The organism is Streptococcus sanguinis (assembly GCF_050220005.1).
GTDB classification, from domain to species: domain Bacteria; phylum Bacillota; class Bacilli; order Lactobacillales; family Streptococcaceae; genus Streptococcus; species Streptococcus sanguinis_Z.
In genome coordinates this window covers 287,417-345,087 of record NZ_CP071413.1, presented here as the reverse complement: position 1 = coordinate 345,087, position 57,671 = coordinate 287,417, and the positions used below count along the sequence as shown (strand labels likewise).

The following is a 57,671-nucleotide window of genomic DNA, read 5'->3' as shown; positions in this document are numbered from 1 at the left end:
CGTTACAGTCCTTTTTTCACCCATTTCAGTCGTGTTGGTTCCATTATGAAACAAGAAGATTTCCAAAAAGAAAGATGGATTTCCAAACAACTCTGTCTCTTCCATCATACTCCCAATGAACTCCCTCACTTAAATCGAATGTTGCTTCCGGCAGGAAATTATGCTGTTGCTTACTGCTCTTCCTTTGCAGATGAACTTGAAGCTCTGCCGCATTTTTACCAGGCTCTGACTCAAGCTGGGTATACTCCTGTGGGTGATTATATCTGCGAGGTCATCCATGAACAGCCACAACTCCAGGAGCAGCACCGCGATATGTTCATCCGGATGCAAGTTCGGATAGAGGATTAAAAAAGGAGGAAAGAGGATGTAGCGGAATTTCTTGCCAGATACTGGAGCAAGCTCAGCCAAAAACGAATCACTTCACAAGCCGTAATTATATAAAAAAAGGACGGGAAAACACCCATCCTTTTTATGTGCAAATAACCATTGCTTAGCATCTTAGTCTTCTTGCTTCTTTCTTCCAGCTAGAAGACCCATTCCCAGAAAAGCTAAACCAGCCAGAGGCAGAAACTTATCTTCTTGAGTGCCAGTCTTAGGCAGAGCTGAGTCGGGAGCTGGCTGCAATCTTGGCGACGAAATAACTTTTCCTTCCTCACCTTGCTTCAGAGCTTGAGGTTGGGTCCTTGTCAAAGGCTGTTTAGCACTTTCAGCCACCACCTTGCTGCCAACTTCTACTAGTTCGTCAACTGCTAGAGAGAACACTTCCTGACCGAGGACGGTTCGCTGACCGTTCAAGACTTCTACAAAGACTCGCTTTTGACCTTTTTGGCCAGCTACAAGTATCCTCCGCTGCCCTTGTTCCAGTTCTGGATTTTCCTGTTCTCGGGTCTGATATGCAATCTCTTCCATTATGACTTCTAAGAAAGGTTTTTCTTCCACTAGGTCCTTTATCCCCTCTTCCGGAGTGACCTGATGACTTGGTTTCACAGCCAGAGCAGCAAGAGCTGTCTTCAGATCTTGCTCTGCTCTATCTAAATCTGCCTGCTCCGCTTTTTCATCTGCCAAGAGAGACTGGGCTCGAGCCAAGGCTGACTGGTAAGCCTGAACTGTCTCATCTGTGTAGAGGCTTGGATCTAGACTAACCGTACTGTCTACCACTTTCTGCAGAGAAGTCTTATTAACCGCTGGCGCATGAAGATTGGTCACAAAGAAATTGCGCGCTTCCAAATCTCCATCCCAAAGCCCCAGACCGACGTAGGCATCATTATAATAAGGCTCAACCGTATCAAATTGGTGGTTCAGGTATTCTACACCGTCCACAGATACACTGACACCATTTTTAGTTTTCACTAGCTTAACATGGTGGAACTGGCCGTCATTAAGATGCTTGCCATTCATGCTACTTTCTGCAATCGTTTCTCCCATAAAGCGGTAAAGTCGAATCTTATCATTATCGCCAAATTGAATAGAATAAGCATTGCGAGGGTCAACATTTTCAGACGCATAGAAGATGTTAATCAAGCCTTTTTGATACTTGAGATCCACATCCAAGTTATACTCAGGGAAAGGTATCTTCTGACCTCCCATATAATAATCATTGGCGCTGGTATTCTGATTATAGAGGCTTTCACCGTCAACATACCATTTACCGGAAACAGCTTTTAGATCTGGAACATTGGTCTTAAAGTCATTACGGCTGATATTGATAGTGAAGACCTTGGAAAGGCTTGGATTTTCCTTAGAGGCCGCCGTTACCTTAACCACACCCCTTTGCAGAACAGTCACTCGTAGCTTATTGCCATCTTCCGTGACAGAGACTAGGTCTGGCTGATCCACACTCCAGCTGACCGCTTGAGAGACGCTTGCTGGCATGACATATGCTTTCAAATCCAAACTATCACCGACATAAATATTATTTGTTACAGGAGAAGCCTGCACTAGTTCCAGTGGTTTGGTCACTGCCTGCTTGTCTTTCCAGATGCCCTTCAGCGGATAAAGAGCAATGTCAGCCTTAGCAGCACCACCTTCTACAAACACACTAGCGGCAAGGCTATTTGGTGCAGGGAAAATCTGATTGGCACCCGCTACAGTATACCCTTTTGCAAAGACTTCTAGGCTGGAGCGATCCACATAGAGATGCAGATCTATGCTGCCATCCGCATTGCGCTTGACGGACTGACTATCCACCTGAGCAAATTTATTACTGAGAAGAATGCCGGACTGGCTGCGGTCAATAGAGAGAGTTTCCTTTTCTAAATCATAGGTAACTCTAGTCACTTCTCCATCTCCAACCCGCAGGTTAAAACCAACTTTCTTGGTCGTTTCACTCGGACGGAAAGTAGAGACAATTTCATACTGATCATCGGAAAAATCTTTCAACAGCCCATTCTTCTCACTAACTTCCACGTCTTTATACAACACAGCCTTGTCTTCCTGACGCAGAGACTGATAAGCTGTAATTGGCGTCTGAGTCAGCCGATAGCTGCCGTCTTGCTTGATAAGGCCTAGTTTGAGGTTAAGATTGAAGGTGCCGTTGAACTTCTGACCGACGGTATCGGCTACCAGATTACAGTAATCTTCCCAGGTATTCATCCAGTTAGACGCGATAATGTCAGGTAGGGTTGGATTAGACTTGCTACCAAAGTCCTGAACGTAGTAAGTCATGGCCGCATAAGAGTCTTTACCAAAGTTCATGACCTGATCAGCCTGAGCAAACTCAGCATCTGGGACGAAGGTCCACTTGCCCTCCACCTGTCTAAAATCACCGACCTTATAGGAGCGCCCGCCACGAGACAGGACCCATTTTAGGCTACCATCGTCTGCTAGCAGAGGATAGAGATCTGGGCACTCCGTATGGAGATCCGCATAAGTTGACTCCACCTTCCAATTACGCAGATTATCAGACGAATAAATTCTCAGTGGTCCGCCTGCAACGACCATAAACCATTTACCCTCCCAACGGAAGACCTTGGGATCACGAAAATCCTGTGATTGCAGTGGATCATCCGTCCAGTCAGCTGCAATTTGATCAAGCTTCGTCCAAGTCCGGCCCTCATCCTTACTGTAGGCTAACTTGATGCGCTGACCATTTCCGTCGGCAGTAATCAGTGCGACTAAACCGCCCTGGTCATTGTCAAACAAACCAGAGGAATTGGTGGTATCTGCTACTATTGATCCTGAGAACACAGCCCCATTAGCATCCGGATAAAAGGCAATCGGCTGTTCTTCCCAATGAATCAAATCCTTGCTGGTCGCATGGCCCCAGTGCATAGGTCCCCACTTTGTATCGTCGTAAAACTGATAGAAGAAATGATAGACTCCCTTATAATAAACCAGCCCGTTGGGATCATTGGCCCAACCGTCCTTGACCGAATAATGATACTGACCGCGATAGAGTTCATTGTAGTAAATCTCATCTGCCTGCCGACGATGGACATTGAGCCGATAAGTCAGGCTGACCTCCTGCCCATCCGCATCCGTCACAGTGCTGGTCACAGTCAGATAGTTTGCCCCCACTGCCAGCGGAATATTCTTCAAATCACTATAAACCCTACCTGCAGCATCAGTCACGCTTACCTTGGCAGCAGGATTTTTCGCTACGACAGTCAAGTCTACAGTCTCAGCATCATGCTTGACATACTGGATAGTGATAGGGGCAGTGAACTGACCTTTCTGTTCCACTTTCCCAACCGAAGAAGTCACCCTTATATCCTCCAACTCGGGATTAGACTGAGGAGTGATTTCTTTATAAAAGGTATTTTGAAAAAGCAGCTCGCTGTTCCAGTTTAGTAAGCCAAAATAACCTTCTGACAGATAAGTATTCTGCCCCTTATCATCTCTCTGAAGCGTGTAATCTCCTGAGCTGGCCACTAGGATATCATTGACATAGTAGGATACCCAAGAGCCGATAGAAACAACCTTGAGCCGATATTTATTATCATCCGTTGGCTCGATATGTTTTTCATTGATAAACTGATAGTCCCGACCGCCTTGCCAACGCCAAAACTTCACATTGTTGCTGCCACCATCAATATTAACTGCATAGCTGCTCTTGTCATCCGGATTATTATTACTGCGGAAAATGAGGGCTGCCGCCCCTTCCTTACTGAGGAAGGTTACATCTGTTGAGTAAACAAAATCCTTTCCTTGACTTTGAGAGTAAAGGAAACTATCACCTTTGCCTCTGGCATCACTATAAAGACCTTGCTCCCGGACTTCCCAAACTCCATTTTTGTCTCCCTTGGCTTCTGCCAAGTTAGTATTGAAGCCTGACTGTTTATCTACAGTCTCTGCGGCAGGGAGTTTTTCCGAAACAACTTCCTTCGCCGCTGCTGTCTGTTCGTCTTCTTCCTGCTTGGTCTCTCTAGCATTTGCTGTGACTTGATCTTCCTTATCAGACTTTTGGTTGGCTGACCCCACTGCTGCATCCTGACCACCCGCTTCCGTCGCTGCAGTTGCAGCAGTCTCCCCAGCTACAAGATTTTCTGTCTTATCGGCATTCCTTGTAGGAGCAGCTGTTTGCCCGCTCTCAGGCTCCGAGACAGCTGATGAATCAGCCTGCAAGACCTGAGTAGGAGCTGGATTAGCCTTACCATCATCCGCATAAACCACTCCGCCGCCATCTAACAAGAAAGCTCCAAAAGCTAGCAAGGCACACCCAAAAACCCAACGCTTGCCGCTTTTTCTCATAAACCAATTTTTACACACTTTTTCCTGATGATTTTTCATGACACACCTCAATATTCTAAAAATAAAGTCAGACTCCTCACAACCAAATTACTGCTACATAACGCACTCCTTTCACCTTTTCTTGTTCAAAATGAACACCTCGTTTATCACCTAACTCCTTTATAAAAAAGAAGCAATCTCAATAATCTAAATATAACAAATTTTTGTAAGCGCTTCACCTAACGTTTGTCACAAAAACAAAATGACAGATGTCATATTTTAGAAACGAAGAAAAAACAAAAAGCCTCCAAAACGGAAAGCTTTTGTTTGTTTTAAATTTATTCTGGATAGGATGCTGCCAGCTCGTTCTTTAGATATTCTGCCAAGTGCTGATGAGCAAAAATTCCTGCTTTTTCTTCTGCTGTCGGATTATAGTTGGTATTGGTGTTCACATCATAGACATAAATCTGACCCGACTCCGACTCTACCCACTCAATAGCTGCTACATCAATACCAGCCTTAGCTAGAAAGGTTTCATAAGCCTGTCTTTGACTAGCAGGCAGCGGCTCCGTGATTTGAAACTTATCCGATGTTTCCAACTGAGCAGGCTTTTGCCCAATCTGACACCCATCTGCCGGACAAAGCTGAAAGCCACATAACTACTTTTCTATCTTCAATATCTTTGTCCCCTCTTCATTACAACTAATATTACTCTGCTAACATTACTTCAATTTCTATCGAAGAACTTGTTCTAAAAGCTTTAAAACAAAGAGATAAACAAAATCATTAAATTGACTCTTTTAATTTCTTATATGATATAATTATTTTAAATATCATATTAGTGAGAAATATTATGTCAAAGACAAAAGGTAACAAAAAAAGAAATTCTTCTAAAGTCAAATATATCTTAGGAAGCGGAGCTTTAATTTTAGCTTCTACAGTGATTCTGCCTAAAGTTTTGAAAAAAACAACAAATTATTTATATAAAAAGCAAGTAAAAATAACTAATCATCGAAAAGTAACTTTTGATTGTAAGGACAAATTGGTTAAAAAATCTGAATATAAAAAGGTAGAAGATCATGCAAATTAATACTGACAATATTGCGCAACAGTGTCTTAATGCGATTAATGATAGAATTCACAATTTAAAAAGATTAAACATCATTGTAATTGGGAAATCAGGCGTCGGTAAAAGCACACTAATCAACAGTTTGTTTAGAGGTAATTTTGCCGATACTGGATTGGGTAGACCAGTAACTCAGGAAATTCGCAAAATTGAAAAAAATGGATATCCTTTGGCTATCTATGATACACCCGGCTTTGAATTATCATATACCCAACAGGAGAGTGTCAAAGATGAAGTGATTAACCTAATTAACAACGGTTACTCTTCTAATGATATCAATGAGGTGATCCACTGCATTTGGTATTGTATTAATGTCGGTTCAAACCGTACTTTCGATAGTTCGGAAGTGGAATGGCTTAGAGAGTTTTCTGAGAAGAATAAAACGTCTAAGGTACCTATCATTGTTGTCCTTACTCAATCTGTACCTAAGAAGAAAGCACTAGAAATGAAAGCTCATGTTGAGCAGGAAAACTTAGATGTTTGTAAAGTTGTGCCAATTTTAGCTCAAGATATGGATTTTGATGAGGAATATGTCGCTAAAGCTTTTGGATTAGATACTTTGATTGATGTAATGTCTGAGGTATTGCCAACTGAACTACAAGATACTCTCCAAAATATCCAAAAAGTATCTCTGGAATCTAAAAAAAAACATGCTAGGGCAGTCATTGCGACTGCAGTAGCAGCAAGTTTTGGTGAAGGTTTCGCTCCAGTTCCATTCGCAGATGCATTCATGCTTGTTCCAACCCAGATAAGCATGATTACTGGCATCACTGTAATATTTGGACTTGATATAAATAAAACTTTTCTAACCGCCTTTGTATCCTCAACCTTAGGGTCTGGGGGAGCAACATTCCTCGGAAAAACAATTGTCTCTAATATACTCAAATTTATTCCCGGAGTAGGAACAGCAGTTGGCGGAACGATTTCTGGAACCACTGCTGGATTAATTACAACTGCTTTAGGCGAGGCTTACCTATTTTTAATGGAACAAATATTTAAAGGAGAAATAAGCAAAGAAGCACTAGGTACTCCTGCCGGACAAAAACAAATGACAAAACTTTTTAGAGAACAATTATCTAAAAAAAGATAATACACCAAGATTTTGAATCTTGGTGTATTTTTAGGTTAAATTGTTTTTTACATCAAAAAAGACATCCAAGAGAAATTCTTGAATGTCTGTAAATGTTGATAGTATCGTATTGATTAACGTTTTGAGAATTGTGACGCTTTACGAGCTTTCTTAAGACCTGGTTTGGAAAGTATGAATTTCAGTTGGACTAAAAACAGCGTAATATCAAGACTTTTCTCCGCTTTTATAAAAGCTTTTTTCCAATCAAATTCAACTAATTTTATCCGAATGGTGTGGATTTTACCCCCAAAATTACAGAGAATGGAGCTGATAAACACTAAACGTTCACACCATTAGTTAAATGATTTTTTGTTCATCATTTTTCTTAGATGATAGAACTTCTAATTTATTTCTTATTCAAGCAAAAACAACCTGCTATAAGTAAGAAAGAGGAAGATACAAGAAAAACACGGCGTAAAAACCGATTCAGTTCATTGTCCTCAATCCTTGTCTGCTTCATTTTCTTTTACGAGATCGTTTTGTGAATCTTTTTCAGAGAGTTTTTGATCAATATACTTGTCAATGTTTTCATAAAATTCCTTGGTCGCTTCACTATCTAATGTTGGCGAGTTCTGAACTTGATTCACTTTCAATTGAACAGATTGAATACCGTAAGAGGCTTGTTTTTGGTGGAGTGTTTCTAATTCTTCTTCTGAAATCGGATCTCCAACAACCGTCAAGACCAATTCATTGTTACTTGACTTGTAGACTTGATTAATAACCGTATAATTGGCGAACTCTTTTCCTACAAACTGTTTGATCCCTTCTTTGCGCGCTTGTTCTATTGTCAGAGTAACTGCCGAATAGCTAGCTGGAAGAATCAACAATACAATCAAAGATATCAAGCCAATTCTCATTTTAATGCTCAGCTCTTTAAATGAAGTTAAAGGAGATTTTCTCATCAAAATTCTTGTTCCAACAATGTTGGCTAGCATGATAAAGACACAGTTGATCAAGAAAAGATAGAGAGCCCCCAATAAAAATCGTACATTCCCATTAGCTAAACCATAGCCAGCAGTACAGATAGGCGGCATCAGAGCTGTAGCAATGGCTACTCCTGGCACGATATTGTTTGCTTCTTTTTTCCTTGAACCGATCACACCAGCAATCCCACCAGCAATAGCAATGAGGACATCCCAAATGGTTGGAGAGGTTCGTGCAATCAACTCGCTACTTGCATAAGACAAGGGAGAAATCCAGAAATACAGAGTCGAGACAAGCAAACTGACCAACACTTGAGTCAATAAAACCTCTAGAGATTGCTTGATTAAACGCGTATCAAAAATAGCTAAACCGAATCCCAGTCCAACAATCGGTGTCATGAGAGGTGAAATCAACATGGCTCCTATAATGACAGCTGTTGAATTCATATTTAGTCCGATAGAGGCAATAAAAATTGCACACATCAAAATCGCTGTATCTCTCAATCGAACATGAAGGTCATCGTATAATTTCTCACGGTATTCCCGTGTTGAATAATTGGCAGTCATTTGTCCTCTCCTCTTTCCTTATTTAAATTGGTATAATAATTAAAAATAACAGCTGATAAACAGCCAAAAAATATGAGCCCATAAATCGTCAAGAAGACACTGGTAATCCTTCCAATCAAGGTCACAGCTAGGAGATCCCCGTAGCCGACAGTCGTCGAAGTCACAAAAGCATACCAAAGACCGTCTCCGTAATTTGTGATAGCAGGTTCAACTAGGAAAAGCACGCCTCCTGACCCAAAAACAAAGGTCACAAAACTCAGAGCAAACCGAGTAAAACCCGTAACCTGCATAATATGCCATAACATTTTTAAACGTTTCATTTGTTCTCCTTATTCATACTAGCTCCTGACCGAGCCGTTTTTTTCCAATAATCAAAGTGAAGATAGGACATGATCTCCATCAGAGAAAGATAGACAAACTGATAGATCTGATTTAAGCTGATTATCAACTGATATTGTTTGAAAAATGACTGGAAGAAAGACCAGATATGACTGTCTTGAATCAGTCCCTTCTTAATATCAGACAGGATATTAGCTAAAGCTCCCAAGGACTGAAACGGTAAATCCTTGACATTTATATAGATCCGGTCCACCACATCATTCAGACTGGTATCTTGGATGGCATGAAATTCTCCAAAGAGAACTCCTGCCGCTCCAAGAGTAGAAACAAATTCCACCAAATAATTTCTGAGGAAATTTTCTCAACCTTTTCCCATAATGTGTTTAGTGCCATCCATAACGATCCCAACCAGAAAAAGGAAAGAAAACAAGCAAAGAAATTTTGCCGTAAATCCCAAAAAGCTTCAAGACTTGGTGTTGTTGGTTTTTCTAACTCTAAAACCAAGATGGTCATAATAATTGCTAGAACAGCATCTGTCAATACAATTAATCTGTCTTTCTTCATCGGATTGCATCCCCTTTCTTTTTTGTAACATTCTATCTTATCGCATAATATTGGATATTCTTTCATAATCCGACTACAAACAAAAATAAACCAAAAAGTATGTCCCTATTATACTATATTTAACTCTAGAAGTATTCATCCATCTAATTAATAAATATATCATATTTCACAATAAGTGAATACTATCAAAGATTCATCCCCTTTCACTTCATCATGTAGTGTTGCTTAGATTTATCAAAAACAACCAAATTTGTATTAATTTCAAGTATCACCTAGTTACAAAAATTTGGGGTGAACAGAAAAAGCATCCCGTATTTTTGATACGAAATGCTTTCAATAAGTTTAAATAAGTTTTAACGTTTACTAAATTGTGATGCTTTACGAGCTTTTTTCAAGCCTGGTTTGGAAAGTATGGGTTTCAGTTGGACTAAAAACAGCGTATTATCAAGGCTTTTCAGAACGATATCTACTGATTAATTTCATAAAATATGAATCAATAGATTATAAATAGGGGAATAGTTTAGGTCTGTAAGCATTAAAATAATACACCTAACTTTGATCACCATTTTTTTAGTTATTCACTCTTTTTTCAGATAGTGTTTTTAAAGTTATGATATAAAATGCCGCAATTAAAACACTATACATCATAATCGGAGGATAGACAATTAAGGATAGAATCAATCCCACTCCTTTAATTATTAGGTCAGGTATCAATAACTTTCTATATTGTGCGGTAGCTTCAAGTAATTCTTTCTGATCTATATTGGGTTTATCAATTACTTTATGTAAAAACCAGTTTGCTACCGTTGAAACAACAACGATTATAATCTCCCTATAATCATGGAAAAGTAGTAAAAATAGTTGTTATCCTAGTTGATTAAAAAAATCTCTGATTTCCTCATCCTTTATAAAATAATATATAATTTTCCCCTCTCTTCTAGTGTCCAAGATGTTTTGATTGGCTAGTTTACGAAGATGGTGGGAGGCAGATGCCATACTGAGATTTAATAAACAGGCTATATCGCAGACACAGAGTTCTTCGACGGCAAGGAGATAAAAGATGATATTTATCTGTTTATTATCGGTAAATTTTGATAAAATGCGAAGTGATTTTTGGACTTTTTCCTTTTCAAGGTAGTTCGTTGCGGTTGTAACATTTTGTTGATTTATAACATCCACTTGACAGATACTATCTTTTTTCATAATTTTTTCTCCTAGCCTAACACAGCCCATAGCATGTCAAAGCTGTTGTTTTCAATCAGGATATACATCCCCAATCCTAAATAGACAACGGCAATAAACCATCTACTATATTTTTCCAAAGTTTCTCCAACAGAAGGGACTTGTGCTAATTTTTGGGCAGAAAAAACCAAGAGATAAATCATGACTAGAAAAGTAAGTAAAGTCACTATCAAATTCGCTAAATTTAAGGTGGTAAAATATGGGACAAAGACACCAATATTATCAGCGCCACAACTTGCAAAAGTAATCATAGCGACTAGAAAAATCAGGTTTTTATTGTCTTTTCGCAAACCATCTTTTGCAATAGCTTCTCCATCAGAATCTCCTAAAAGCAAAACTTTGAGGCCTAGGAAAATTGGAATCAAACCGAGTAAACCTAAAATCTCTTTACTAGGAATATAATTTAAGACAAATGCAAAAAGCAAACTTAGGAATATTAGACTAACAGAGCCTAGAAATTGTCCTAAATAGATGTTAATGATGTCCTTTCTGCTTTTTCTTTTGGCAAAAAATAACATTAGGATAATAAGTAAGTCTACGGCTGTCCCAGAATACAGGATTATTGAAGTAACAATATTTTGAATCATAAAACACCTCATTCAAATATATTTTTGAATGTATTCTAACATTAACCTTTGTAGATGTCAACTTCAAATCCACCAATTAATAATTGCATGTCAATATTTGTATTGTGAAACTAGTTTCAGAAATATATAGTCTTAAAGTATGTCCACTGCCAATGGTTTTTTCAATATTTAAAAGGAGAGAACCAATTTGGTCCTCTCCAGGGTATAATTTTCCATCAACCCACTACAGTTGACAAAGAGCCGTTATTCTCAAATGAGACAACTCCTTTTAGTTTTTATAACCTCAGCTTCTCGGTCTCTTACCTAGTTTTAATAGAAAGACTACGAAGGACGATTCTTAAAGTAGTCAGATTGTGCAATATCGAAAGATTAGATGGGCTTAACCAATTTAACAACCCAAATCCAATTAAACTTCCATTTATTACAACTGTTTCTTGAATATTTCTTTGAATTAATTTCTGCAACGATTCAGATAAAGAATTCAATTCCTCGAAGAAATCTAAACGATTATCTAATAATAAAATATCACTCATCTGCTTAGAAATATCAGCACTTTCATTCATCACAACCCCAATATCTGCAAGCGTCAAGGCAGCAGAGTCGTTTAACCCGTCTCCAACCATCAAAATAGTTCGGCCAGCTTTCTGTAATTCCTGAACCAACTGAAACTTACCATCTGGTTTTAAATCAGTATAAACGTTGTCAAATGGCAGATCTTTAACCAACTCTTCTGTTCTAGCCAACGTATCACCAGTTGCCAGAATCAGTTTTTTCCCTTGGCGCTTTAGCTTTTTCAATGCAACTTTCGCCTCGCTTCTCAAGGGAGTGTGGATACAAAACATCCCAATTAATTCTTTCTTATAAGCCAAAAACAATAAATTGTAATGAGTCTTATATTGCTCAATCAAGGCCAGCTGCTCAGAACTAATTCTTACCTGTTCGTCTTGCATTAGTACATAATTTCCAATGACAACCGATTGACCATCAATTTGCGATTTAATCCCTTTGCTTGCAACATACTGAAGCTTGCCATGCATTTCTTCGTGTTCAATGCCTTCAATTTCAGCTTGTTTAACAATTGCATTGGCAATAGGATGATAGATATGTTCCTCCAAACATGCACTTATTCTTAAAATATCTTTCTCAGTATAATCTCCGAAAGGAAGAACCTTTTCAACCAAAGGATAACTCGTCGTGATGGTACCCGTTTTATCAAACAAGAAAGTATCCACTTCCAGATATTTTTCTAATACATCACCATCTTTAATAACCATTTCTCGATTTAGACCTTCCTTTATGGCCGTAAGGTAGGCTACAGGTGTGGATATTTTTAGAGCACATGAAAAATCCACCAATAAAAAGGAAATGGCTTTTGAAAACGAACCTGTTAACAGATAAGTCAAACCAGCACCTAAGAAGTTATATTTTACAACCTTGTCTGCCATCCTAATAAAATGACGTTGTTTTGTCTTCTTACTCTCTTCAGATTTTTTCATCAGATTGATGAGTTGCAAAATACGACTGTTTATCTGATTATCAGTCACACGAATTCTTAACTCTCCTGTTTCCAAAACAGTATTCGCACATACAGAATCTCCCTCTTTCTTTTCAACAGGGAAGCTCTCTCCAGTCAAGGAACTCTCATTGACCATGCCTAATCCTGAAACCACTTGGCCGTCAAACAAGATTTCATTCCCTTGGGAGACAACTAATACATCACCTACTTGAACATCAGAACTCTTGATGCTGATGACCATGTCTCCCCGCACTAAGAAAACATCACTTTCTTTAGCAAGAAGGCTTTGTTCCAAATCTGTTGCTGTTTTTTTTAAAGACCACTGATCCAGATGATTACCCAAATCAAGCATAAACATGATGTTGCTAGCTGTCTTGGATTGGTTCATAAACAAGGACAACAAAATGGCCGAACAGTCCAAGACCTCCATGGTTAGTTCCTTGCGCGCTAAAGTTTGATAGGCTTCTTTGACATAACCCAAAGCCTGATAACAAGTCCAAATATAACGAATAGGGTAGGGTACAAAACTTCGAAACAGCAAACGCTTAATCGCTGCACCCGATACAATTGAATAAGCACTCTCTTCTCTACGAATGGGAAGAGTCATCAAGTCCGAAACTTTCCCCTTGTCAATTTTTTTTAAAAAGGCCTCTGCATTTTCTAATACAGAGAAGCCTTCTTTCATACGTAGAGTAAAGTGCTGCTGATCCATATAAAACTGAATAGAGTCGATCCCTTTTTCATCTTTAGCCAAGGAACGAAGATAATCTTGAATATCCAAGGTCAGTGAAAACGAGGACGATAATCGGATATGTTGATATCCTCTGTGTAGCACTTTAAAAGACATATTATTCACCTGTCAGGCTATCTAATTGTTCTTCTTTCTTTTCCTGTTCGTATAAATATTTAGCGTCTTGTAAAACATCATCACCGTGTTGTTTTACAACAGAAACAGATGCATCCAGTCCATCTTTCAATTTGTAAGCTTTAGCCAAGGCCTTAGAATAGCCTTTCTTAGCTTCTTTACTTGCTAAGACTTTCAAGCCAAGCGTCCCAAATGCTACCCCTCCTAAGAAGAGAGATGATTTTTTCGCAACTTTTGCGACGTTTAATACTTCTTTTAACATGTTTATTTCCTCCTTGTAACTATTGTAGCGAAAAATGACAGCAAAAGCAATTGCTGATATCTGATATATAGATAAAATTCTCTATACTGATATTTAATTATATTATGATGAAAACAATATACTTTATTTTTTGATACTGTCAATAATTATGTGTAAACACTTAAGTAGAGTTACGGAGTGTTAATTAAATAAGCTTTCAAGTGTATCAGAACATTGACCAAACCCTTTATGGATTCGTTGACTTTGCTTGAAATTATAATCTTCAAACAACGTAACTAAGTAACGTTCCAGAGCCTCCTCATTAGGAAAAAGAACCTTCTTTTTCGTTTGATGTTTGATTTCTTTGTTAAGAGACTCAATGAGGTTTGTCGAATACATGCTGTGCCAAATCTGGTAGGGAAACTGATAAAAAGTTAAAAGATTATCCGTCTTCTCCAGACTTTCCATGACTTTCCTATACTTTGGTTTCCATTCGGCGAGAAAGTCCTCTAAAGCTTGTCCTGCCATTTCTAAATTTTCAGCACGATAAATCATTATAAATTGCCCCAGAATAACCGCTCTATCTGCTCGTTTCACTTTACTAGCTAGATTTCGACTAATATGAATTAAGCAACATTGTTGTTTAGCTAATGGGTGAGCCTGACTGATAATCTGCTCAAGCCCCTTAAAGCCATCTGTAACTACAAGAGAAATCTGTTGGATTCCTTGGTTTTGAAGCTTGTCTAACAGGGTGGACCAAGAAGCATTGTTTTCTTGAGGCAACTGTGCATAGCATATCTCTATGCGACTAAAGTCGCTAGAGCTATCCTAATTGCGCACCGCCAGTTCTCATAGAAAAAAACACCTTGCAAGATGCAAAGTGTTTTCGTTTGTATTCTGCTGTCCAGCAACGAATTAACGTTTAGAGAACTGGCTAGCTTTACGAGCCTTTTTCAAGCCTGTTTTCTAGTATTTTTATATCTATTGGCAGATTATCCGACTTATCCCCATCAACATCTGACTCTAACTCAACCTCTGAAGAAATCCTAATATTGCGTACTTTGATATATTCGATATTATTGTTACCTACTAGATCCCCTTTTTAATAAATCTGGGATAGCCGATAATTTAGAAATGATGGATGAATCCTTTAAAATCAAGATATTTCCATATTCATCTGTATTTTCATCAAATAGTTTTTTGTCTGCATAGTAATTGGATAGAAGAACTAAGACCTGAGTAGCTTCACCTTCATAATTGCCATTTTTGCTTTCAAAAGGTAATAATTGCTTGTTCATAGCTTGGCGAATCAGTTGCACCAGCCAAATTAATTGTCTTGACCGACGAATAAAGCGACTTCTTTCAAGGATTCGACCATAAGGAAACAGTTGGCAGATTCTATAAAAGTGTCGATGTGATTCGGCACGCTCATCAGACTCGCTACACAGAGCTGGTACATAATATCTGCTATAATTTTCTGGAAGATTTGGTCAAGCGGTCTTTTAGCCGTGTGACAGGCATACAGGAAAAACACTATTTATTTACTTTTTGCACGGGAGGCTTTAAGATGTTGCTGGACGCCTTTCTTGATAATCACTCAGAGTCGCCAGAGTGTCTGGGCTGGGATATGGCAAAGATATACCGCTGCCTGAAACTGTTCTTTGACGCTGATAAACGCGACATATCAATTAAAATGTCGCACTAAAATGATTGAAAAGTGATTGAAACTGTATTATAATGAACGTATATATTTAGAAAAGAGGTACTAACTATGGAAAACCTAGTAGTTTCAGTCTTTAACACTGAAAGCGAAGCTTATCAGTCCTTTGCGGATTTGAAGGCTTTCCGCCAAACTCAGACGACCAAGGTTGCTCAAATCGCCTTGGTCAAAAATGAAAACGGTCACATCGTTGAAAAAGAACGCTATGACTTTGAAGATTCAACGACGGATGCAACCCTAGAAGGTGGCTTGCTCGGTGCAGTTATCGGGCTTTTGGGTGGTCCTATCGGCGTCTTGTTTGGTTATGGTATTGGCAGCCTCTATGGTTTGGCTGCTGGTGATACCGTTGATACGGCAGAAGCTGGCTTGATTGACGTTGTGTCTCAAAAATTGATCGACGGCGAAACAGCCGTTGTCGCCTTGGTGCAAGAAAACAACGAAGCAGTCATCGATGCTTACTTCACCAAGTACGACACCCAAATCGTGCGTTGGGATGTAGCAACCGTCGTAGCCGAAATCGAAGCAGCTCTGCAAGTCCAAGAAGACCTCTACAACCAGGCACGTGCACAAATGAAGGCTGAACGTAAAGCCGAACGCAAGGCTAAACTTGAAGAATTCAAGGCAAATGTCAAAGCAAAATTTGACAAATTGAAAGCCTAACGTCTAAGCGTCTCATAAATTTAAATGTGACTGAGACACCATTTAAAATTTATGTGCGTCGGATTCTCACAGTTAAATAATTGCGTTGACAAAGCCGTTACAGCCGTTCTTCCATTCTTTGAAAAGAATGTTTAATAGACAAGAAATCTGGACTAGTATTGGTCTGGATTTTTTTGTGAATATAGAGGTCATAGCTTTTTGACTATGCTTCGTTATAATTAGAAAAATTTTAAGTTTTATCAAGATGAAATCAGTCAGACGAAGACATCCCGAATTAGCACCAGCATCACCACACAAACTAAGACATACTGGTGCTACTCTTGCTAAACAAGCAGGTGTTTCTCTTGAAGCCTTCTCAGAAGCTCTTACTCATAGTGATAAAGAGATTACAAAAACTTACGTTAATATCAAAGATAAAGTCAATCAGACTGTAGGTGATATTGCTTTTCGTAGTTTAAAAAATTGATGGGGTGAATATGGGGTGAATTTTGGGGTGAACTTTGATTTTTTGAAACAAAAAAGACATCCAAGAAATAATTCTTGAATGTCTGTAAACGTTGATATAATCGTATTGATTAACGTTTTGAGAATTGTGATGCTTTACGAGCTTTCTTAAGACCTGGTTTCTTACGTTCTACCATGCGGGCATCACGAGTAAGAAGGCCTGCGCGTTTCAATGAATCGCGGAAGTCAGGGTCTACTTGAAGAAGGGCACGAGCGATACCGTGACGGATAGCGCCTGATTGACCAGCGTAGCCACCACCATCAACGTTTACGAAAACGTCGTATTGACCAACAGTTGAAGTAACTACGAATGGTTGGTTGATAACCAAGCGAAGGTCAGCGTGTGGGATGTACTCTTCAACATCTTTTTTGTTTACAGTGATTTTACCAGTTCCTGGAACAAGGCGAACGCGTGCAACAGCGTTTTTACGACGTCCAGTACCTGCATATTGTGCTTGTGACATAGCTTATTTGTTCCTTTCCTTAGATAAGTCCTGAAATATCAAGAACTTCTGGTTGTTGTGCAGCGTGAGTGTGCTCAGCGCCTACAAATACTTTCAGCTTCATACCTTGAGCGCGGCCAAGAGTATTGTGCGGAAGCATACCTTTAACTGATTTTTCGATCAAACGAACAGCGTTCTTAGAGCGAAGCTCACCTGCTGAGATTTGTTTCAATCCACCTGGGTACATAGAGTGAGTGTAGTAGATCTTATCAGTCGCTTTTTTACCAGTCAATTTTACTTTTTCAGCGTTGATAACGATTACGAAGTCACCTGTATCAGTGTGTGGTGTAAAGGTTGGTTTGTTTTTTCCGCGAAGTACGCTTGCTACAACAGCAGAAAGGCGTCCAAGAGGGACATCAGTAGCGTCCACTACATACCATTTGCGTTCAACTTCACCTGGCTTAGCCATGTATGTTGTTTTGTTCATGATTTCTCCTATGAATATCGTTTTTGTTTACAGGGCGGATGTTCCGGTCCGCGAGTTATTTGAAAGGTTCCGGGGCCTTACAAATGGGGTAAACAATACCGCCTACTATCATATCAAAAATAGTAGGCAAAAGCAATAGATTTGAAGCAATTATTTATGAAATAGCGATTTCATGTTTTCTTAGTCTTGAATGTCTTGGGCAATACTAAAGAGTCCCAAAGTTCCAGGACCAGTATGGGTAGAAATGACAGGTCCCAGAGGCATGAGGAGAACTTCCTCTACTTGGTCGCTTTCCAGCAGCTGGGCTTTTAGACTCTCAGCAACTTCTTTGGCACCTGCATAGGCAATAACCACCCGCGGGTCAGCAACTCCCTCCAGAGTCATGCGGACAACTTCAGCCTGTGCCTTCTTCTTGCCGCGAACCTTAGCGACCGAGTCCAGAGTCCCATCTCCCTTGACAGCGATAATCGGCTTGATATTGACCAAGCTCCCCATAAGCGCAGCAGTTTTGGAAATCCGACCACCCCGCATGAGATGATTGAGGTCATCAACCAGAAAATATGTCTTGACCTTAGGCACCAAGCTCTCAATCAAGTCTGCTGTCTGCTCCAAGGTCTGGCCTGCCGCTCTAGCTTCTGCCGCTTTCATGACTAAAAGTCCTTCCCCCATAGAAGCCGCCTTGGTATCAATGATGCGAATCAGTGCACCTGGAAAATCTTCCAAGACTATCTCCCGTGCCATGACAGCACTCTGATAAGTACCTGACAGGGCTGAAGCAAAGGCTACATAGAGAACTGGTGTCTCTTCCTTGGCATAGCTACGAAAAACATCTTCAAACTGGCCGACATTGATCTGACTGGTAGTCGGCTTACTGCCGGACTCCATCTTATCCAGAAGTTCTTGGCTGGTCAGCTTGCCTGCGCCAACTGTCTCATAAGTTTGGCCATCTAGCTGAATGGTCAGGCCTAGGACCTGAACATCATTTTCCTGGGTCCAGTTTTCTGGCAGGTCTGCTGTTGAATCGGTTAAAATTTTAAAGGTCATCTTTTTTCTCCATCATTTTTTGTAAATCACGCAAAGATTGGCTGTCCATCGGTCGCAAGGGCGGTCTTTGCAGGTTGATTTGTCCGCTCAGTTTATTGAGGTCTGATTTGGTAACAGCCACTCGCTTCTCTAGCTCTCTAGCGGAAACTCTCAAAGCTCCTTGGGCGAAGACAGTCCACTGCTCATTGAGATCGCTAGTCGCAACTGACACCTGATTTTTGGGTGTATTGAGCTCAGCTGCCAAGCGCTCGATATAGTCATCCGCCGTTTCCTCCTCTTCAGTGAAAACGACCGTCACATTAAACTCCTCGTAGGTCTGCCGAACTCCCGGCATATACTGGGCATCAAAGACGCAGATAACTTCCAGTCCTTCAAAACTGGCATAATTACTGAGCTTCTGAAGCAGAATCGTTCGTGCGGCATCTAGTTCTCCGCGGTTAAAGTAAGGACGAGTCTCCCGCCAAAAGGCCGTCATATTGTAACCGTCCACCAGTAAGATTTTTCTTTTCATAGGCGATTGCGAAATACTTCATACATGAGAATAGCCGCTGCGACACTGGCATTGAGGCTCTGAACATGCCCATTCATGGGAATGGAAATCATCTCGTCCACTTGCTTTTTAATATTGCTTGAGATCCCCTTAGCTTCGTTGCCGATGATGAGGGCCAGCTTGCCTGCTGTATTCCACTTATGAGAAGGCGTCCCCTGCATATCTGTACCGAAAATCCAGAAACCAGCTTCCTTGAGCTTATCCAGAGTCTGGCTGAGATTGGTCACACGGGCAATAGGAATATGCTCAATGGCACCCGTTGAGGTCTTGGCTACGACTGGTGTCACACCGACTGCCCGGTGCTTGGGAATGATGACTCCCGCTACATTGGTCGCGTCAGCCGTCCGCAAGATAGAACCTAGATTATGCGGGTCAGTCAGTCCGTCCAAAATCAATAGGAGAGGATTGTCTTCCTGCTCTGCTTTCTTCAACAGCACCTCGAAGTCAGTATAGGCGAACTCCGCCACCCGCAGGACAAAGCCCTGGTGAACTTCTCCATCAGTCATCTCCTGCAAGGTTTTCTTAGGCGTCCATGAGATAGAAACCTTCTTTTCTGCAGCTAAATCTTTGATTTTATCGACCTTTTTACCACGCAGGTCGTCCTGAATGTAAAGTTTATTTCCAGTGTTAGCTGCGAGAGCCTCTGTCACCGCATGCACACCGTAGACAATATCGTTTTTTTCCATAGGACTAGTATAACACAAAGGCGAACAAATGGCGGCAGGATTTACTCGGGCGAGACAGAATTCTGCTCTGATAAAAAGCAATCAGCAGTCCCCAAGATTCTACGCCTGTCATGCTATAATAGAAAGAAGTCTAAAAAAGGAAACTCTTACTCATGTCTCTCCTCCAACGCACCATCAAGCTAGTACTAGCCACCTGTCTAGCTGCTTGGCTGGCTGACTTTTTAGGTCTGGCCTACTCAACTTCAGCCGGAATTATTGCCATCCTCAGCGTGACCGATACCCGCCGCAGTACTGCAAAGCTAGCTGGCAATCGCTTTTTATCTACCCTGCTGGCTCTGGCTATCGGAAGCCTGGCTTTTCACTTTCTAGGTTTTCATCTCGGAGCATTGGCCATCTATATCGCGCTCTATGTACCTCTGGCCTTTCGGCTTGGCTGGGAAATCGGCATTACCCCCAGTACCGTCCTGGTCACCCATCTGCTCTTAGAAAAATCCACCTCCTGGTCACTGCTTGGAAATGAGCTAGCTCTATTTCTTATTGGAACTGGCTTTGCTCTGCTAGCCAATCTCTATATGCCCTCGCGCCAGCAAGAAATTGACAGCTACCATGAGCAAGTGGAGGAACAGCTGAAAAAGATTTTGCTACGCTTTGAATATTTCTTAAAAGCTGGAGACGGCCGAAATGATGCAGCTCTGATTAAGGAGCTGGACAAGATTTTGCAGCAGGCCTTGCAGCTGGTCTATCTGGACCACTCCAACCACCTCTTTCACCAGACCAACTACCATATTCACTATTTTGAAATGCGACAGGCCCAAAACCGCATCCTGCAAGACATGGCCAGCAATATTAATAACTGCCATCTAGCAGCCAGTGAAAGCTTGATTTTAGCCCGCCTCTTCTCCCAGACCGCTAAGCAGCTGAGCCAAGAAAATCCCGCCCGAGACCTCTTGGACGAGATTGACAACTATTTGACCGTATTTCGCGAGCGGCCGCTCCCTAAGACCCGCCAGGAATTTGAAACCCGCGCCATACTCCTGCAGCTCCTGCGAGACTTGGAAACCTTTATTAGGATTAAGGTAGAATTTTACGAAAATTATAAAGAAGACTAGCTGCCATGGAAAGCAGCTAGTCTTTTCAGTCTATTTTATAATAAAAGGAATTCGGATCTGTATTGGTTCCCAGTCCTTGACCAGCCCAAATCCGATCTCGATCATGATCTGATGCATCTTTATATGTTTCTCCTGCATTAGTGATAGTGTAGTCTTTTCATTTAGGTATAAAAGCTATTACATAACCACCTGCACCTTGCTTAGGGAGGACTCCAATACTAACAAAACCATACATATCTCTTGCACCATATTCGCTCAAATGTTGAGTTTCGCTCACCAAACCATTGGCATCAAACACCAATGTATTTCCAGTACCACTTTTCCAAGTTCCTACAATGCTAGAGTAGTCTCCATTTTTTATCTCTTCTTCATTCATGGAAGATTCAGAACTTTCCGTATTCGTTTCCGTTTTACCCAAGGCTTTCCAGTCCAGAGTGGATAAATCCAGAAAATCGGCCAGTTGTCCTAAGGATTCTTGGCTCTCGCCCTCTGCCACTTTTTCCAATCCATTTCCTTTTGGGTTGAATTTGTAATGAATATATTGAGCCTCAGTAGCTGAAGAGGCACCGCGATAGAGGAAAGTGCCATCTTTCAGAGGCGTCAGAATCATCCGCTCTCCAATCCAAGCCAACTGATTTTCCTTATTTGTCAAACGAAGTGGTTTTTGGTCATCAATAGTATAAATATCCAGAAGATCATACTTCACATCAGCATTCACGCGCCCCATAGCAACAATCAACTCTTCTGTTCCGTTTTTATCTAGGTCATAATAACTATAGAAGACTCCACTATAAACTTGCGGATGATTATCAGCTTGAGAAACAATCCAATTAATCTCTTGGTTTTGTTGATTAGCTTTCGGATTCTGAATCGCCTGAGCATACATATCCAAAATAGAATCATAAAGTTTTATATCAGTTTTTTCAACCTTTTTGCTAGAAGAAGATTTGCTAGAGGAACTGCTAGTCTTGCTACTAGAAACCCTACTAGAAGAAGATTCTGTTTGCTTCTTATTACTGCAAGCACAGAGCAAAAGCAAAGATAAAGTCGCTACCGACAGAGTAAAATATTTTTTCACAGTTTTTCTCCTATAAATGTTTTCTATTGTGTATATTATAGCAAATACAGACACTAAAGAAAAGAGCTGCCGCAGCAACCCTGTTTTAGATATCTTCAATTTATCTAGCTTGTAAACGGAGCTAGATAATTTTTTTTATTTGCTTTCCTCCACCCGTTGAATACACCAGTCAATCAGCTCTTCCAGTCGCTCAATGGCTTCGGTCATATGCAGGTAACCCATGACTGCCTCAAAGCCGGTAGACATACGGTAGGTGACGATGTCCGTATTCTTAGCCTTGGTATGGCTGTTGGCATTGCGGCCGCGCTTGTAGATATCCTCTTCCTTCTCCGTCAGAATCCCTTCTTCCAGCATGAGAGAGATGAGATTGGCCTGAGCCTTGGCAGAAACGTACTTAGTCGCTTCCCTATGCAGCTGATTGGGCTTGGTCAGACCTTGAAAAATCAGGTGGCGCCGAATATACATGGAGTAGACAGCATCTCCCTCAAAGGCGAGAGCAATACCGTTAATCAGGTTGACATCAGTCACGTGTCCACCTCACTCCATCCTTAGTATCCAAAAGCTTGATACCCTGAGCGGCCAATTCATCTCGAATACGGTCTGCTGTCGCAAAATCTCGATTAGCACGCGCTTCTTGGCGTTCCTCAATCAAGCGCTCAATGTCCGCGTCCAAAACTTCTTCTACGAAGACGATACCAAAAACTTCTAAGAGCTTGGCAAAGGCTGCCTTGACTTCAGCGGTGTAGTTACCAGAGTTGATCCACTTGGCTAGCTCGAAGACAACCGTGATACCGTTAGCCGCATTGAAATCTTCGTCCATAGCGGCGGTGAACTTGTCCAGAAAGGCCTGAAGCTGATTAGAATCTGCCTGACCCGTGAAAGGCTGCTCATAGGTATTCTTCAAATATTTGAGATTAGTCGCTGCATCATGAACAGCTTTTTCTGTGAAATTAATCGGCTTGCGGTAATGCTGGGTAGCAAAGAAGAAACGCAGCACCTGACCATCAATGGTCTTGAGGGCATCATGAACGGTGATGAAATTGCCTAGAGACTTGGACATCTTAACATCGTCAATATTGACAAAGCCATTATGCATCCAGTAGTTGGCAAAAGTCTGACCAGTCTTGGCCTCTGACTGGGCGATTTCATTGGTATGGTGAGGAAACTCTAGGTCTGCTCCACCACCGTGGATATCAATAGTATCACCCAAGATCTCCGTCGACATGACCGAACACTCGATGTGCCAGCCCGGACGACCTGCTCCCCAAGGACTGTCCCAGGAAATCTCGCCCGGCTTAGCTGCCTTCCAGAGAGCAAAATCCACCGGATTTTCCTTACGAGCAGTCTCCTCATCCGTCCGACCAGAAGCACCCAACTCCAAGTTTGCCAAGGTTTTGTTGGCTAGTTTGGCATAATTGTGAGACTTTTCCACACGGAAATAGACATCGCCCTCTGACTCATAGGCGTAGCCCTTGTCCACCAAAGTCTGCACGAAGTCAATGATTGCCTCCATAAAATCAATCACTCGCGGATGCTGAGTAGCCGGCTTAACACCTAAGGCCGTCACATCCTCACGAAAAGCAGCGATATACTTGTCAGCCACTTCTTTGGGAGTGATGCCTTCTTCCTTGGCGCGATGGATAATCTTATCATCTACATCTGTAAAATTGGAAATATAATTGACCTCAAATCCCCGATACTCAAAATAGCGACGAACTGTGTCAAAAGCTACTGTTGAGCGGGCATTGCCGACATGGATATAGTTATAAACCGTCGGACCGCAGACATACATGCGAACCTTGCCCTCTTCAATGGGCACAAATTCACGTAGGCTGCGGGTCATGGTGTCGTAAATTTTAATCATGCGGTCCACTCCCTTCTCTATTTCTGACTTTTTCGGCTGAAAACCAGCTCTGCAAAAGGGCCAAATTGTCTGAGGCTATCCAGTTGGTAAAAGCGCTGCCCTTCCTCTTGGGTAAAGAGGGGAACCCCCTTTCCTAGGATAAGGGGTGCTATCTGAATAATGAGGTGGTCGAAAAGATCCGCATCCAAGAGCGGTCCTACCAAGGAATTACCACCAATTACAAAGACATTTTTGCCTTTGTCAATCTGGTGAACAAAGTCCACCACATCCCCAGCTACTGGCTGGTAATTGCTGACAGGCAGGTGCCTATCATGCGTAAAGACATAGTTTTCCGTAGCTTGATAAAAACTTTCTACATCTTGCAAATCTTGGATTTCCTCAAAGGTCCGCTTGCCCATGATGGTGATATCCATTTGCCTGTAAAAGTCATCATAGCCTGTATCCTCTACAGAACCAAGCTGATGCAGCCAGTCTATCCTGTGCTGGCTGTCTGCCAAGTAGCCATCCATGGTGATACAGCCGTAAAAATATACTGCCATTCTTGTAGTTACCTTTCTAGTTCCTTTGCTATTGTCAAAGCGATAGTGAAAAAAGTCATGGCATCAGCTGTCCGCTCTTCATGGCGGGCATCCCAGGTTCGGTTATGATGATCCACATAGTCAGCTGTGTAGAAGAACTGATAGACTTTACTCTTGCGAAATTGACTCCAAGCCATGATAGCTGAAGCTTCCATGTCCACCACTTTGGCTCCAGCAGCCAAGCGACGCTTGACTTTCTCAGGCGTTTCCCGATAAAAGGCATCAGTCGTCCAAGACTTAGTGCGGATGTGCTCTATATCGTGCTTGTCAAAGATGGATTCCAGCTTAATCAACAAGGATTCATCATAGGAGATTTCGTCACCCGGTGGAACATAGTGATAGCTAGTCCCTTCATCTCGCAATGCGGCTGCGGGCAGGATAATCTTATCCGCCTCAATTGAGCGATCCAAAACGCCACAGGAACCTAGAATGATGAAATTCTTGAAGCCTCTGGCCGCCAACTCCTCCAGCTGGCCGACTATCATGGGAGCCCCAATTGGAGCCAACATAACTGCTAGCTTACTAGGTCCTTGCCCATAAATATACCATGGATGCTGTCCGTTTATACTTTTCAAATAGCCTCCCGGATAGACTTCTTCTGACTCAACCAAACGTTTCAGAATTTCTCCATTAAAGGACAGGATAATGGTTTCGCATACCTCACCCTTGTCATGGACTGGCTTTTCAGTTGGCTCAATGACTGCTGCTACATCTTCAAATTCCTCTAATAGCATAACTTCTCTTTCTTTAAGTCTCCAGCAAATCCGCCTTCATTTTATTTAGACGGCGCAGTTTGGTCTCATCTTTTTTGGCTTCACTGATATAGCGAGCCCATTCGCGCTGGTGGCTAGGCGGTAGTTTTATAAAACGCTCCTTGGCAGGACCGTCCAAGCGCTCTTTCAGTTCAAGGACTACCTGGTTCAAAATAGCATCTGATAAATCTGACATGTCGGTTCCTCCTGTCATATTTTACTTAGATAACTTTGCTAGCCTTTTCTACAGACTTGATGAATGATGGCTGGCTTCACGGGCATGCTCTAGCTTGTCTAGATAGTATTCCCGTTTCTCCTCTACCTCGTGAATGGTTGGCTCGTCTTTCTCACCGTGGACACGGACAATCTTCGCCGGAACTCCGACCACCGTCACATCACTAGGAACATCAGCTACAACAACTGCACCGGCTCCGACCTTGGCTTTTTCACCAATCTCAATTGGTCCGATGACTTGAGCATGGGCAGAGACCAAGGCACCTCGACGGACGGTCGGATGGCGTTTGCCTGTATCCTTGCCCGTACCGCCTAGGGTCACGCCGTGGTAAAGCATGGCCCCCTTCTCCACAATGGCTGTCTCTCCAATCACCAAGCCACTGCCATGGTCAATGAAGACACCTGACTCAATCTGAGCGCCAGGATGAATCTCAATCTGGGTCCAGAAACGCCAGAATTGACTGTGCATGCGCGCTAACAGCTTGAAGCCGTGCCGCCACAAAAAATGCGAGAGGCGGTGGGCCGCCAAAGCTTTGATGCCTGGATAGGTTAGCAAGACTTCCAGCGACGTTCGTGCCGCCGGGTCATTTTCTTTTACAATATCAATGGATTCCTTCCACCAACCCATGCTGGCCTCCTTCCTTCTCTAAACAAGGAGAGACGAGAACTAGGCTCGCCTCTGCCGATTTTTGATGAGGTCTACAGGGATAAGCGACCTCTTATTCTTCTGTTTTAGGGCTTTCTTGATGGTCCTTATGACCTTTGTGCTCCTTGCGCGGATGATGTCCCTTGTCGTGATGATGTTTTGGCTTATCAGACTTTGGTGGACGCGGCAGCAATACTTTCATGGAAGCATCTACTCGGCCTTTGGCATCAATCTTGATAACCTTGACATCCACTTCATCACCGATTTGTACAACATCCTCAACATTGTTAGTCCGAGTCCAAGCCAGCTCTGAAATATGAACCAGTGCATCCGTCTTGTCAAAGAGATTAACAAAGGCTCCGAATTTCTCAATCCGAACAACCTTGGCATGGTAGACTTCATCCACTTTTGCTTCGCGGACCAAGCCAGCAATGATTTCCTTGGCACGATTAATCGCATCTTGGTCGCTTGAGTAGATGGATACATTACCCTCTTCATCAATATCAATCTTGACACCGGTTTCAGCGATAATCTTGTCGATGGTTTCTCCACCTTTACCGATGACAATCTTAATCTTATCTACATCAATCTTGATGGTGTCGATTTTCGGAGCAGTTGGAGCCAACTCAGGACGTGGAGCCGGAATCGTCGCTTCAATCAAGCCCAGGATTTCAAAGCGGGCTTTCTTAGCCTGAGCCAGAGCTTCTGTCAGGATCTCCGCTGTAATTCCTTCAATCTTGATATCCATCTGCAGGGCGGTAATCCCTTCGCGAGTACCAGCTACCTTAAAGTCCATATCACCAAAATGGTCTTCCAAACCTTGAATGTCCGTCAGAACCGTGTAGTTGCTGCCATCTGAAATCAAGCCCATGGCAATTCCGGCAACCGGCGCCTTAATCGGCACACCACCTGCCATCAGAGCCAAAGTCCCCGCACAGATAGAGGCCTGTGAGGAAGAACCGTTTGACTCCAAGACTTCTGCCACCAAGCGGATAGCGTAAGGAAACTCTTCCAAGCTAGGCAAGACTTGCTCCAAGGCACGTTCCCCAAGAGCACCGTGTCCGATTTCACGACGGCCAGGAGCCCCATAACGACCTGTCTCACCGACAGAGTATTGCGGGAAATTATAGTGGTGCATGAAGCGTTTCTTGTATTCTGGATCCAAGCCGTCCACGATTTGCGTTTCGCCCATTGGTGCCAGAGTCAGGACAGACAAGGCCTGGGTTTGCCCGCGAGTAAAGAGACCAGAACCATGCACGCGCGGCAGGTAATCCACTTCCGCATCCAGCGGACGGATTTCATCAACCTTACGACCGTCAGGACGGACCTTATCTTCGGTAATCAAACGCCGCACTTCTGCATGCTCCATTTGCTCCAAGATTTCAGCCACATCACGCATGATACGGTCGAATTCTTCATGGTCCGCGTATTTCTCTTCATAAACTGCTGTGACTTGTTCTTTGACAGCCTGAGTTGCGGCTTCACGCGCCAGCTTTTCTTCTACCTGAACAGCCTTTTGCAAATCGCTGTTATATGCTGCGACAATCTCTGCCTGCAACTCTTCATCAACATGCAGCAGTTCCACTTCCGCTTTTTCCTTGCCGACTGCCGCAACGATTTCTTCTTGGAAGGCAATCAATTCTTTGACCGCTTCGTGCCCTTTGAGAAGAGCTTCCAGCATGATATCTTCAGAAAGTTCCTTAGCTCCGGATTCTACCATGTTGATAGCCTCTTTGGTACCAGCCACTGTCAGTTCCAAAAGCGAAACTTCTTTTTGTTCCTTGCTAGGGTTGATGATGAATTTACCATCTACATAGCCGACCTGAACTCCTGCGATAGGGCCATTAAAAGGAATATCTGAGATAGAGAGAGCTAAAGAGCTACCGAACATAGCAGCCATTTGAGGCGAAGCATCTTCGTCATAAGAAAGAACAGTATTGATAACCTGAACCTCATTGCGGAAACCTTCCGCAAACATAGGACGAATCGGACGGTCAATCAAGCGGGCAGTCAAAGTCGCATCCGTTGACGGACGGCCTTCGCGCTTGTTAAAGCCACCAGGATATTTCCCAGCTGCATACATTTTTTCCTCATAGTTGACCTGCAATGGGAAAAAGTCACCAGTAGCCATCTTTTTGGACATGGTTGCCGCAGTTAAAACGGTACTTTCTCCATATCGAACAACGGCGCTGCCATTTGCCTGCTTTGCAACCTGACCGGTTTCAACTACCAGTTCACGACCTGCAAAAACGGTTTTAAAAACTTGTTTTGTCATAAAGACTCCTTGCCGAGCACATGCTCAAATTTTTTCATACGCCTTGGCTACAAAGATCAAGATATTAAGACTTTAATCAACTCATAGGACATGTTCAGTTAGCACTGTGATTTTAAAATTATGGCCTTAATAGCTTATTATATCCTCATCTTTGTATCAAGCACGTATAGACCTTATTTTACCACAATTTCAGGCAAAAGAAAAAGGCTGGAAATGGCTTTTTTCTATAAAAGTACTGAAAATCTATTTTTCTTTTCTATAGCTGATTATAGTTGGCTGGCTGAGTTCGTTTTTCCCCTTTCGATTCGTCAAATAAGATGGCGGTATAGCCATTATTCACTTTTCAAAGAGAACTTCTTGCTTTATAATAAATACAGTGACTCATTTCAAACATATAAAGGAGACAATCGTGCCAGATCATCAAACAGTTGAAAAGAAAGATTTTTTCTCGCTCCTTGCGACAGCCTTAGTCAGCTTTGCAGGCATCTTATCTGAAACCAGTATGAATGTAACCTTCCCGCATCTAAGCAAGGTCTTTGGCTTAGGGTTGGGAACGTTACAATGGATTACGACAGGGTATCTATTAGCAGTGGCCATTACGATTACTTTAGGAGCAACCTTAGCCCACAATTGGAAAGAGCGAACCATCCTCTTTACCGCTTTGGCCAACTTTTGCTTGGGCACGCTGATTGCCATGTTGGCTTCAAGCTTTCCCATCTTGATGGTAGGAAGAATCCTGCAAGGAGGAGCTACTGGATTAGCCATTCCTTTGCTCTTTAACTTGATTGTTGAGCGTGTTCCTAAGCAAAAAATTGGAACCTACATGGGCTTGTCTGGGATGGTGGTCAGCCTAGCACCAGCAATTGGGCCGACTTACGGTGGTTTTATGATTAGTCGTTTTGACTGGCATATGATTTATACCTTTATTCTTCCTGTCCCAATCATTTCCTTTATCCTTGGCTTTTTCTTTTTAAGAAATTCTGAGAAGTCTAGGAAACGCACCTTTGATCTTCTCTCATTTCTCCTCTTAGCAGGCTCACTCGTCTTTGCCATTGTAGCCATCTCCAGCTTAGAAGAAGGACATATCGATTGGCTCTATCTTGTTCTCTGTGTAGTGCCACTAGCTTGCTTCATCTATCGGAGCTTGAAGATTGACCATCCATTCCTAGATATTCGGATTTTAAAGCAACCAACGGTCTTATTGGCTATTTTACCCTTCTTCATTTTTCAATTTATCAACCTATCAGCTAATTTTCTGATTCCCAACTTCCTAGTCATAGAAAAAGACATTTCAACCGCTCAGGCAGGCTTTGCGCTGCTTCCAGGAACCATGCTCGGAGCCTTCCTCTCTCCTGTCTTTGGCAAGCTCTATGATAGAAATGGTCCTAAACCAACCCTTTTTACAGGAAATTCACTTCTTTTCCTGGCTGTACTCTTGCTCCTTATCTTTACAAAAGAACTTACCTTAACAGCTGTTATTGCGATTTATATTTGCTTTACCTTGGGGCGAAACATGGCCTTTAATAACACACTAGCCCTAGCGACGACTCAAGTTGATAAAGAAAAAACCGCAGATACGACTGCGCTCTTTCAGCTAGCCCAGACCTTTGCGGGCGCTATAGGTACTGCAGTCACAGCTGTCATCGCCAATCAAGCTCCCAATATGACAAAAGGAACTCAAAACGTCTTCACCCTTTTATTGGGCTTGGTTATCTTCGTATTCTTGTCTTATCTACTGCTTTTTAAAAAAATTGCCGCAAAGAAACTTTGACTTTTATCCTTAAGTGATAGACATCTAAAAAATACTGACTTATCTTTCTCCTCCAAAGACATTTTGGGGGATTTTTTGCTATACTATTTCTATATATGACAAAAGGAGTATACTATGGAACAAAAACATCGTTCTGAATTTCCGGAAAATGAACTCTGGGACCTAACAGCCCTTTACCAAGATCCAGAGGACTTCCTCCGGGCCATCGAAAAGACCAGAGAGGATATCAAAAAATTCGTCCGTGATTACCAAGGCAAGCTCAGCACTTTCGAAGATTTTGAGCGGGCTTTTGCTGAGTTAGAGCAGATTTATATCCAAATCAGCCACATCGGTAACTACGGCTTTATGCCACAGACCACTGATTTTGGCGACGAGAGCTTTGCGCAAATTGCCCAAGCAGCCATGGAGTTTGAGACCGAGGCCAATGTCGCACTCAGCTTTTTTGACGACGCCCTGGTCGGTGCAGATGAAGCTGTCTTAGAAAAACTAGGTCAAGAACCCCATCTGACTTCAGCCATTCGCCAGGCTAAAATCAAAAAATCCCACTATCTGGGAGCAGATGTCGAAAAAGCTCTGACTAATCTGGGAGAGGTCTTTTACAGTCCACAGGATATTTACACCAAGATGCGGGCTGGTGACTTTGCCATGGCTGACTTTGAAGTAGACGGCAAAGTTTACAAAAATAGCTTTGTCACCTATGAGAATTTCTACCAAAACCATGAAAACGCAGAAATTCGCGAAAAATCTTTCCGCTCTTTCTCTGAAGGACTTCGTCAGCATCAAAACACTGCTGCTGCTGCCTATCTGGCTCAGGTCAAGTCTGAAAAACTGCTAGCTGACATGAAAGGCTATGACTCTGTCTTTGACTACTTACTGGCAGAGCAAGAAGTTGATCGCTCTATGTTCGACCGGCAGATTGACTTAATCATGAGCGAATTTGCCCCAGTGGCTCAGAAATACCTCAAACATGTCGCTAAGGTAAACGGACTTGAAAAAATGACCTTTGCCGACTGGAAGCTGGACTTGGACAGCGAGCTCAATCCCGAAGTCAGCATTGATGATGCCTACGACCTCGTCATGAAATCAGTCGAGCCACTCGGACAAGAGTATTGTCAAGAAGTTGCCCGCTACAAAGAAGAACGCTGGGTCGACTTTGCAGCCAATGCCGGAAAAGACTCTGGAGGCTATGCTGCAGATCCTTATCGGGTCCACCCTTATGTCCTCATGAGCTGGACTGGCCGTATGAGCGATGTCTATACTCTGATTCATGAAATTGGCCACTCCGGTCAGTTTATCTTTTCTGACAATCACCAAAGCTATTTCAACGCCCACATGTCCACCTACTATGTGGAAGCTCCGTCTACCTTTAATGAGCTCCTGCTCAGTGATTATCTGGAACGCCAATTTGATAACCCACGCCAGAAACGATTTGCCCTGGCTCACCGTCTGACGGATACTTACTTCCACAACTTCATCACCCACTTGCTGGAAGCTGCCTTCCAACGCAAGGTCTATACTTTGATTGAAGAAGGCGGAACCTTTGGCGCAAGCAAACTCAACGCTATCATGAAAGAAGTCTTGACAGAATTCTGGGGCGATGCCGTTGAGATTGACGACGACGCTGCCCTGACTTGGATGCGTCAAGCCCACTACTACATGGGGCTGTACAGCTATACTTACTCCGCAGGTCTGGTCATCTCTACTGCTGGCTACCTACATTTGAAAAATGACGAAAATGGTGCCCGTGACTGGCTTGAACTGCTCAAATCTGGCGGCAGCAAGACTCCGCTTGAGTCAGCTATGATTATCGGAGCAGATATTTCGACAGACAAACCACTCCGCGACACCATCCAGTTCTTGTCTGACACGGTTGATCAGATTATTGCTTACAGCGAGGAGTTGGGGAAGTAAGCCCATATCTTTAGAATCAGACTCAGATTATGCATCTGAGTCTGATTTTTTACTCTTTTAAAAAAAACAAAATCAAATTTATATTTTCAATTACTACAAAAAATATTATAAACGCTTCCTTTTTGTGATATGATGTCCTTGGATAAATATCCGAAGGGAGTTTTAATATGAAAAAAATTTTTGAAAAGCCGACCTTGAAGAAAATACTGCTTGTTCTGGCAGTTCTCTTCATCATCATTCTTGCACCAATCACCATGCCATTGATGTTCCTAGGAGGATGCTTTGGTATTTGGCGTTTCACTAAACGAAAACCGAATATTCAAAAGCGCAATATCGCCATTGCTGTCACTATTGTCGGAATATTAGGAACCTATGCAGTAGGGAAGTTAACTCCTGATGTTATTAAAGAGCAGACAGAACAAAGCCAGGTAACAAAATTTACATCTAATAGTTCCTCAACTAGCTCATCGTCATCACAAACTAGCAGCTCTACAGCATCTAGCAGTAAAAAAGAAAAAGAAAAACAAGAGAAAGAACGTAAAGAAAAAGAGTTAAAGGAAGCTCAGAAACAAAAGCAGGAAGAAGAGAAAAAAGCTCGCGAAGAACAAGCACGTAAAGAAGCGGAGACTAAGAAAATTGTTGAGGAAGCCAATCAGGCTGTCCAACAGCTTGAAAATAATCAGGTCGCAGAAAATATTTCTCCAGCACAGGCAGCAGTCGAACGCGTTGCAGATCCAACTACAAAATCTAACTTGACGGATCGCATCGGACGAGTTCAAAATGCAATTAATCAACGAGCTGAAGAAGCACGTCTTGCTGAGGAAGCCCGCCAAGAAGCAGAGAGACAGGCAGCGGAACAGCAACAAACAAGAACGGTTTATGTCGCTCGAAACGGAACCGCGGATGTATATTGGTATAGCATGGAGAACATGCCATCCAATACACGTTTTGACAAAGTCGTGTCCATGACCGAAGCAGATGCAATTGCCTCTGGAAAACGACACACAAGTAAAGAATAATATAAAAAGAGATGAATAAGAAAGATTTTTCCCTTCACCTCTTTTATCCTTAAGACAATATGCAGAAAATGACAAACCACTGCTCGACACCATCCAATTCTTGTCAGATACAGTTGAACAGATTATTTCCTACAGCGAGGAGTTGAGGCAATAAAAAAACAAAATCAGCTTGAATTTCGTTCAAGCTGATTTTTAATCTGTATAAAAAATTTAAAAAGATCTAAATAAGTGCAGATAAAGTAAAATATAGATAGCAAAGCAACCTATCAATATAAGCCATCTTGTCCAGTACTGTGACTTAGTATAACTCTTCATTCGCAGCAGCCCGATGAAAAACCAGATCAGACTCCAAAACACTAGACCTAATATCTGAGGGGCAAAATACGAAATTAAAAGCAAAACAGGGATCAATAAAGCCAATACTAATAAGATTCTTTTTTGTGTGATCTGCTCTCTAGGAATCATCCAGCCAACAAAAAAACACAAAACCGCTGGAGCGATGAATGGTGTCAAAACCATGAAAGCAAAGAAAAAATTCGTCAATAATTGAATAATAACCTCTACCTCGTTCCCATTATGTTTAAATAATGCGGCTCTATAGCGCGATCCCGTTGGAAAAAATTTACCTCTACTTATTATACCTTAAAATATGCATTTTCAAACAAAAATTTTAAATTGACTCATTATTGTTATAATCGAAATAAAAAAGACCGCTCCAAAACAAGAGCAGCCTCATTTTAAAACAGGCCTATATAACCGTAATCTTACTTTATCCCAACTCCGCCACAATTGCTTTAATCTGCTGGGCAGTATGAACACCCGCTAGCTGCTTGACGACTTGACCGTCTTTTTTAAAGATCAAGGTCGGGATTGACATGATTCCAAAGTCGCGTGCTGTAGCTGGATTTTCATCCACATCCATCTTGACAATCTTGAGCTCATCTTCGGAAACTTCCTCTGAGAGCTTGTCAAGGATTGGTCCCTGCATCCGACAAGGTCCGCACCAAGTGGCCCAAAAGTCAATGAGCACTAATCCGTCTTTTGTTTCTTGCTCAAATGTCGCATCTGTGATTGCTTTTACCATTATTTTTCTCCTTTATTCTTAGTCAAACTTTGTCAAATCCTGCTTCATCAGGAAAAAGAAGACGTCGCCGTAAGTACCCTGGTAGTTCAAATCATGACCTTTATAAGTCAGCTTTTTAACTGGGTAATAATCTGCCACTCCAATCAAGCAGGCCTGCTGGGACTGCTCAAACTCTTGATAAGACTCAAAGGTCATCTTGCGCTCCTGCTTGACAGCATCCAAATATGTGATTTCAATCATAAACTCTCCTTTTTAAAACTACGCTTGTAATTTTTATTTTATGATTATATCGTAATATCTTTGGTTACATCTGTCAAATAAAACGACTTGGAGAAATCATTTCGCTTTTCAAGCCACTCACCGATTTCCTGATAAACAAAAAAGCCTCCCATCGGAAGACTTTCCCATATAAATAAGAAAAAGCAGGCTCAATGCCCCTTGTGCTTTTCCAATCGTTTTTGCTGTTTGAGTTCGAATTTCCTTTGCTTAGCCAGTTCTTTCTGCTGCTTGCGCTTGACTCGAGCAATTTTCTTTTGCTCTTCTAATTGCAGACTCAGCGCTTCCTGAGACTTTGAAGAACGTGAAGCCATCTGCTCCTTTTTAGCCTGTCTCTGCAGGCGTTTAGGACTGACCAACTTAGTCTTCTCCTTCACTCTGATGCTAGGACTAAACTGCAACCGATGATAATAACGGTTTAGAAAATCCAACAATTCCTGCGTGCTAGGCTCTGCACCAAAGGTGACTCGGCAAACTCTATAAGATTGAGCATGTTCTTGCTCGAAAAGACCGTGCCAAAATCCCTCTTCAAAGTAAACTGTCAGCGTCATTGAAATCTTATCCATGACAGCACCTCCTTTTAAAAAAAACCTAAGAATGGACAACCAAGGAGGAAGGTTACTGACAAAAAATCGATTTTTTGCGTCTGGACTACCAACCAGAACTGTGTTTTTATCTTAGTAGCTACAGTTTAGCAAGATTTTCTAAAAAATTCAAGATTATCAGAATCTCGCTTAGATAAGTGAATTGGATTTTCTTGTATGAAAGGCAGAAAAATCAAAAAACAAGAAAGCTCTCTTCTTGTAAAATACATTCATTTCCGCTATAATACTACAAATACTGAAAGGAGAGAACTATGAAGTATATTTGGGCTTTATTGGCAACTTTGGGTTTAGCCGGACTTGTACTTTTCTTCTACTTCTCCCAGACTAAACCACTTCATACTCCTACAAAGTCAGAAACCTATCAGACAGCTTCTAGCGAGAAGAGCGACAAGCAACCGACTCCAACAAAAGACATCGTGTCTGAAGAATACAGCGTTTCATACGATGACAAGCAGCTCTACGGAAAGATTACTGCTCCTTCTGACTACAAGAGTAAAAAATTGCCGACTATTGTTATCGCACATGGATTGAACAACACCCTTGAGCAATATGAAATGTACAGCCAGCTGTTGGCAAAGCAAGGTTATCTGGTTTACAGCTTTGATTTCTACGGCGGCAGCCGCCAATCGAAAAGCGGTGGACAGGATATGCTGAATATGTCGGTCAAGACCAAACTAACAGACTTGACCCAAGTCATGGAAAAGCTTCGTTCTGAGGCCTTTGTAGATAAAAGCAAAATGAGCTTATTCGGTGCCAGTCAAGGCGGCGTTGTTGCCAGTCTTTATGCTGCTGCTTATCCGGACCGCGTGCACAAACTTATGCTCATCTTTCCAGCTTTCGTTCTTTTCGATGATGCCAAAGCGACTTATCATGAGCTAGGGAGTCCTGACTTCGATCAACTTCCAGATAGCTTGACACACCATAATATTACTCTGGGCAAGATTTATCTAATTGATGCCTTAGACATTGACATCCGAGCAGAGCAAGCCAAAATCACAACTCCGACCCTCATTATCCACGGCACTGATGATGCAGTTGTGCCCTACCAGTATGCTGTTCAAGCGAATCAGACCATTCCAAATGCAGAGCTGGTCACTGTAGAAGGCGGAGAGCATCGTATTGACGAAAGATTTGCTATCACTGCAGCTCCTACGATCCAAAAATTCTTGAAAGAGTAAAGTTGCTGATAGAAAAAGTTCTTCTAAAATCATAGAAGAGCTTTTTGTTTGGAGAAATTAGAAGAATTAGACCAGGAAATGATATTTGAAGAGCTTAAAATGAATTAAGGGGAAAGACGAATAATCGTACTCCAAAACCTTGAAAACTAATTTGAGATTAGATTACAATCCTAGTGAAAAAGAAAAGCTACTCTTTTGTAGAGCAGCTTCAACCTTGTGTATTCAATTGAACATGGCCTAAGCGAGTTAATAAAACAAAAAAGCCCTCTGAAATCAGAGAACTAATTTGAGCTCGGACTAAAATTCTCGTGAAAAAGATGAAACTCCTTGTGTTCATCGAACACGATGTCGTTTCCCTATTTTCATACGGATTTTTGACGCCCTTAGCATCATGATTCTTGCTGGATAAAACGTTTATAAACTAGGCGACGAGGCGAAGATTGTACTAATGGTACATCGAGGCGAAGTCAACGAAGTATAGAAACGTTTTAGACGCAAGATTAGCGACGAAGTCCAAGAGAGTTGATCAACTCACGGTAACGGTTAACGTCGTTCTTACGAAGGTAAGCCAAGAGGTTACGACGGCGACCGATTTTCTTCATCAAACCACGGTAAGTAGCGTGGTCTTTTTTGTGTTGTTTGATGTGTTCGTTGAGGTGGTTGATTTCCCAAGTTAGGACAGCAACTTGTACCTCTACTGAACCAGTGTCACCTTCGTGACGTGCATATTGTGCAATGATTTCATTTTTTTTCTCTTTTGAGATTGCCATGATATACTCCTTTTCTTTACGCTTCATCCGAGTGGCAGGTTTGGCATGGCCTGCAACCAAGAAGAAGTTATTTGTCTTTATGACATACTTATTCTACCAAGAAGGACTACCTTTGTCAAATGATTCTGTTTCAACTCTTTTGTATGAGGAATTCAGGCTTTTTCATTTACAATTCTACCCCAAAGATTTCTAAAGAAAGTATTTCTGCCTCGGTCAGCCTCCGCCATTCTCCAAGAGCTAGTGCGGGATCCAACTGTAGGGGGCCCATCGTGAGGCGCTGAAGATCCGTGACTTCTTTTCCGCAGGCAGCTACCATGCGCTTGACCTGGTGGAACTTGCCCTCAGCTAAGGTAATTTCTACGAGAGAAGTCTCTTTTGCTTCATCCAGCTCTAAAATCTTGAGCTGAGCTGGCTGACAGGTGAAGTCTTTCAGTTCTATTCCTGCAGCAAAGCGCTCTACATCTGCTTGCTTCATCAGGCCAGCCACTTGAGCTCGGTAGATTTTTTCGACGTGCTTTTTGGGTGACAGCATGGCATGGGCTAGCTTGCCATTATTGGTCAGAAGGAGCAGGCCGTGAGTATCAATATCCAAGCGGCCGACAGGAAAGACTTCTTTCAGACGGGCAGTCTCGTCCAGCAAGTCCAGAACCGTCTTATGACGGTCATCCTCTGTCGCCGAAATGACTCCCTGCGGCTTGTTGAGAAGGTAGTAAACGAATTTTTCATAGGTCAACCTTTGGCCAGAAACGACAATCTCATCTGCTGTCTCATCAATCTGGGTCTTAGGTGATTTCTCTGCTCTGCCATTGACCAAAACCAGCCCTTTCTTTAGGAACTGCTTAACCTGGGCTCGGGAGCCCAGACCTTTTTCTGCTAAAAATTTATCCAGACGCATCGTATAACCTCCTAACTTTCTGAAGCCATTCCGCTCTTTTCTTTGCTAAATCGTAGAACAAAGAGCGAGGTCAGAATCATAGCCAGCCCCAAAACACTGAAGATAAAAGCTGGAGCGTTGGAGAATCTCCCAATGAAGCTGAGGACAAAAGTAGTGGCTGTTGCTCCGATACTGCAACCTAAAATCACGATAGAAGTGGCTTGATTGAGCAGGTGGGCAGAAATGCGCTCGGACAGGGTGTAAAAAATGGTCGTCAGACCGACACTATAGACAAAGCCGGCGCTAATAGTAGCCATGCTGAGTGACAAGAGATTAGGTGAGAAGCCAATGATAATCTGAGTCAGGCCAAAAACCAGACCAGAAAGCATCAGCAGTTTATCTCTAAAAAGACGGGTCAAACTAGCAAAGCTGATACCCGCTGCAATCCCAATCAACTGCATCAAGGAAAGAATCACACCTGCAGTCTGGGCCGTCCCCATGCCGGACTTCTCTACAATCCCCGGCACGCGTAGATTGATGGCAATATAAGTCAGCACAATGACCCCCGCCACAAAGGCAAAAGCTAGACTCAGCTGCCAATCATGACTGCTTAGCTTAGGAGTCCATTCAGACTGCTCGTGCTGCTTTTCAGAGACCTTGTCATAAGGGACAAAAAGCAGATAAAGCGCTAAAACCACCAACCCGAAGGTATAGACGAGAAAGGCAGCCTGCCAGCCGAGAGGAAGAAGTCGACTGACTCCAAAAGTCAAGAGGGCTGTCCCGACTACTTCTGCCGACCCTCTCAGTCCTAAAAGCCGAACGCGTTCCTGTCCCTTATAGCGCTCGCTAACAATCGAGATAGCCTTGGCATTGAGCAGACCGATTCCCATCCCAAAGACAAGCCGAGATACAAACATAAGCCAGTAAGACTGATTAAGTAGAGGAAGAAGCCCGCAAAGTGAAAAAATCAGAAGTCCGCTCACAATCATCTGACGCTCTGTCAGGTATTTTTCAATGGCCCTATTAAACAGTAACATGAGCATAATCCCAGCCGAAGGCAAGGAAACCAATAGTTCTACCCAACTTTCTGGAATCCCTTTATAAAAAGCAAACATGGCCGACTGGGCACTGGAAATCGAAAAAGCCGTAGTCAGAATCAAAGAAAGCGAGAGGATACTCACCTTTTCCATCAATTTTTTCATTCTATTTTCCTTTAAAATTCACACTACCTCTATCATACAGTTTTTTGGGCCAAGACGCAATTTCTTTGTCAGGAATATTATGGGTCGCTGTGGCTTCATTCAAAATCAGGCACTACCAGCCAGTCAAAACCGCTCCCGCCTTTATTTCTTGCAGGTTTTATGTTATGATGAAGGATAGAAAAAGGAGAGAATCATGTCTGTGAGTGAAAAAACATCTGTTATTGAACGATTAACCAAACCAGCCCATTTAATTGATATGAAGGACATTATCCGCGAGGGCAATCCGACCCTGCGCGCTACCGCTGAGGAAGTCAGCTTCCCTCTGTCTGATCAGGACATCATTTTGGGCGAAAAGATGATGCAATTTCTGAAACATTCTCAGGACCCTGTCATGGCTGAAAAAATGGGCTTGCGCGGTGGTGTTGGCCTTGCTGCTCCCCAGCTGGATATTTCCAAACGGCTCATCGCTGTTTTAGTTCCCAACCCTGAGGACGAAGAGGGCAATCCACCTAAGGAAGCTTATAGTCTACAAACGCTGATGTACAATCCTAAGATTGTAGCCCACTCCGTTCAGGATGCAGCCTTAGCCGATGGTGAAGGCTGCCTATCAGTCGATCGAGAAGTACCTGGCTACGTGGTTCGGCATGCGCGAGTCACCGTGGATTACTTTGACAAGGACGGTCAAAAGCATCGTATCAAACTCAAGGGCTATAATGCCATTGTTGTTCAGCATGAAATCGACCATATCAACGGCATCATGTTCTACGACCGCATCAATGAAAAAGACCCATTTGCAGTCAAAGACGGCATGTTGGTGATTGAGTAAATAACTTGCATATCATTATCGAAAATACTGATGTTATAATTTAAAACTAGTTTTATTATTGTTTATAAAAATGAAGAGATTATTTTAAAAAATTTTAGGAGGAGGAATTCTCATAAAAAAGGTTTTTGATATCACTATTTTGTTGGTATGTCTAGCCTTATTACCTTCTTTGCTACCTTTTTTATGGAACCAATTTTTAGGTTTAATTATAACAGTAATTGGTACGTTTATTTTTTGCATTATTTACATCAAAATTAGAAATTTGATGAAAAATCTTTATTTTAATAGTCCAGATTTTCTAGAACAAAAAAATAATATTACATCTACAATTAAAGAGTTTAACGACATTGCAGAGTATGCTAAGTCAATACCAAACAATAATTGTTTTAAAGCAAAGAAGGTTATAGGAGAACATATTCATTTAGCATCATTTGAAAATACAAGTAGATATAACTATCGAAGAGATAGAAATATCCGAACTTATAATAATGATAAAGTCTATCCAGCTTCTTTATATATTGTTAAACGTTCTTCAGAAGAACCTATTAAATACCTATGCAAATATTTCGATATAGAAGCAAGCGAAGAAAGCTTAAAACAACTTGAAGAAATTAGCGAAAATATTTCGCGGATAGAAAATACTCTTGGGAATTTGAAAAATAGGCTTGAAAATATTAAAAATAATGTTCAAGTCCCAAAATATATCATTAAATATTACGAACAAGATTTAATACAACATTTAGAAGTCAATGTTCCTGATATTAATATTGAATATACTAGATATGTTTTTGAATATGTAAGTAACTCTGGGAACAGTTCTCAAAGAACAACAATAACCTTTAACAACGAAACTGTTGAAGCAGTCTGTCAATATCTTTTAGAACAAATTCAATATAATAAAAGTATTCAAGCCCAACGATCATTAATGACAAATAGATTACGCAACTATATTAAAGAGCGCGATAATTATACATGCCAAATTTGCGGTGCATCAACCAAAGAGCAAAGTCTTTTACTATTAGAAATTGATCATATTATTCCAATTTCTAAAGGCGGATTATCTACACGAGATAATTTGCAAACATTATGTTGGAAATGTAACCGCTCAAAATCAAATAAAATATTATAAACTTTAGAGTTCTACTTTATCATTGTTTATTCATAATAGAAAGTACAGTTTGTAAACTGACCAAAGAAAACAACAGCTAATAATTTCGTATAGCTGTTGTTTTTTCTCTTTTTCTATTCTAACTATCCCGTCTCCAGAAAATAGCCAAGAGAATAACTGCTCCTAACACTGATGGAACAATAGCTGTATCAGCCAGCATTGGTCCCCAATGGCCAAAGAGAAATTGACCTATCAAGGAACCAAACCAGCCCAAGAGGATTTTTCCGATACAGCCCATGCGTTCCCCACGGCTGGTAATAGCCCCGGCGATAAGGCCGATAATAAAACCGACAAACATACTACCAATCATATATTCCCCTTCTTTCTATATTTATAGCAAGGCTTCTCAAGAAGCAAGTGGAAGCTATCATTATGGAATGCGCCATTTAAGGCAGCTCGAAATCTTAAATTGCCCAGTCTCCATTTCGGAAGATGGCTACGCGACTGCCGTCTTCACGGATACCGTCAATATCCATCTGATCAGAGCCAATCATAAAGTCCACATGGACATCCGAGCGGTTGAGACCCGCTGCTTCAAGCTCTTCTTCAGAGAAATTCTCTCCACCGACCACACTAGTCGCATAGGCTGCACCGATAGCCAAGTGGTTAGAAGCATTTTCATCAAAAAGAGTATTGAAGAAGGTGATGCCTGACTGGGAAATCGGACTTGGATCTGGCACCAAGGCACACTCACCTAAAGCACGCGCACCAGCATTTTCAAAGACAAGATCCTTCATAACCTGGTCTCCCTTTTCAGCAGTAATATCCACAATCTGGCCATCCTTGAAGGTCACCTTGATGCCTTCGATGATGTTGCCATTGTAGCTGAGAGGCTTGGTGCTAGTCACATAACCTTCTGCCCGGCGAAAGTCCGGTGCTGTAAAGACCTCTTCTGTTGGCATATTAGCAATGAAATACTCGCCCTGAGCATTTAGACTGCCAGCTGACTCCCAGTGATGGTTCTTGGGCAAGCCCAATGTCAAGTCAGTTCCAGGAGCTGTGTAGTGCAGAGCTGTGAATTGCTCCTCGTTTAAAACCTTAGCTTTTGAGCTGAGTTTTTCTTCATGCGCCTGCCAAGCGGCTACTGGATCATTCTCATAGACACGGCAGGTTTTGAAAATCTGATCCCAAAGCAAGTCTACCGCTTCCTCATCACTGGCTGCGTTTGGAAAGACCTTCTTAGCCCACTCTGTACCGGCTGCTGCAGCGACTGTCCAGCTGACTTTATTGGATTGGGTTGCAATCCGCATCGGCTTCATGGCTATCCCCATAGCCTTAGCAGAAGCCGATAATTTCTCGGCATCCACGCCATTCAAAGCTCCTGGGTCAGATGAACGAACGCCCAAGCGGCTGGCTTTCTTTTCGAGGAGATAGTTCATCTCAGCCACCTTATAGTCTGGAACATTGTCCAAGCGCTCCATCGGCGCATGGAGGAATTTCTCCCGCGTCGTCAAATCATCCGCCCACTGGACGATGACCTCGTGAGCACCCAGAGCATAGGCTTCCTTGACAATCAAGTGAGCCAGCTCACGCTGCTCCACATCAATATTGAGCGCCACCGTGTGACCAGGTTGGACGTTAATTCCATTCGCAACCAATAATTTCGCATATTTTTCTAGATTTTCTTTAAAATTTGGCAGAACCATGCTGCTTCTCCTTTTCTTTTGTTATTTCTCTTTAAACAAGGACAGCAGGCTAACCGCTGCCACTGTTCCGCAAATTAAGGAAGTCATTTTCAAAATCGTATCTGGATCAAGATCCAGCTGGTAATCAAACACCTTTTGCGCAGGCTTATCTTCGGCATTTATTCTAAGTTTCATGAGAGAGTCCTTTCCTTTGTTAACCATCTATTGGTTTATGATGCCAGATGACTTTCATATTCCAACCATCCTGAATTAATTTACAGCCTGGCAGCAACTTCCCATAAATCTCTTCATATCCTTTTTTAGAAAGGTAGCGATCTGTTGCTAAATGATTGAGCCAAGATTTGGAGGTGCTATGTTTGAAGATTCTTCTGGCATTTTTCAAGCCGAATCTTTTCCAGTGTCGAGGAAAATCTAAATAGGCACCTACAACATAGGTCCAAGTTGAAGGAGTGGGCTTTTCTGATACATTGTCCATAACAAACAGGATGCCACCTGGCTTTAGTAATTTCTTAAATTTTTCCAAAGCTTCAGGGATGTCCAAATGATGAAATGTCGTTCGACTGAAAATAAAATCAAATTGTTTCTCAAAAACAGCGGTTAAAAAATCATCCTGCAGTAATTCTACATTCTGTAAATCTTCTTTTTCTACTTTATCTTTTGCTATCTGCAGAAAATCCACAGAAAGATCTATTCCTGTCACATGTTGAAAATATGAAGACAGAAAAATGCAGGTATTCCCTCCGCCACAACCAATATCCAAAGCGGAAACTCTACGGTCAGGCAAATTATCCAGTAGATAATCGGGCTTGCCTTCCAAAAGAGTAGTTACCCAATCATATTCTAAAGCAACCGCATTAAATTGTTCCGTAATATTTTCCATAAACATCCTTCTTAAAAAAACTCATCAAACAGACTCAACTGGTTATCCTCGGGCATATTTCCTAGAATACCCATGTCGTCCATTTTTTCGACTAGGGTGCTAGAGAGGCCGCCGCGTTTGCGGAGTTCTGTCTTAGAGAGAAATTCGCCTTCTTCCCGCGCTCTGACCACTTGGCGGGCAACGTTATCCCCCAGACCGTCCATGGCAGAGAATGGCGGGATAAGGGTGTCCCCTTCGATGAGAAACTCGGTCGCATGACTCTTGTAGAGATCTAGCTTTCCGAATTTGAAGCCTCGCTCCAGCATTTCATTGACGATTTCCAGAGTCGTATAAAGGTCAATTTCTACATTGGAAGCTTCGTTGTTCTTGCGCTTTTCAGCGATTTCGCTCATCCGGCGTTTGACGGCATCAAGTCCGCCACTCATGGTCTTAATATCAAATGCCTTGGCCCGAATAGAGAAGTAGGCACAGTAGTAATAAATCGGATGATGTACCTTGAAGTAGGCCACCCGCAGGGCCATCATAACGTAGGCTGCCGCATGGGCCTTGGGAAACATGTACTTGATCTTTCCACAGGACTCGATGTACCACTCTGGCACATTGTTTTCCTTCATGGCTGCGATGTAGCCGTTGCGCTCTTCTTCAGAAATCTTCAGCCAAAGGCCCTTCCGCACGCGCTCCATGATCGTAAAGGCCATCTTAGGATCCAAGCCCTTGTGCATGAGGTAAACCATGATGTCGTCCCGACAGCCGATAACGGTAGACAGGTCGGCAATCCCTTGCTTAATCAAGTCTTGAGCATTTCCTAGCCAAACGTCCGTACCATGGGAGAGACCAGATAGCTGCAAGAGCTCAGCAAAAGTCGTCGGATGGGTCTCATCAACCATACCCCGTACAAAGTTGGTCCCAAACTCCGGAATCCCCAGCATACCAGTCGGCGTGCCGATTTGCTCCTGAGTTACACCCAGAATGTCTGTCCCAGAAAAGAGGGCCATGACGCCAGCATCATCCATAGGAATGTCATTAGGATCAATGCCAGACAAGTCCTGAAGCTTCCGAATCATGGTCGGATCATCATGTCCCAGAACGTCTAGCTTGAGGACATTTTCATCAATATCATGGAAGTTAAAGTGGGTGGTCTGCCACTCGGCCGTCACATCGTCAGCTGGATATTGGACCGGTGTAAAGTCATAAACATCCATGTAGTTAGGAATAACAACGATTCCGCCCGGATGTTGTCCAGTCGTCCGCTTGACTCCGGCAGCTCCCTGCGCCAGACGCTCAACTTCGGCGTCCCGGTAGAACTTCCCGTAGTCGCGCTCGTAGCCCTTGACAAATCCATAGGCCGTCTTAGCCGCAACGGTACCAACGGTACCAGCCCGAAAGGCGTATTCTGAACCAAAGATATCCCGCACGTCCAAATGGGCGCTCGGCTGATCCTCTCCGGAAAAGTTCAAGTCAATATCGGGTACCTTGTCTCCGTCAAATCCAAGGAAGGTCTCAAATGGAATATCCTGACCGTTCTTGCTCAGCTTGTGGCCGCACTCTGGGCAGTCCTTATCCGGCATATCAAAGCCAGAACCATAGGAGCCGTCTGTAATGAACTCGCTGTATTGGCATTTGCCACAGACATAGTGGGGCGATAGAGGATTAACCTCGGTAATCCCAATCATGGTCGCAACAAAGCTGGATCCGACAGACCCCCGCGAGCCTACCAGATAGCCCCGCTCATTGGAGCGTTGCACCAGCATCTGCGAAGCCAGATAAATCACGGCAAAACCATTCCCCAAAATGGAGGTCAGCTCTTTTTCAATCCGCAAGTCCACGATATCTGGCAGCGGATTGCCATAAATCTCAAAAGCTTTTTGATAGGTCAGCTCGGCAACTGTCTCCTCAGCCTTGTCAATGAAAGGCGTATAGAGGTCGCCCTTGACCACCTCTACCGGCTCAAAAGTTTCCGCCAGCTGATTTGGATTGGTGATGACCAGCTTCTTAGCCAAGTCCTCGCCTAGAAAGGCAAACTCATCCAGCATCTCATTGGTGGTCCGGAAGTGAGCCTTAGGAAGCGGAGCCGGCTGGGCATTTTCACCATGACCAATGGTCCGATTAATCATGGCTCCCTGACCGAGACTCCGGACGATAATTTCACGATAAATCTCTTCTTCCGGCTCAATATAGTGGACGTTCCCCGTCGCAAGGACAGGCTTGCCCAAGCGATCTCCGACCTCAATCAGATTGCGAATAATGGTCTGCAGTTCTTCCTGGTCCTTGATTTGCTCCTTGGCAATCAGTGGCTCATAGATAGCCGGCGGCATAACCTCGATAAAGTCATAATACTTGGCTACTTCGACAGCCGCATCCACCCCCTGAGAGACAACAGCATCATAGACTTCGCCTTCTGAACAGGCTGAGCCCAGAATTAAGCCTTCACGATGGGCATCCAGCACGGTCCGTGGAATCCGAGGGACACCTTCGAAATACTTGGTATTGGACAGACTGACTAACTTGAAAATATTCTTGAGCCCCGTCTGATTTTTCACATAAATGGTCGCATGCTTGACCCGAGCCTTCTTGTAAGAATTCTCATCGACCAGATCCGTATTCAAATCCTTAAGGTTGGTCACACCATGCTTTTCAGCCACATCCTTGATAAAGATAAAGAGGAGGCGGCCCGTCGCTTCCGCGTCATAATTGGCCATGTGATGATGCTCCAGAGCAATCTGGAAACGCTTGGTCAAAGGCCCCAAACCATGACGCTTGTATTCTGGATAGAGGTTGCGGGCAAATTCCAGCGTGTCAATGACTGGCTGAGTGATTTTCGGCAGGCCATGCCGCTCATAGTTGACATTCATAAAACCCACGTCAAAGGTAGCATTATGGGCAACGAGGACGCTGTCCTGGCAAAATTCCTGAAACTCTTTCAGCACCTGCTCCAGTGGCTTGGCATTGCGGACATGCTCATCAGTAATCCCAGTCAAGTCCGTCGTAAAGGCCGACAGAGGATGCCCAGGATTGATAAACTCATCAAACTCAGCGATGATATTGCCCTTGTGCATCTTGCTGGCCGCAACTTGAATCAAGTCATTGTAGACCGCTGAAAGCCCTGTTGTTTCCACGTCAAAGACTACATAGGTCGCATCACTCAGCTCCATGTCCACTTCATTGTAGACGATGGGCACTCGGTCCTCTACTATATTGGCCTCCATACCGTAAATCAGCTGAATACCAGCTTTCTTGGCTGCCTTGTAGCCATGGGGAAAGCTCTGCACATTGCCATGGTCGGTAATGGCGACAGCCTTGTGGCCCCACTTGGCTGCCGTTGCAACGATTTCCTCTACCTCAGGCAGGGCATCCATAGTAGACATATTGGTATGAGCGTGAAACTCAACCCGCTTCTGGCCCTCAGGCATCAAATCCTTGCGCTCATAGTGGGTGACGGCCTGCACATCCTGTACATTCATGGTCAGGTCGCGAGTGAAATTGTTCATCTCCACATTTCCGCGCACGCGCAGCCAGGCACCTTTCTTAATCATGTCAAACTTCTTGGCTTCTTCTTCGTTTTTCATCCATTTCTGCAAGGAGAAGCTGGAAGTATAGTCTGTCATCTTGAAATTGAGCAAGACCCGGCCGGTCCGAGTAACTTTCTGCTCTAGGTCAAAGACCATTCCCTCAAAGACCAGACGATTTTCCTCAGTCTGAACTTCAATCATCGGGGTAATCTCTGCCTTGTCCAGCTTTGGTTTAGCCGCAGCCTTACGAGCTTGGAAGTCATAGGCTGGCTTTTCCTCTGGCGGTGGTGCCATCTGCTGCAGGGATTCCATGGCTTTGAGCGCTTCTTCATTGGCCGCCTGAACAATCTTGTCATTCTCAGCCTGGAAATTCTCCGCTTGCTGCTGGGTCAGCTCATCGCTGTGCTGAACCTGACAGGTCAGCTGAGGAAAGCCGTACTTGACTAGCTGCTGGCTGAGATTGGGCAGGTGATTCTTGCGAAAATGCTCCGTATCAATGGTCGAAGCCCCCTCAATCAGCAGCTTGTCCCCATCCAAATGAACCCGCAAATCCTGATAAAGACTCTTAAATCCATGACTGGCACAAGGTCCCTCTTCAAAAGCCTGCTGGTAATAAGCCTGCAAGAGCTCATCCGATAGCTGAGGAGCCTGACAGTGAATTTCAAAAATAGCCTGATTGCCCGTCTTCGAAAACTCTTGAGCTAAGCGCTTCTGCAATTCCCGAAAAATCTCAATGGGCAGAATATTCGCAAAAGAAAAATGAAACTCCCAGACCCGACTGACCTTGTGGACCAGAACCTTCTCAATTTCAGCATTCAAAAAGGCCTCTGAATTTCTCATTTCCAGTGGCATATCCAGCTGATTCATTAAAATTTCAAACTTGTTTGACATGATATTTCCTCGTACAGTAGTGACCCTATTTTACCATAAATCAGCACTTTTTTCGATAGAAAAAGAGCGACCCATACTGGTCCGCTCTCAACAATAACAAAATTTCATAATCAAATATTTTACACATATACACTATTGACATATATGTAATTATGAGTTAGAATAAAATAACAGCAAAAAACACATTTGCATAAAGCCTCACCGCAAATGTAATTTTTATGCTGTAAAAAATACGAAAGGAGAATAAAATATGAATGAATACGAAATATTATCTTTAATATTAGGTTGCTTCAATCTAATGTTAAATGTTTTCAAACTATTTTTCCACAACAAGAAATAGCTCAAGTTAGGAGAGGCATAACTAAACATTGATGCGTCTCCTTTTCTCCTTTTCTATATAAGTATAATCAATTATACTTTTTACATGATTATATTATACACCATCTTCTCAAAATAGTAAATATTTTTATTAAAAATTTTTAATAAAAATATCTACTATTTAAGAAATTTTAAATCTCAGGTTTGATGCAACATTTTTAAAACAAAACAGCCTTATTTTTATTAAAAAAGCTTTTTGAGTGATTTAACTTTATAGTTAATACTCAGAAGGCTTTTTCTGTCTATCTTAAGACTGCTTCTGCCAAGGCTTTTTGGATAGCGATGACGCTGCGGTCGCTGGTAAATTGCAGGACTTCTGCTGGCTCTTGAGCGCTGGAAACCCAGATTTTCAGCTCGGCATCTAAGTCGAAATGCCCAGCTGTTTCTACTGAGAAGCGACTGATAGAGCGATAAGGAAAGGACTTATAAGAAGTCTTTTTGCCAGTCATTCCCTGCTTGTCGACCAAGATTAAACGCTTATCTGTAAAGACAATCAAGTCACGAATGAGGCTAAAAGCCAGTTCCACATTCTCTGTTGTTGTCAGAATATCCTCCAATTGTCTTTCTGTTTTTTCAATATCTTTCTGAGAGGCATTGCCTAATAAACCGCTGAATAATCCCATCATTCGGTCCTCCAATCTATTTTTTCCTACTATAGCATTTTCACCTCCAATAAGCAAAAGAAAACTGCCAGACAAAACTGGCAGTTTGTTTTATTTTGTCAAAATTGACAAGGTTTCTAGCAGATTATCGGCGTGGACTTCAATGGTATCGCCAGTAGCCTTAATCTTGACTTCGACAATGCCTTCTGCAGCTTTCTTACCAACTGTCACACGGATTGGGAGACCAATCAAATCGCTGTCACTGAACTTGACACCAGCGCGCTCATTGCGATCATCCACCAAGACCTCATAACCAGCACTTAGCAAGTTAGCCTCGATTTGGTCAGTTAGCGCCAAGGCTTTCTCATCCTTGACATTGACCGGAATCAAGTGCACATCAAATGGTGCTAGCTCTTTAGGGAAGTTGATGCCCCAAGCATAGCGGAATTCACCCTTAGGAGTTTTATTGACAAAGAGACGGGCATGCTGCTCCATAACAGCAGACAGGAGACGGCTGACGCCTATACCGTAACAACCCATAATCATCGGTACTGCTCGGCCATTTTCGTCCAAGACATTGGCGTTCATGCTGTCAGAGTAACGAGTTCCCAACTTGAAGATGTGTCCAATCTCAATCCCACGAGCAAACTTGAGGACACCTTGGCCGTCCGGTGAAATTTCACCTTCACGAACCTCACGGATATCTACATATTCAGCGGTAAAATCACGGCCTGGATTGACACCAGTCAAGTGATAACCATCTTCGTTAGCACCCACTACAGCGTTAGCCAGGTCTTGCACCTTGCGGTCAGCGATGATTCTCACGCCTTCTGGCAGATTGACTGGCCCTAGTGAGCCAAATCCTGCTCCTAGGAGCTGACGGACTTCATCTTCACTAGCTACGTCAAAGAAATCCGCTGCCAAATGATTTTTCAGCTTGACTTCATTAAGCTGGTCATTGCCGACCAGAAGTGCTACGACAGGAGACTCGTCAGCCATGTAAACCAAGGTCTTAATTGTCTGGCTTTCATCCAGTCCAAGGAAGGCAGCAACTTCGTCAATTGTCTTGCAGTCAGGCGTGGAAACGCGGGCAACTTCTTCCTCAGTCACGACACGTCCTGCAGGCTTGTATTCATCCGTCGCCATTTCAAGGTTGGCAGCATAGCTGGACTCACTGGAGTAAGCGATGGTATCCTCACCAGATACCATCCAGCTGGTCAATTCTGTCCGAATAGCTTCCTGAACATCTTCAGGAATTTCATCAAAGCTGGCTACAGACTTGTCCAAAACCACCCAGCGATTCAAATCCGTCCGGTCTGGCGTAATGGCCATGAATTCCTGACTGTCCTTGCCCCCCATAGCACCACCATCACCGATAATGGCTTTGAAATCCAGCTCGCTGCGGGTAAAGATTTTCTCATAGGCAGACTTGTATTCATCATAAGCTACATCCAAGCTGTCATAGTTAGCGTGGAAACTGTAGGCATCTTTCATGATAAACTCACGCGTCCGCAAGAGTCCGTTACGGGGACGTTTTTCATCGCGGTATTTAGGCTGAATCTGATAGAGATTGAGCGGCAGCTGTTTGTAGGATTTAACCGAATCACGGACGATAGCCGTAAAAGTTTCCTCATGGGTTGGCCCCAAGATAAAGTCGGATTTCTCACGATTTTTCAGCTTATAGAGGTCTTCTCCATAGGTCTCATAACGGCCAGACTCGCGCCAAAGGTCTGCACTGAGCAGGGCAGGCGCCAGCATCTCCACTGCACCAATCTTGTCAAACTCTTCCCGCATGATTTTTTTTGTTTTTTCAATCACACGATTAGCCAGCGGCAGATAAGAATAGACCCCAGCTGAAACCTGACGGACATAGCCAGCCCGCAGCATCAGAGCGTGACTGATAACTTGAGCATCGCTAGGCATCTCACGCAGGGTTGGAATTAACATTTTACTTTGTTTCATAAAAACAAAACTCCTTGACTTTCATTGAATAATTTCTTTTTCATGGCTCTATGAGCTTCGAGCTCTTAGAAGAATAATTTCATAATATCGTTCCAAGTAACGGCAATCATCAAGATGACCATAATAGCCACTCCAGACAGAGTGATATAGGTCTCCGTTTCTCTTTTCAGAGGTTTTCTGCGGATAGCCTCCAGAATATTGAGGACGATTTTTCCGCCATCCAAGGCTGGAATGGGAATCAGGTTGAAAATACCGATATTGAGCGACAGCATGGCCAAAAGGCTAAGGACTGCCGGCAAGCCTTGCTCTGCAGCCTGACTGCTGAAATTGTAAATAGCGACCGGACCGCCCAGCTTATTGATATTGAAGTTGAAGACGATATCTTTCAGAGCTGACAAAATGCGAACTGTGGTAGACCAAGCTGCAGTAAAGCCGCCAATGACCTTGTCCCAGAAGCCTGTCTTGACCGTTGGAGATACCCCTAGCAGATAACGATTGCCGTCTTTTTTAGGCTGTACGGTAATCTCTTTCGTTTCGCTGCCGTGCTTGTAGGTAACTGACAAGGTCGGCGCTTCCTTACTCTTGGCTGTGATTTTCGCCAGAGCACTCGTTAGATCCGCCCAGTTGCTAATCTCATAGTCATTAATCTTAAGGATTTGGTCATTATTTTGAACCCCAGCAGCTGCTATAGCACTGCCATCCATAACTTGGAAATGATTGCTGTTCTCATCGCGAACGCCGCCCTGAACAAAGGCCAGCAGCATAAATACCAGCACGCTCAGGATGAAGTTATTCATAGGCCCAGCAAAGTTGGTGATGAGGCGACCCCAGATACTAGCATTCTGATACTGAACATCCAGCGGTGCAATCCTCACCTCAGTGCCGTCTTCTTCAACAATCGTTGCATCATGATCTACTGCATAAGTCTTGAGCTCGTCAAGGACCAGACCTGTGATTTCCAGCTTTTCCTCAAAGTCAAAGCCGGTCACATTCATGGGCAGAGCTGTCTGGTCAACCTTTTTGCCAGAGAGATTGATGCGAACCACCTTGCCCTCTGCATCCAAGGTCAGACTAGCCGGTGTCCCCACCTTAATGTCAGTGGAGTCTTCCCCCCAGCCGGCCATGCGTACATAGCCCCCCAAGGGTAAAATCCGAATCGTATAGGCCGTCCCGTCCTTGCCAATATGGGAGAAAATCTTGGGTCCCATACCGATAGCGAACTCTCTGACCAAAATGCCGGACTTCTTCGCAAAGTAGAAGTGTCCGAACTCATGGACCACCACAATGATCCCAAAAATAATAATAAAGGTTATAAACTGCATGGACTTCTATATTTTACCTTTCCTAGAAATCTTGTTTTTGCTTTTAAATCAAAGAAGGAGCAGAAAACGGCCAAATACCGAGCTTCCCGCCCCTGCATAGCTGACACTCTTGAAAATAGGATAGAAACTCAACTCAAAATTTTTGAGCTCCAAATCCCAGCTCCTTCTCAGATTGTACGGTCTTTGGACAAACTTGCCATCCTTTGCTTTCAGCCATGCACGACTGTCTTAGAACAAGCCGAAGAAATGCATAAGCGGAAAGACGAAGAGAAGGCTGTCAAAACGGTCCAAGATACCGCCGTGGCCAGGAATGAATTTACCAGAATCCTTGACCCCGAAATGACGCTTGACTGAGCTTTCGACCAAATCACCTAGCTGGCCTGCAATACTAAAGAGCACTGCCAGAATCAAAAAGACAAGGGCATTATAAGGTGCGTACACTTGCGGTCGAACCAACATAAAGATTCCAGTCACTAGAACAGCTGATAGAATACCGCCCAAGCTTCCTTCAATAGTCTTATTAGGAGAAACTCTTGGCGCCAGCTTTCTTTTACCAAAACGCACTCCGACCAGATAAGCTCCACTGTCAGTAGCCCAGACGATAAAGAGAGCTAGCAGGACCTTGTCAATATTCATCAAGCGGGCATCAATCAAAGCATTAAAACCAAGACCGACATAAAAACTAGCTGCAATCGGATAGGCCGCATCTTCAAAGGTGTAGTTGGAACCTAGAACAGTAGAAATCAGCAGAAGGAAGACGACCAAGCCATAGGCCACGACATTACCATCCACTGGCAGAAACTTCAGATAGTTCTCCAGGGGCAGGGTTAGGACAAAGGCTGCCAGCATGGCTAAGACACCTTCGATGGTCGCTGTCGGCAGACCTTTCATTTGGAGAAATTCATGCACCGCCAGCATAGCCAGCAGCCCCACAAAAATCTGAAAGATGACGCCTCCTGTCAATACCAGAGGAATAAAAATAGCAAGAGCGATTCCCCCAAAGATTAGACGTTTTTGTAAATTTTTACTCATACTCTTTTACTTTCTCCCTTAAACACCGCCAAAGCGTCGATTCCGACGGCTGTATTCTGCAATTGCAGCCTTCAAAGCCTTCTCATCAAAGTCAGGCCAGAGGATATCCGTAAAATACAGCTCACTGTAGGCTGACTGCCAAGGCAGAAAATTGCTGAGGCGCAACTCTCCACTGGTCCGAATCACCAGATCCGGATCGCGCAGCATCTTAGGTAAGTTGCTGGTATAGAGGTAGTTGCCAATGACTTCCTCAGTAATGTCACCAGGACTGAGTTTGGCATCCAAAACATCCTGAGCAATCAGTTTAACCGCCTGATTGATCTCATATCGTCCACCGTAGTTTAGGGCAAAATTGAGAATCAAACCTGTATTGAGCTTGGTCAGGCTTTCCGCCTTTTCCAAAGCTTCAAATGTCGCCTTAGGAAGCTTAGCCGTATCACCAATCATCTGGATCTTAACATTGTTCTTGTGCAGCTCCGGCACATAGCGGTCGTAAAATTCAACCGGCAGATTCATGATAAAGGAAACTTCCTTTTCCGGCCGAGACCAATTTTCCGTTGAAAAGGCATAGACAGTCAAGACCTGAACACCCATTTCCTTGGCAGCAATCGTCACCCTTTGCAAGGTTTCCATGCCAGCCTTATGACCGAACACGCGCGGCTGCATCCTTTTTTTGGCCCAGCGGCCATTACCGTCCATAATGACAGCAATGTGTTTGGGAACATTCAGCGGTGCGTTCAGCTTTTCTTTTTTCTTAAAACTAAACATACTTTTTATCCTATTTAAAGTTTTGTCAGTTCATTATATCATAAATCCTTGGAATGTGGGCAATTCATCCGCTTTTTCAAGCCTGATGACCTAAAATAAGGACAGAATGTCAACTAAAAAAACCAAACTCACCCAGCCTATCCAAACTTCAAGGTGAATGAGCTTGAAACCAGACACCTCCTAGCCACATGGGTCAAAACAAAAAAACAGCCCGCAAGCTGTTTATTTCTTTACTCTTCAATCGCTGATTCTTCCTCGGGAACGTCAACGCTTCCTTCACCGCCAGCAACAGCAGGAATGCCCTCAGTCAACGGAAGTACAGTCTTAATAGCTGTCAGTTCAAAGGTCAGGTAAACACCGTCCACATCCAGAACAACTGTCTTTTTATCTGTGTCCACTTCATCTACCGTTCCGTATAAACCGCCGATGGTAATGACTTCATAACCCTTTTGTAGCTTGTTAAGGCTTTCCATACGCTGCTGAGCCTGTTTCTTTTGAGCACGCATTTGGAAATAGGTCATCCCTACCAGTACAACCGCAAATACAATAAGCATAATTGGATTCATATCTTTTCTCCTTCGAATGTCATATATGAACTACTATAGCAGATTTCCCTTATTTTTACAAGACGATTCTGACTTTTCAGGCAAAGTCCATCTCAAGTCGGACAAAGCATGACTGGCCTAACCACATTTTTTAAAAAGCAAAAATCAGGATGACTAACACCCTGATTTTATGTCTTCTTATTTAAGATTTTTAACAACTTCTGCTACGTGTTCAACTGTAAAGCCGTATTCTTCCAGCACCTTACCTGCTGGAGCAGATGCACCAAACTGGTCGATTCCGATAACTGCACCGTCCAGACCGACATACTTGTACCAAGGCTGGCTAGCTGCCATCTCAATCGCTACGCGACGACGAACTACATTTGGCAGAATTTCTTCTTTGTAGGCTGCATCTTGAGCATCAAAAAGCTCTGTTGATGGCACGCTGACCACACGAATTTTAGCGCCTTCTGCTGCAAGTGCTTTAGCAGCTGCAACTGCCAAATTAACCTCAGAACCAGAAGCCAGCAAGATCGTGTCAAAATCTGCTCCTGTTTCGTAGACCACATAAGCGCCTTTAGCTACCTTGTCAAAGTTTGTGCCTTCTTCAACTGTCAGATTTTGACGGGTCAAGACCAGAGCAGTCGGAGTAGATTGGCTCTTAAGGGCCAGATACCAAGCCGCTTGAGTTTCACGCGCATCTGCTGGGCGGAAAACAGTCAGGTTTGGAATAGCACGCAGACCAGCCAAATGCTCAATCGGCTCGTGAGTCGGTCCATCTTCACCTACTGCAATAGAATCGTGTGTGAAGACATAAGTCACTGGCAAACCTTGCAGGGCAGACAAACGGACAGCTGCCTTAACATAGTCTGAGAAGACGAAGAAGGTACCACCATAAACGCGAAGTCCACCATGAAGCGCCATACCGTTAAGAATCGTACCCATCGCAAACTCGCGCACACCAAATTGGATATTGCGGTTAAGACGATGAGCGTCATCCTGCAGGCCGTCTTCCTTGATGTAGGTCATATTGGAGTGAGCCAAGTCAGCAGAACCACCGAGGAAAGTTGGAAGCACCTTAGCTGCTGCATTGAGGGCATCCTGACTAGAATTACGGGTCGCTTGAGAGAAGCCATTTTCAAGCACTGGGAAGTCTTCTAGCTTAATCTCTACTGGATCTTGACCAGCAATGATAGCTGCTACTTCTTCTGCCAACTCTGGATGGGCTTGCTTGTAGTCCTCTACTAGCTGCTTCCATGCATCGTATGCCGCTGCACCACGCTCTGCCACATTTTGACGGTAGTCAGCATAGACTTCCTCAGGAATCTCAAATGGCGCATAGTCCCATCCCAAGGCTTTACGAGTAGCTTCCGCTTCTTCTGCTCCCAGAGGCGCACCGTGAACTGCATTCGTTCCTTGCTTGTTTGGAGAACCGTAACCGATAACCGTCTTGACTTCAATCAAAGATGGTTTGCCGGAAGCTTTAGCTTCATTGATAGCTGCATCAATCGCTGCAAGGTCTGTTCCGTCTTCTACTAAGGCAGTATGCCAGCCGTAGGCTTCATAGCGGGCGCGAACATCTTCTGTAAAGGAATCCTTAGTCTCTCCATCTAGGTTGATATCATTTGAATCATAGAGAACAACCAGCTTGTCCAGCTTTTGCAGCCCAGCATAAGAAGCAGCTTCAGCTGAAACCCCCTCCATCAAATCACCATCACCACAGATGACATAAGTGTAATGGTCGAAAATTGGGTAGCCTTCACGATTATACTTGGCAGCTAAGAAACGCTCTGCCTGAGCAAAACCAGTAGCTGTAGAAATCCCCTGTCCCAGTGGGCCAGTAGTAGCATCAACACCAGCTGTGTGGCCAAACTCTGGGTGACCTGGTGTCTTAGAACCCCATTGGCGGAAGTTTTTGATTTCCTCCATGCTGACATCTTTAAAGCCAGACAGATGAAGCAAGGCATAAAGCAGCATAGAACCATGTCCTGCAGACAGGACGAAGCGATCGCGGTTAATCCAGTTTGGCTCTTCTGGATTGATACGAAGTTGTTTAGTAAACAAGTCATAAGCCATCGGTGCAGCACCCATGACTACGCCAGGGTGACCTGACTTAGACTTTTCAATCGCGTCAATCCCTAAAAAGCGAATGGCATTAACTGATAATTGTGACATTGGATTCTCCTTATTTTTACTAAAATCTGTTCTGACATCAGAACAGGATAAACAATGGTCGTAGAAACGATAAAAATTGCCTCATATCTATTATAAGAAAATTATCCCTATATCGCAAGATAGGGATAAACTCATCGGATACTTTCTGAAGCCTTTATCCATTTGAACTTTTGCTTCATCAAGTAGAAAAACATTTTATAATCAATGAAAATCTAAGGGCAAACTTGAAAGCTAGCCAAGGACTGAATTTGAAAACAGCATGGCAGGGCTGACAAGGTTTAAAGATTTTCAAAGAATATTAAAGGAGGGCTTTAAATTGAATATTGGACTCTTGCTCGAAACAGTCATCAAAGCCACGAGGATGGTGGTATTCGATTCTATCTTTGTCCAGAGGATAGGTATACTTGCCGCCCACTTCCCAGATGAATGGATGGAACTGATATTGAAGGCGCTCTTTGCGCATCTTCCACAAGGCTAAAATCTCATCCGTTGAAGCCATAAAGTTGGACCAGATATCATAGTGAACTGGGATGATGACCTTGGCCCGCAGGTTTTCAGCCATACGCAGTAAGTCGATAGACGTCATCTTGTCCTGAATACCGACAGGATTGTCACCATAGTTATTGATAGCTACATCAATCTGGAAGTCCTTACCGTGCTTGGCAAAGTAGTTAGAGAAGTGAGAGTCTGCACCGTGATAGATGGTTCCGCCTGGTGTTTCAAAGACATAGTTAACTGCCTTGCGTGCCATTTCTTCATCGGTCACAGCCAGTCCCGCCAGTTCCCCATCTTGAGCTTCAGCACCTTCGACTGGCAGGGTCACCAGACAGGTACGGTCAAATGATTCAACAGCTGTCACCTTGATGTCCTTAAACTCAAA

General features: G+C 43.1%; 55 protein-coding genes and 4 pseudogenes (2 of these 59 running past the window's edge). 13 read left to right on the top strand and 46 right to left on the bottom strand.

The window, feature by feature from the left end:
* Window positions 1-348: the end of a MerR family transcriptional regulator gene (locus J1C86_RS01810; RefSeq protein WP_002908727.1), read on the top strand. The gene continues 489 nt to the left of window position 1, outside the view; the window shows 348 of its 837 coding nt (coding positions 490-837); its start codon lies off the left edge, out of view; it ends in the stop codon at window positions 346-348.
* 150 nt (window positions 349-498) lie between these two features.
* Here the strand turns inward: J1C86_RS01810 and J1C86_RS01805 are convergent, their stop codons facing one another.
* Together J1C86_RS01805 and J1C86_RS01800 are read right to left on the bottom strand one after the other, a co-directional pair.
* Entirely contained in the window at window positions 499-4,728 is a 4,230-nt protein-coding gene (locus J1C86_RS01805) for a GH32 C-terminal domain-containing protein (RefSeq protein ID WP_125409128.1), read from the bottom strand.
* A gap of 278 nt (window positions 4,729-5,006) precedes the next feature.
* A pseudogene (locus tag J1C86_RS01800) lies at window positions 5,007-5,321 on the bottom strand (ATP-grasp domain-containing protein); the annotation flags it as partial.
* Window positions 5,322-5,521: 200 nt separating this feature from the next.
* Here J1C86_RS01800 and J1C86_RS01795 point away from each other — a divergent pair.
* The gene (locus tag J1C86_RS01795) at window positions 5,522-5,758 is read left to right on the top strand and encodes a hypothetical protein (protein ID WP_002898980.1); all 237 of its coding nucleotides are present in this window, start codon (window positions 5,522-5,524) and stop codon (window positions 5,756-5,758) included.
* Window positions 5,748-6,884 carry a YcjF family protein gene (locus J1C86_RS01790; RefSeq protein WP_002911688.1) on the top strand — a complete coding sequence of 379 codons (1,137 nt, stop codon included), beginning with the start codon at window positions 5,748-5,750 and terminating at the stop codon, window positions 6,882-6,884. The genes J1C86_RS01795 and J1C86_RS01790 overlap by 11 nt, the downstream gene beginning before the upstream one ends.
* 479 nt (window positions 6,885-7,363) lie before the next feature.
* Here J1C86_RS01790 and J1C86_RS01785 read toward each other — a convergent pair whose 3' ends face one another.
* From J1C86_RS01785 to J1C86_RS01735, 11 genes and pseudogenes are all read right to left on the bottom strand, one after another.
* The gene (locus tag J1C86_RS01785) at window positions 7,364-8,413 is read right to left on the bottom strand and encodes a DUF389 domain-containing protein (RefSeq protein WP_000126416.1); all 1,050 of its coding nucleotides are present in this window, start codon (window positions 8,411-8,413) and stop codon (window positions 7,364-7,366) included.
* Window positions 8,410-8,733 carry a potassium channel family protein gene (locus tag J1C86_RS01780; RefSeq protein WP_000825751.1) on the bottom strand — a complete coding sequence of 108 codons (324 nt, stop codon included), beginning with the start codon at window positions 8,731-8,733 and terminating at the stop codon, window positions 8,410-8,412. Before J1C86_RS01780 ends, J1C86_RS01785 begins: the two co-directional genes overlap by 4 nt.
* On the bottom strand, window positions 8,730-9,089 hold the full coding sequence (locus J1C86_RS01775; protein ID WP_000397555.1) for a hypothetical protein: 360 nt from the start codon (window positions 9,087-9,089) through the stop codon (window positions 8,730-8,732). The genes J1C86_RS01780 and J1C86_RS01775 overlap by 4 nt, the downstream gene beginning before the upstream one ends.
* Window positions 9,014-9,316: a TMEM175 family protein gene (locus tag J1C86_RS01770; protein WP_006151097.1), complete on the bottom strand. Its 303-nt coding sequence runs from the start codon at window positions 9,314-9,316 to the stop codon at window positions 9,014-9,016. The genes J1C86_RS01775 and J1C86_RS01770 overlap by 76 nt, the downstream gene beginning before the upstream one ends.
* A gap of 864 nt (window positions 9,317-10,180) precedes the next feature.
* Window positions 10,181-10,519, bottom strand: a complete 339-nt coding sequence (gene cadX / locus J1C86_RS01765) for a Cd(II)/Zn(II)-sensing metalloregulatory transcriptional regulator CadX (protein ID WP_000711078.1) — start codon at window positions 10,517-10,519, stop codon at window positions 10,181-10,183.
* An 11-nt stretch (window positions 10,520-10,530) separates the two neighbouring features.
* Complete coding sequence (locus J1C86_RS01760) at window positions 10,531-11,145, bottom strand: CadD family cadmium resistance transporter (protein ID WP_002911684.1); 615 nt, start codon at window positions 11,143-11,145, stop codon at window positions 10,531-10,533.
* Between the two features lie 299 nt (window positions 11,146-11,444).
* Complete coding sequence (locus tag J1C86_RS01755; RefSeq protein ID WP_009660066.1) at window positions 11,445-13,508, bottom strand: heavy metal translocating P-type ATPase; 2,064 nt, start codon at window positions 13,506-13,508, stop codon at window positions 11,445-11,447.
* 1 nt (window position 13,509) lies between these two features.
* The gene (locus J1C86_RS01750) at window positions 13,510-13,788 is read right to left on the bottom strand and encodes a DUF6110 family protein (protein WP_002893755.1); all 279 of its coding nucleotides are present in this window, start codon (window positions 13,786-13,788) and stop codon (window positions 13,510-13,512) included.
* Window positions 13,789-13,968: 180 nt separating this feature from the next.
* Window positions 13,969-14,559 (bottom strand): annotated as a pseudogene (locus J1C86_RS01745) (IS256 family transposase); the annotation flags it as partial.
* A gap of 148 nt (window positions 14,560-14,707) precedes the next feature.
* Window positions 14,708-15,041: pseudogene (locus tag J1C86_RS01740) on the bottom strand (diacylglycerol/lipid kinase family protein); the annotation flags it as partial.
* A 3-nt stretch (window positions 15,042-15,044) separates the two neighbouring features.
* Window positions 15,045-15,188, bottom strand: a pseudogene (locus tag J1C86_RS01735) (IS982 family transposase); the annotation flags it as partial.
* Here J1C86_RS01735 and J1C86_RS01730 point away from each other — a divergent pair.
* From J1C86_RS01730 to J1C86_RS01720, 3 genes are all read left to right on the top strand, one after another.
* A complete protein-coding gene (locus J1C86_RS01730) occupies window positions 15,182-15,472 on the top strand; it encodes a hypothetical protein (RefSeq protein WP_037614148.1) in 291 nt (96 codons plus the stop codon). The pseudogene J1C86_RS01735 and the gene J1C86_RS01730 sit on opposite strands and share 7 nt — an antisense overlap.
* A 66-nt stretch (window positions 15,473-15,538) precedes the next feature.
* Complete coding sequence (locus J1C86_RS01725) at window positions 15,539-16,147, top strand: DUF1269 domain-containing protein (protein WP_002893760.1); 609 nt, start codon at window positions 15,539-15,541, stop codon at window positions 16,145-16,147.
* Window positions 16,148-16,391: 244 nt separating this feature from the next.
* Window positions 16,392-16,613 (top strand): tyrosine-type recombinase/integrase, encoded by a 222-nt coding sequence (locus J1C86_RS01720; RefSeq protein WP_002893762.1) that lies wholly within the window; start codon window positions 16,392-16,394, stop codon window positions 16,611-16,613.
* Window positions 16,614-16,722: 109 nt separating this feature from the next.
* Here J1C86_RS01720 and rpsI read toward each other — a convergent pair whose 3' ends face one another.
* From rpsI to rlmB, 5 genes are all read right to left on the bottom strand, one after another.
* Window positions 16,723-17,115, bottom strand: a complete 393-nt coding sequence (rpsI, locus tag J1C86_RS01715) for a 30S ribosomal protein S9 (protein ID WP_002911681.1) — start codon at window positions 17,113-17,115, stop codon at window positions 16,723-16,725.
* 19 nt (window positions 17,116-17,134) lie between these two features.
* The gene (gene rplM, locus J1C86_RS01710) at window positions 17,135-17,581 is read right to left on the bottom strand and encodes a 50S ribosomal protein L13 (protein ID WP_002893769.1); all 447 of its coding nucleotides are present in this window, start codon (window positions 17,579-17,581) and stop codon (window positions 17,135-17,137) included.
* A gap of 180 nt (window positions 17,582-17,761) precedes the next feature.
* Complete coding sequence (locus J1C86_RS01705) at window positions 17,762-18,625, bottom strand: DegV family protein (RefSeq protein WP_002911680.1); 864 nt, start codon at window positions 18,623-18,625, stop codon at window positions 17,762-17,764.
* Entirely contained in the window at window positions 18,615-19,136 is a 522-nt protein-coding gene (locus J1C86_RS01700; protein ID WP_002902298.1) for an NYN domain-containing protein, read from the bottom strand. The genes J1C86_RS01705 and J1C86_RS01700 overlap by 11 nt, the downstream gene beginning before the upstream one ends.
* Window positions 19,133-19,861: a 23S rRNA (guanosine(2251)-2'-O)-methyltransferase RlmB gene (gene rlmB / locus J1C86_RS01695; RefSeq protein WP_125409377.1), complete on the bottom strand. Its 729-nt coding sequence runs from the start codon at window positions 19,859-19,861 to the stop codon at window positions 19,133-19,135. Before rlmB ends, J1C86_RS01700 begins: the two co-directional genes overlap by 4 nt.
* Before the next feature lie 152 nt (window positions 19,862-20,013).
* On the opposite strand from rlmB, the gene J1C86_RS01690 reads away from it, so the two are divergent.
* A complete protein-coding gene (locus tag J1C86_RS01690) occupies window positions 20,014-20,970 on the top strand; it encodes an aromatic acid exporter family protein (RefSeq protein WP_061603027.1) in 957 nt (318 codons plus the stop codon).
* Window positions 20,971-21,127: 157 nt separating this feature from the next.
* Here J1C86_RS01690 and J1C86_RS01685 read toward each other — a convergent pair whose 3' ends face one another.
* The 8 genes from J1C86_RS01685 to pnp all read right to left on the bottom strand — a co-directional run bounded on the left by J1C86_RS01685 (window position 21,128) and on the right by pnp (window position 28,397).
* Window positions 21,128-22,147: a DUF6287 domain-containing protein gene (locus tag J1C86_RS01685; protein WP_427150809.1), complete on the bottom strand. Its 1,020-nt coding sequence runs from the start codon at window positions 22,145-22,147 to the stop codon at window positions 21,128-21,130.
* 36 nt (window positions 22,148-22,183) lie between these two features.
* Entirely contained in the window at window positions 22,184-22,576 is a 393-nt protein-coding gene (locus J1C86_RS01680) for a Mini-ribonuclease 3 (RefSeq protein WP_004185361.1), read from the bottom strand.
* Window positions 22,569-23,912, bottom strand: coding sequence for a cysteine--tRNA ligase (cysS, locus tag J1C86_RS01675; RefSeq protein WP_125407661.1), 1,344 nt, complete (start codon window positions 23,910-23,912; stop codon window positions 22,569-22,571). Before cysS ends, J1C86_RS01680 begins: the two co-directional genes overlap by 8 nt.
* A gap of 17 nt (window positions 23,913-23,929) precedes the next feature.
* Window positions 23,930-24,451 carry a dihydrofolate reductase family protein gene (locus J1C86_RS01670; protein ID WP_000301974.1) on the bottom strand — a complete coding sequence of 174 codons (522 nt, stop codon included), beginning with the start codon at window positions 24,449-24,451 and terminating at the stop codon, window positions 23,930-23,932.
* An 8-nt stretch (window positions 24,452-24,459) separates the two neighbouring features.
* Entirely contained in the window at window positions 24,460-25,224 is a 765-nt protein-coding gene (locus J1C86_RS01665) for a nucleoside phosphorylase (protein ID WP_125407658.1), read from the bottom strand.
* A 13-nt stretch (window positions 25,225-25,237) separates the two neighbouring features.
* The gene (locus J1C86_RS01660) at window positions 25,238-25,456 is read right to left on the bottom strand and encodes a YdeI/OmpD-associated family protein (protein WP_125407655.1); all 219 of its coding nucleotides are present in this window, start codon (window positions 25,454-25,456) and stop codon (window positions 25,238-25,240) included.
* A gap of 30 nt (window positions 25,457-25,486) precedes the next feature.
* Window positions 25,487-26,104, bottom strand: a complete 618-nt coding sequence (gene cysE, locus J1C86_RS01655; RefSeq protein ID WP_002899011.1) for a serine O-acetyltransferase — start codon at window positions 26,102-26,104, stop codon at window positions 25,487-25,489.
* Between the two features lie 91 nt (window positions 26,105-26,195).
* Window positions 26,196-28,397 carry a polyribonucleotide nucleotidyltransferase gene (gene pnp, locus J1C86_RS01650; protein ID WP_125407652.1) on the bottom strand — a complete coding sequence of 734 codons (2,202 nt, stop codon included), beginning with the start codon at window positions 28,395-28,397 and terminating at the stop codon, window positions 26,196-26,198.
* Window positions 28,398-28,806: 409 nt separating this feature from the next.
* On the opposite strand from pnp, the gene J1C86_RS01645 reads away from it, so the two are divergent.
* The 3 genes from J1C86_RS01645 to J1C86_RS01635 all read left to right on the top strand — a co-directional run bounded on the left by J1C86_RS01645 (window position 28,807) and on the right by J1C86_RS01635 (window position 33,098).
* Complete coding sequence (locus J1C86_RS01645) at window positions 28,807-30,168, top strand: MFS transporter (protein WP_125409376.1); 1,362 nt, start codon at window positions 28,807-28,809, stop codon at window positions 30,166-30,168.
* Between the two features lie 114 nt (window positions 30,169-30,282).
* Entirely contained in the window at window positions 30,283-32,079 is a 1,797-nt protein-coding gene (gene pepF, locus J1C86_RS01640; RefSeq protein WP_125407647.1) for an oligoendopeptidase F, read from the top strand.
* 167 nt (window positions 32,080-32,246) lie between these two features.
* A complete protein-coding gene (locus J1C86_RS01635; protein ID WP_125407645.1) occupies window positions 32,247-33,098 on the top strand; it encodes a hypothetical protein in 852 nt (283 codons plus the stop codon).
* Between the two features lie 210 nt (window positions 33,099-33,308).
* Here the strand turns inward: J1C86_RS01635 and J1C86_RS01630 are convergent, their stop codons facing one another.
* From J1C86_RS01630 to J1C86_RS01615, 4 genes are all read right to left on the bottom strand, one after another.
* Window positions 33,309-33,617: a hypothetical protein gene (locus J1C86_RS01630; RefSeq protein ID WP_125407675.1), complete on the bottom strand. Its 309-nt coding sequence runs from the start codon at window positions 33,615-33,617 to the stop codon at window positions 33,309-33,311.
* A gap of 250 nt (window positions 33,618-33,867) precedes the next feature.
* Window positions 33,868-34,182, bottom strand: a complete 315-nt coding sequence (trxA, locus tag J1C86_RS01625) for a thioredoxin (protein WP_125407642.1) — start codon at window positions 34,180-34,182, stop codon at window positions 33,868-33,870.
* 18 nt (window positions 34,183-34,200) lie between these two features.
* Window positions 34,201-34,422, bottom strand: coding sequence for a DUF4649 family protein (locus J1C86_RS01620; protein ID WP_002899027.1), 222 nt, complete (start codon window positions 34,420-34,422; stop codon window positions 34,201-34,203).
* 188 nt (window positions 34,423-34,610) lie between these two features.
* The gene (locus tag J1C86_RS01615) at window positions 34,611-35,024 is read right to left on the bottom strand and encodes a YjdF family protein (RefSeq protein WP_125407636.1); all 414 of its coding nucleotides are present in this window, start codon (window positions 35,022-35,024) and stop codon (window positions 34,611-34,613) included.
* 290 nt (window positions 35,025-35,314) lie between these two features.
* On the opposite strand from J1C86_RS01615, the gene J1C86_RS01610 reads away from it, so the two are divergent.
* Window positions 35,315-36,241 carry an alpha/beta hydrolase family protein gene (locus J1C86_RS01610; RefSeq protein WP_125407633.1) on the top strand — a complete coding sequence of 309 codons (927 nt, stop codon included), beginning with the start codon at window positions 35,315-35,317 and terminating at the stop codon, window positions 36,239-36,241.
* A 500-nt stretch (window positions 36,242-36,741) separates the two neighbouring features.
* Here J1C86_RS01610 and rpsO read toward each other — a convergent pair whose 3' ends face one another.
* The 3 genes from rpsO to J1C86_RS01595 form a co-directional block, all read right to left on the bottom strand.
* Window positions 36,742-37,011 (bottom strand): 30S ribosomal protein S15, encoded by a 270-nt coding sequence (rpsO, locus tag J1C86_RS01605; RefSeq protein ID WP_001018251.1) that lies wholly within the window; start codon window positions 37,009-37,011, stop codon window positions 36,742-36,744.
* Between the two features lie 166 nt (window positions 37,012-37,177).
* Entirely contained in the window at window positions 37,178-37,906 is a 729-nt protein-coding gene (locus J1C86_RS01600; RefSeq protein WP_125409374.1) for a pseudouridine synthase, read from the bottom strand.
* Window positions 37,907-37,917: 11 nt separating this feature from the next.
* Window positions 37,918-39,087, bottom strand: a complete 1,170-nt coding sequence (locus J1C86_RS01595; RefSeq protein ID WP_125409372.1) for an MFS transporter — start codon at window positions 39,085-39,087, stop codon at window positions 37,918-37,920.
* A 193-nt stretch (window positions 39,088-39,280) separates the two neighbouring features.
* Here J1C86_RS01595 and def point away from each other — a divergent pair, with 193 nt between their 5' ends.
* Window positions 39,281-39,913, top strand: a complete 633-nt coding sequence (gene def, locus J1C86_RS01590) for a peptide deformylase (RefSeq protein ID WP_072074617.1) — start codon at window positions 39,281-39,283, stop codon at window positions 39,911-39,913.
* Between the two features lie 265 nt (window positions 39,914-40,178).
* Window positions 40,179-41,042, top strand: coding sequence for an HNH endonuclease (locus tag J1C86_RS01585; RefSeq protein ID WP_231082611.1), 864 nt, complete (start codon window positions 40,179-40,181; stop codon window positions 41,040-41,042).
* A 118-nt stretch (window positions 41,043-41,160) separates the two neighbouring features.
* Here the strand turns inward: J1C86_RS01585 and J1C86_RS01580 are convergent, their stop codons facing one another.
* From J1C86_RS01580 to ulaG, 13 genes are all read right to left on the bottom strand, one after another.
* On the bottom strand, window positions 41,161-41,391 hold the full coding sequence (locus J1C86_RS01580) for a GlsB/YeaQ/YmgE family stress response membrane protein (protein ID WP_002893807.1): 231 nt from the start codon (window positions 41,389-41,391) through the stop codon (window positions 41,161-41,163).
* A gap of 94 nt (window positions 41,392-41,485) precedes the next feature.
* The gene (locus J1C86_RS01575) at window positions 41,486-42,727 is read right to left on the bottom strand and encodes an aminopeptidase (protein ID WP_011837526.1); all 1,242 of its coding nucleotides are present in this window, start codon (window positions 42,725-42,727) and stop codon (window positions 41,486-41,488) included.
* A 21-nt stretch (window positions 42,728-42,748) separates the two neighbouring features.
* Window positions 42,749-42,901 (bottom strand): hypothetical protein, encoded by a 153-nt coding sequence (locus tag J1C86_RS01570; protein ID WP_011837527.1) that lies wholly within the window; start codon window positions 42,899-42,901, stop codon window positions 42,749-42,751.
* 19 nt (window positions 42,902-42,920) lie between these two features.
* Complete coding sequence (locus J1C86_RS01565) at window positions 42,921-43,607, bottom strand: class I SAM-dependent methyltransferase (RefSeq protein ID WP_260468054.1); 687 nt, start codon at window positions 43,605-43,607, stop codon at window positions 42,921-42,923.
* Between the two features lie 11 nt (window positions 43,608-43,618).
* A complete protein-coding gene (locus J1C86_RS01560) occupies window positions 43,619-48,007 on the bottom strand; it encodes a PolC-type DNA polymerase III (protein WP_125409561.1) in 4,389 nt (1,462 codons plus the stop codon).
* Between the two features lie 620 nt (window positions 48,008-48,627).
* The gene (locus J1C86_RS01555; protein WP_032905620.1) at window positions 48,628-49,008 is read right to left on the bottom strand and encodes a PH domain-containing protein; all 381 of its coding nucleotides are present in this window, start codon (window positions 49,006-49,008) and stop codon (window positions 48,628-48,630) included.
* 90 nt (window positions 49,009-49,098) lie between these two features.
* On the bottom strand, window positions 49,099-50,949 hold the full coding sequence (locus J1C86_RS01550) for a proline--tRNA ligase (protein ID WP_002905400.1): 1,851 nt from the start codon (window positions 50,947-50,949) through the stop codon (window positions 49,099-49,101).
* A 65-nt stretch (window positions 50,950-51,014) separates the two neighbouring features.
* Window positions 51,015-52,271, bottom strand: a complete 1,257-nt coding sequence (gene rseP, locus J1C86_RS01545; protein ID WP_125407614.1) for an RIP metalloprotease RseP — start codon at window positions 52,269-52,271, stop codon at window positions 51,015-51,017.
* 228 nt (window positions 52,272-52,499) lie between these two features.
* A complete protein-coding gene (locus J1C86_RS01540; RefSeq protein ID WP_125407611.1) occupies window positions 52,500-53,303 on the bottom strand; it encodes a phosphatidate cytidylyltransferase in 804 nt (267 codons plus the stop codon).
* Between the two features lie 18 nt (window positions 53,304-53,321).
* Window positions 53,322-54,071 (bottom strand): isoprenyl transferase, encoded by a 750-nt coding sequence (locus J1C86_RS01535; RefSeq protein WP_002907966.1) that lies wholly within the window; start codon window positions 54,069-54,071, stop codon window positions 53,322-53,324.
* Window positions 54,072-54,301: 230 nt separating this feature from the next.
* On the bottom strand, window positions 54,302-54,637 hold the full coding sequence (gene yajC / locus J1C86_RS01530; RefSeq protein ID WP_002893835.1) for a preprotein translocase subunit YajC: 336 nt from the start codon (window positions 54,635-54,637) through the stop codon (window positions 54,302-54,304).
* Between the two features lie 177 nt (window positions 54,638-54,814).
* Window positions 54,815-56,791, bottom strand: coding sequence for a transketolase (gene tkt / locus J1C86_RS01525; RefSeq protein WP_125407608.1), 1,977 nt, complete (start codon window positions 56,789-56,791; stop codon window positions 54,815-54,817).
* A gap of 298 nt (window positions 56,792-57,089) precedes the next feature.
* Window positions 57,090-57,671, bottom strand: the 3' portion of a protein-coding gene (gene ulaG, locus J1C86_RS01520) for an L-ascorbate 6-phosphate lactonase (RefSeq protein WP_002899062.1). 510 nt of this gene lie beyond the right edge of the window; 582 of the gene's 1,092 nt are visible here — the last part of the coding sequence; its start codon lies beyond the right edge, outside the window — the gene reads right to left on this strand; its stop codon occupies window positions 57,090-57,092.

Coding starts and splice junctions, on each gene's coding strand:
- pepF (WP_125407647.1), top strand. CDS start 30,283: ATGGAACAAAAACATCGTTCTGAATTTCCGGAAAATGAACTCTGGGAC.
- J1C86_RS01725 (WP_002893760.1), top strand. CDS start 15,539: ATGGAAAACCTAGTAGTTTCAGTCTTTAACACTGAAAGCGAAGCTTAT.
- J1C86_RS01700 (WP_002902298.1), bottom strand. CDS start 19,136: ATGAAAAGAAAAATCTTACTGGTGGACGGTTACAATATGACGGCCTTT.
- J1C86_RS01755 (WP_009660066.1), bottom strand. CDS start 13,508: ATGTCTTTTAAAGTGCTACACAGAGGATATCAACATATCCGATTATCG.
- J1C86_RS01595 (WP_125409372.1), bottom strand. CDS start 39,087: ATGAAAAAATTGATGGAAAAGGTGAGTATCCTCTCGCTTTCTTTGATT.
- trxA (WP_125407642.1), bottom strand. CDS start 34,182: ATGGTAAAAGCAATCACAGATGCGACATTTGAGCAAGAAACAAAAGAC.
- J1C86_RS01575 (WP_011837526.1), bottom strand. CDS start 42,727: ATGGTTCTGCCAAATTTTAAAGAAAATCTAGAAAAATATGCGAAATTA.
- J1C86_RS01670 (WP_000301974.1), bottom strand. CDS start 24,451: ATGGCAGTATATTTTTACGGCTGTATCACCATGGATGGCTACTTGGCA.
- J1C86_RS01585 (WP_231082611.1), top strand. CDS start 40,179: ATGAAAAATCTTTATTTTAATAGTCCAGATTTTCTAGAACAAAAAAAT.
- J1C86_RS01600 (WP_125409374.1), bottom strand. CDS start 37,906: ATGCGTCTGGATAAATTTTTAGCAGAAAAAGGTCTGGGCTCCCGAGCC.
- J1C86_RS01535 (WP_002907966.1), bottom strand. CDS start 54,071: ATGTTTAGTTTTAAGAAAAAAGAAAAGCTGAACGCACCGCTGAATGTT.
- J1C86_RS01610 (WP_125407633.1), top strand. CDS start 35,315: ATGAAGTATATTTGGGCTTTATTGGCAACTTTGGGTTTAGCCGGACTT.
- def (WP_072074617.1), top strand. CDS start 39,281: ATGTCTGTGAGTGAAAAAACATCTGTTATTGAACGATTAACCAAACCA.
- rpsO (WP_001018251.1), bottom strand. CDS start 37,011: ATGGCAATCTCAAAAGAGAAAAAAAATGAAATCATTGCACAATATGCA.
- rseP (WP_125407614.1), bottom strand. CDS start 52,271: ATGCAGTTTATAACCTTTATTATTATTTTTGGGATCATTGTGGTGGTC.
- cadX (WP_000711078.1), bottom strand. CDS start 10,519: ATGAAAAAAGATAGTATCTGTCAAGTGGATGTTATAAATCAACAAAAT.
- cysE (WP_002899011.1), bottom strand. CDS start 26,104: ATGGGTTGGTGGAAGGAATCCATTGATATTGTAAAAGAAAATGACCCG.
- J1C86_RS01565 (WP_260468054.1), bottom strand. CDS start 43,607: ATGGAAAATATTACGGAACAATTTAATGCGGTTGCTTTAGAATATGAT.
- cysS (WP_125407661.1), bottom strand. CDS start 23,912: ATGATTAAAATTTACGACACCATGACCCGCAGCCTACGTGAATTTGTG.
- J1C86_RS01690 (WP_061603027.1), top strand. CDS start 20,014: ATGTCTCTCCTCCAACGCACCATCAAGCTAGTACTAGCCACCTGTCTA.
- J1C86_RS01580 (WP_002893807.1), bottom strand. CDS start 41,391: ATGATTGGTAGTATGTTTGTCGGTTTTATTATCGGCCTTATCGCCGGG.
- J1C86_RS01760 (WP_002911684.1), bottom strand. CDS start 11,145: ATGATTCAAAATATTGTTACTTCAATAATCCTGTATTCTGGGACAGCC.
- J1C86_RS01540 (WP_125407611.1), bottom strand. CDS start 53,303: ATGAGTAAAAATTTACAAAAACGTCTAATCTTTGGGGGAATCGCTCTT.
- rlmB (WP_125409377.1), bottom strand. CDS start 19,861: ATGGAAAAAAACGATATTGTCTACGGTGTGCATGCGGTGACAGAGGCT.
- pnp (WP_125407652.1), bottom strand. CDS start 28,397: ATGACAAAACAAGTTTTTAAAACCGTTTTTGCAGGTCGTGAACTGGTA.
- J1C86_RS01660 (WP_125407655.1), bottom strand. CDS start 25,456: ATGACAGGAGGAACCGACATGTCAGATTTATCAGATGCTATTTTGAAC.
- J1C86_RS01705 (WP_002911680.1), bottom strand. CDS start 18,625: ATGACCTTTAAAATTTTAACCGATTCAACAGCAGACCTGCCAGAAAAC.
- J1C86_RS01780 (WP_000825751.1), bottom strand. CDS start 8,733: ATGAAACGTTTAAAAATGTTATGGCATATTATGCAGGTTACGGGTTTT.
- tkt (WP_125407608.1), bottom strand. CDS start 56,791: ATGTCACAATTATCAGTTAATGCCATTCGCTTTTTAGGGATTGACGCG.
- J1C86_RS01665 (WP_125407658.1), bottom strand. CDS start 25,224: ATGCTATTAGAGGAATTTGAAGATGTAGCAGCAGTCATTGAGCCAACT.
- J1C86_RS01570 (WP_011837527.1), bottom strand. CDS start 42,901: ATGAAACTTAGAATAAATGCCGAAGATAAGCCTGCGCAAAAGGTGTTT.
- J1C86_RS01560 (WP_125409561.1), bottom strand. CDS start 48,007: ATGTCAAACAAGTTTGAAATTTTAATGAATCAGCTGGATATGCCACTG.
- rplM (WP_002893769.1), bottom strand. CDS start 17,581: ATGAACAAAACAACATACATGGCTAAGCCAGGTGAAGTTGAACGCAAA.
- J1C86_RS01630 (WP_125407675.1), bottom strand. CDS start 33,617: ATGGTTTTGACACCATTCATCGCTCCAGCGGTTTTGTGTTTTTTTGTT.
- rpsI (WP_002911681.1), bottom strand. CDS start 17,115: ATGTCACAAGCACAATATGCAGGTACTGGACGTCGTAAAAACGCTGTT.
- J1C86_RS01795 (WP_002898980.1), top strand. CDS start 5,522: ATGTCAAAGACAAAAGGTAACAAAAAAAGAAATTCTTCTAAAGTCAAA.
- J1C86_RS01550 (WP_002905400.1), bottom strand. CDS start 50,949: ATGAAACAAAGTAAAATGTTAATTCCAACCCTGCGTGAGATGCCTAGC.
- J1C86_RS01750 (WP_002893755.1), bottom strand. CDS start 13,788: ATGTTAAAAGAAGTATTAAACGTCGCAAAAGTTGCGAAAAAATCATCT.
- J1C86_RS01720 (WP_002893762.1), top strand. CDS start 16,392: ATGAAATCAGTCAGACGAAGACATCCCGAATTAGCACCAGCATCACCA.
- J1C86_RS01785 (WP_000126416.1), bottom strand. CDS start 8,413: ATGACTGCCAATTATTCAACACGGGAATACCGTGAGAAATTATACGAT.
- J1C86_RS01790 (WP_002911688.1), top strand. CDS start 5,748: ATGCAAATTAATACTGACAATATTGCGCAACAGTGTCTTAATGCGATT.
- J1C86_RS01555 (WP_032905620.1), bottom strand. CDS start 49,008: ATGGGATTATTCAGCGGTTTATTAGGCAATGCCTCTCAGAAAGATATT.
- J1C86_RS01805 (WP_125409128.1), bottom strand. CDS start 4,728: ATGAAAAATCATCAGGAAAAAGTGTGTAAAAATTGGTTTATGAGAAAA.
- J1C86_RS01635 (WP_125407645.1), top strand. CDS start 32,247: ATGAAAAAAATTTTTGAAAAGCCGACCTTGAAGAAAATACTGCTTGTT.
- J1C86_RS01615 (WP_125407636.1), bottom strand. CDS start 35,024: ATGGATAAGATTTCAATGACGCTGACAGTTTACTTTGAAGAGGGATTT.
- J1C86_RS01620 (WP_002899027.1), bottom strand. CDS start 34,422: ATGATTGAAATCACATATTTGGATGCTGTCAAGCAGGAGCGCAAGATG.
- J1C86_RS01770 (WP_006151097.1), bottom strand. CDS start 9,316: ATGAAGAAAGACAGATTAATTGTATTGACAGATGCTGTTCTAGCAATT.
- yajC (WP_002893835.1), bottom strand. CDS start 54,637: ATGAATCCAATTATGCTTATTGTATTTGCGGTTGTACTGGTAGGGATG.